This is a genomic window from Curtobacterium sp. YR515 (assembly GCF_900113095.1).
Taxonomy (GTDB): Bacteria; Actinomycetota; Actinomycetes; order Actinomycetales; family Microbacteriaceae; genus Curtobacterium.
This window is the reverse complement of record NZ_FOOD01000003.1, coordinates 514,050-570,306: the sequence shown is the minus strand read 5'-3', so window position 1 is coordinate 570,306 and position 56,257 is coordinate 514,050. Positions and strand designations below refer to the sequence as shown.

At 71.4% G+C, this 56,257-nt stretch carries 54 protein-coding genes, 1 tRNA gene and 1 pseudogene (2 of these 56 only partly in view); 21 read left to right on the top strand and 35 right to left on the bottom strand.

Going from position 1 to position 56,257, the window contains the following annotated elements:
• Both BM028_RS10870 and BM028_RS10865 read left to right on the top strand, forming a co-directional pair.
• Nucleotides 1–3 carry the final stretch of a Maf family protein gene (locus tag BM028_RS10870; protein WP_092386471.1) on the top strand. The gene continues 807 nt to the left of window position 1, outside the view, so the window shows 3 of its 810 coding nt (coding positions 808–810); the start codon falls outside the window, past its left edge; the stop codon is at nt 1–3.
• Nucleotides 4–82: 79 nt separating this feature from the next.
• Nucleotides 83–1,861, top strand: a complete 1,779-nt coding sequence (locus tag BM028_RS10865; RefSeq protein ID WP_092386469.1) for an acetyl/propionyl/methylcrotonyl-CoA carboxylase subunit alpha — start codon at nt 83–85, stop codon at nt 1,859–1,861.
• Nucleotides 1,862–1,973: 112 nt separating this feature from the next.
• Here BM028_RS10865 and BM028_RS10860 read toward each other — a convergent pair whose 3' ends face one another.
• The 14 genes from BM028_RS10860 to BM028_RS10795 all read right to left on the bottom strand — a co-directional run bounded on the left by BM028_RS10860 (nt 1,974) and on the right by BM028_RS10795 (nt 16,115).
• The gene (locus tag BM028_RS10860; RefSeq protein ID WP_139219803.1) at nt 1,974–2,318 is read right to left on the bottom strand and encodes a hypothetical protein; all 345 of its coding nucleotides are present in this window, start codon (nt 2,316–2,318) and stop codon (nt 1,974–1,976) included.
• Nucleotides 2,315–2,908: a hypothetical protein gene (locus BM028_RS10855; RefSeq protein ID WP_092386465.1), complete on the bottom strand. Its 594-nt coding sequence runs from the start codon at nt 2,906–2,908 to the stop codon at nt 2,315–2,317. Before BM028_RS10855 ends, BM028_RS10860 begins: the two co-directional genes overlap by 4 nt.
• A 207-nt stretch (nt 2,909–3,115) precedes the next feature.
• A complete protein-coding gene (locus BM028_RS10850; RefSeq protein ID WP_092386463.1) occupies nt 3,116–4,780 on the bottom strand; it encodes a phospho-sugar mutase in 1,665 nt (554 codons plus the stop codon).
• The gene (locus BM028_RS10845; RefSeq protein WP_070418448.1) at nt 4,777–5,616 is read right to left on the bottom strand and encodes a purine-nucleoside phosphorylase; all 840 of its coding nucleotides are present in this window, start codon (nt 5,614–5,616) and stop codon (nt 4,777–4,779) included. The genes BM028_RS10850 and BM028_RS10845 overlap by 4 nt, the downstream gene beginning before the upstream one ends.
• A 30-nt stretch (nt 5,617–5,646) precedes the next feature.
• Entirely contained in the window at nt 5,647–5,925 is a 279-nt protein-coding gene (locus BM028_RS10840; protein WP_070418447.1) for a PTS sugar transporter subunit IIB, read from the bottom strand.
• Nucleotides 5,922–6,368, bottom strand: coding sequence for a PTS sugar transporter subunit IIA (locus tag BM028_RS10835; RefSeq protein WP_070418446.1), 447 nt, complete (start codon nt 6,366–6,368; stop codon nt 5,922–5,924). Before BM028_RS10835 ends, BM028_RS10840 begins: the two co-directional genes overlap by 4 nt.
• 3 nt (nt 6,369–6,371) lie before the next feature.
• Nucleotides 6,372–7,484 (bottom strand): adenosine deaminase, encoded by a 1,113-nt coding sequence (locus BM028_RS10830; protein WP_092386461.1) that lies wholly within the window; start codon nt 7,482–7,484, stop codon nt 6,372–6,374.
• Nucleotides 7,485–7,616: 132 nt separating this feature from the next.
• Nucleotides 7,617–8,906 carry a thymidine phosphorylase gene (locus tag BM028_RS10825; protein WP_092386459.1) on the bottom strand — a complete coding sequence of 430 codons (1,290 nt, stop codon included), beginning with the start codon at nt 8,904–8,906 and terminating at the stop codon, nt 7,617–7,619.
• 5 nt (nt 8,907–8,911) lie between these two features.
• A complete protein-coding gene (locus BM028_RS10820; RefSeq protein ID WP_070419511.1) occupies nt 8,912–9,310 on the bottom strand; it encodes a cytidine deaminase in 399 nt (132 codons plus the stop codon).
• 163 nt (nt 9,311–9,473) lie between these two features.
• The gene (locus BM028_RS10815) at nt 9,474–10,763 is read right to left on the bottom strand and encodes an ABC transporter permease (protein WP_092386455.1); all 1,290 of its coding nucleotides are present in this window, start codon (nt 10,761–10,763) and stop codon (nt 9,474–9,476) included.
• Nucleotides 10,760–12,121 (bottom strand): ABC transporter permease, encoded by a 1,362-nt coding sequence (locus BM028_RS10810; protein ID WP_254789525.1) that lies wholly within the window; start codon nt 12,119–12,121, stop codon nt 10,760–10,762. Before BM028_RS10810 ends, BM028_RS10815 begins: the two co-directional genes overlap by 4 nt.
• The gene (locus tag BM028_RS10805; protein WP_092386453.1) at nt 12,118–13,638 is read right to left on the bottom strand and encodes an ABC transporter ATP-binding protein; all 1,521 of its coding nucleotides are present in this window, start codon (nt 13,636–13,638) and stop codon (nt 12,118–12,120) included. The genes BM028_RS10810 and BM028_RS10805 overlap by 4 nt, the downstream gene beginning before the upstream one ends.
• 75 nt (nt 13,639–13,713) lie before the next feature.
• Entirely contained in the window at nt 13,714–14,790 is a 1,077-nt protein-coding gene (locus BM028_RS10800) for a BMP family lipoprotein (RefSeq protein ID WP_070418441.1), read from the bottom strand.
• A 209-nt stretch (nt 14,791–14,999) separates the two neighbouring features.
• On the bottom strand, nt 15,000–16,115 hold the full coding sequence (locus tag BM028_RS10795) for a mannose-1-phosphate guanylyltransferase (RefSeq protein WP_070418440.1): 1,116 nt from the start codon (nt 16,113–16,115) through the stop codon (nt 15,000–15,002).
• 256 nt (nt 16,116–16,371) lie between these two features.
• Here BM028_RS10795 and BM028_RS10790 point away from each other — a divergent pair, with 256 nt between their 5' ends.
• From BM028_RS10790 to BM028_RS10765, 6 genes are all read left to right on the top strand, one after another.
• Nucleotides 16,372–17,610 carry a glycosyltransferase family 4 protein gene (locus tag BM028_RS10790; protein WP_254789523.1) on the top strand — a complete coding sequence of 413 codons (1,239 nt, stop codon included), beginning with the start codon at nt 16,372–16,374 and terminating at the stop codon, nt 17,608–17,610.
• A 78-nt stretch (nt 17,611–17,688) separates the two neighbouring features.
• Nucleotides 17,689–18,138 (top strand): succinate dehydrogenase, cytochrome b556 subunit, encoded by a 450-nt coding sequence (gene sdhC, locus BM028_RS10785; protein WP_083414140.1) that lies wholly within the window; start codon nt 17,689–17,691, stop codon nt 18,136–18,138.
• 11 nt (nt 18,139–18,149) lie between these two features.
• Nucleotides 18,150–18,596 (top strand): succinate dehydrogenase, hydrophobic membrane anchor protein, encoded by a 447-nt coding sequence (gene sdhD / locus BM028_RS10780; protein WP_070418438.1) that lies wholly within the window; start codon nt 18,150–18,152, stop codon nt 18,594–18,596.
• A 70-nt stretch (nt 18,597–18,666) separates the two neighbouring features.
• Nucleotides 18,667–20,460 (top strand): succinate dehydrogenase flavoprotein subunit, encoded by a 1,794-nt coding sequence (gene sdhA, locus BM028_RS10775; protein WP_070418437.1) that lies wholly within the window; start codon nt 18,667–18,669, stop codon nt 20,458–20,460.
• Nucleotide 20,461: 1 nt separating this feature from the next.
• A complete protein-coding gene (locus tag BM028_RS10770) occupies nt 20,462–21,235 on the top strand; it encodes a succinate dehydrogenase iron-sulfur subunit (protein ID WP_071295792.1) in 774 nt (257 codons plus the stop codon).
• Nucleotides 21,236–21,310: 75 nt separating this feature from the next.
• Entirely contained in the window at nt 21,311–21,955 is a 645-nt protein-coding gene (locus BM028_RS10765) for a TNT domain-containing protein (protein WP_070418435.1), read from the top strand.
• Between the two features lie 74 nt (nt 21,956–22,029).
• Here BM028_RS10765 and BM028_RS10760 read toward each other — a convergent pair whose 3' ends face one another.
• From BM028_RS10760 to BM028_RS10745, 4 genes are all read right to left on the bottom strand, one after another.
• Nucleotides 22,030–22,665 carry a DUF805 domain-containing protein gene (locus tag BM028_RS10760; protein WP_092386449.1) on the bottom strand — a complete coding sequence of 212 codons (636 nt, stop codon included), beginning with the start codon at nt 22,663–22,665 and terminating at the stop codon, nt 22,030–22,032.
• Entirely contained in the window at nt 22,662–23,186 is a 525-nt protein-coding gene (locus BM028_RS10755) for a DUF805 domain-containing protein (RefSeq protein WP_092386447.1), read from the bottom strand. The genes BM028_RS10760 and BM028_RS10755 overlap by 4 nt, the downstream gene beginning before the upstream one ends.
• A gap of 72 nt (nt 23,187–23,258) precedes the next feature.
• Nucleotides 23,259–24,203, bottom strand: a complete 945-nt coding sequence (locus BM028_RS10750; RefSeq protein WP_092386669.1) for a quinone oxidoreductase family protein — start codon at nt 24,201–24,203, stop codon at nt 23,259–23,261.
• Between the two features lie 10 nt (nt 24,204–24,213).
• Complete coding sequence (locus BM028_RS10745) at nt 24,214–25,476, bottom strand: ice-binding family protein (protein WP_092386445.1); 1,263 nt, start codon at nt 25,474–25,476, stop codon at nt 24,214–24,216.
• A gap of 186 nt (nt 25,477–25,662) precedes the next feature.
• Between BM028_RS10745 and BM028_RS10740 the strand changes: the two genes are divergently transcribed.
• On the top strand, nt 25,663–26,661 hold the full coding sequence (locus BM028_RS10740; RefSeq protein ID WP_083414139.1) for a diacylglycerol/lipid kinase family protein: 999 nt from the start codon (nt 25,663–25,665) through the stop codon (nt 26,659–26,661).
• 92 nt (nt 26,662–26,753) lie between these two features.
• On the opposite strand, the gene BM028_RS10735 is transcribed toward BM028_RS10740, so the two are convergent.
• From BM028_RS10735 to ptsP, 4 genes are all read right to left on the bottom strand, one after another.
• The gene (locus BM028_RS10735) at nt 26,754–27,911 is read right to left on the bottom strand and encodes a mannitol-1-phosphate 5-dehydrogenase (RefSeq protein ID WP_071294737.1); all 1,158 of its coding nucleotides are present in this window, start codon (nt 27,909–27,911) and stop codon (nt 26,754–26,756) included.
• Nucleotides 27,908–28,345, bottom strand: coding sequence for a PTS mannitol transporter subunit IIA (locus BM028_RS10730; RefSeq protein WP_022907882.1), 438 nt, complete (start codon nt 28,343–28,345; stop codon nt 27,908–27,910). The genes BM028_RS10735 and BM028_RS10730 overlap by 4 nt, the downstream gene beginning before the upstream one ends.
• An 85-nt stretch (nt 28,346–28,430) precedes the next feature.
• Nucleotides 28,431–29,987, bottom strand: coding sequence for a PTS mannitol transporter subunit IIBC (locus BM028_RS10725; RefSeq protein ID WP_071294736.1), 1,557 nt, complete (start codon nt 29,985–29,987; stop codon nt 28,431–28,433).
• Between the two features lie 68 nt (nt 29,988–30,055).
• Entirely contained in the window at nt 30,056–31,711 is a 1,656-nt protein-coding gene (gene ptsP / locus BM028_RS10720; RefSeq protein WP_092386443.1) for a phosphoenolpyruvate--protein phosphotransferase, read from the bottom strand.
• 266 nt (nt 31,712–31,977) lie between these two features.
• Between ptsP and BM028_RS10715 the strand changes: the two genes are divergently transcribed.
• The gene (locus tag BM028_RS10715) at nt 31,978–32,748 is read left to right on the top strand and encodes a DeoR/GlpR family DNA-binding transcription regulator (protein WP_071303090.1); all 771 of its coding nucleotides are present in this window, start codon (nt 31,978–31,980) and stop codon (nt 32,746–32,748) included.
• 76 nt (nt 32,749–32,824) lie between these two features.
• On the top strand, nt 32,825–33,097 hold the full coding sequence (locus BM028_RS10710; protein WP_070418429.1) for an HPr family phosphocarrier protein: 273 nt from the start codon (nt 32,825–32,827) through the stop codon (nt 33,095–33,097).
• 66 nt (nt 33,098–33,163) lie between these two features.
• On the opposite strand, the gene BM028_RS10705 is transcribed toward BM028_RS10710, so the two are convergent.
• Nucleotides 33,164–33,499, bottom strand: coding sequence for a hypothetical protein (locus BM028_RS10705; protein ID WP_092386441.1), 336 nt, complete (start codon nt 33,497–33,499; stop codon nt 33,164–33,166).
• 56 nt (nt 33,500–33,555) lie between these two features.
• Between BM028_RS10705 and BM028_RS10700 the strand changes: the two genes are divergently transcribed.
• From BM028_RS10700 to BM028_RS10665, 8 genes and pseudogenes are all read left to right on the top strand, one after another.
• Complete coding sequence (locus BM028_RS10700) at nt 33,556–34,398, top strand: exodeoxyribonuclease III (RefSeq protein WP_071296540.1); 843 nt, start codon at nt 33,556–33,558, stop codon at nt 34,396–34,398.
• Nucleotides 34,399–34,435: 37 nt separating this feature from the next.
• Complete coding sequence (gene trpS / locus BM028_RS10695; RefSeq protein WP_092386439.1) at nt 34,436–35,446, top strand: tryptophan--tRNA ligase; 1,011 nt, start codon at nt 34,436–34,438, stop codon at nt 35,444–35,446.
• Nucleotides 35,447–35,448: 2 nt separating this feature from the next.
• Entirely contained in the window at nt 35,449–36,048 is a 600-nt protein-coding gene (locus BM028_RS10690; protein WP_175496049.1) for a GNAT family N-acetyltransferase, read from the top strand.
• A 90-nt stretch (nt 36,049–36,138) separates the two neighbouring features.
• The gene (gene ribD / locus BM028_RS10685) at nt 36,139–37,191 is read left to right on the top strand and encodes a bifunctional diaminohydroxyphosphoribosylaminopyrimidine deaminase/5-amino-6-(5-phosphoribosylamino)uracil reductase RibD (RefSeq protein WP_092386665.1); all 1,053 of its coding nucleotides are present in this window, start codon (nt 36,139–36,141) and stop codon (nt 37,189–37,191) included.
• A gap of 29 nt (nt 37,192–37,220) precedes the next feature.
• Nucleotides 37,221–37,847, top strand: a pseudogene (gene ribA / locus BM028_RS10680) (GTP cyclohydrolase II); the annotation flags it as partial.
• A 213-nt stretch (nt 37,848–38,060) separates the two neighbouring features.
• Entirely contained in the window at nt 38,061–39,473 is a 1,413-nt protein-coding gene (locus tag BM028_RS10675; RefSeq protein WP_092386437.1) for an MFS transporter, read from the top strand.
• 319 nt (nt 39,474–39,792) lie between these two features.
• Nucleotides 39,793–40,008 carry a hypothetical protein gene (locus BM028_RS10670; protein ID WP_022907338.1) on the top strand — a complete coding sequence of 72 codons (216 nt, stop codon included), beginning with the start codon at nt 39,793–39,795 and terminating at the stop codon, nt 40,006–40,008.
• A 7-nt stretch (nt 40,009–40,015) separates the two neighbouring features.
• The gene (locus tag BM028_RS10665) at nt 40,016–41,866 is read left to right on the top strand and encodes an ABC transporter ATP-binding protein (protein WP_092386435.1); all 1,851 of its coding nucleotides are present in this window, start codon (nt 40,016–40,018) and stop codon (nt 41,864–41,866) included.
• A 37-nt stretch (nt 41,867–41,903) separates the two neighbouring features.
• On the opposite strand, the gene BM028_RS10660 is transcribed toward BM028_RS10665, so the two are convergent.
• The 3 genes from BM028_RS10660 to BM028_RS10650 all read right to left on the bottom strand — a co-directional run bounded on the left by BM028_RS10660 (nt 41,904) and on the right by BM028_RS10650 (nt 45,121).
• Nucleotides 41,904–42,524, bottom strand: a complete 621-nt coding sequence (locus tag BM028_RS10660) for an isochorismatase family protein (protein WP_092386433.1) — start codon at nt 42,522–42,524, stop codon at nt 41,904–41,906.
• Nucleotides 42,525–42,547: 23 nt separating this feature from the next.
• Nucleotides 42,548–44,041, bottom strand: coding sequence for a D-alanyl-D-alanine carboxypeptidase/D-alanyl-D-alanine endopeptidase (gene dacB / locus BM028_RS10655; RefSeq protein ID WP_092386431.1), 1,494 nt, complete (start codon nt 44,039–44,041; stop codon nt 42,548–42,550).
• 99 nt (nt 44,042–44,140) lie between these two features.
• Entirely contained in the window at nt 44,141–45,121 is a 981-nt protein-coding gene (locus tag BM028_RS10650; protein ID WP_070418420.1) for a Gfo/Idh/MocA family protein, read from the bottom strand.
• A gap of 168 nt (nt 45,122–45,289) precedes the next feature.
• Between BM028_RS10650 and BM028_RS10645 the strand changes: the two genes are divergently transcribed.
• Nucleotides 45,290–46,969, top strand: a complete 1,680-nt coding sequence (locus BM028_RS10645) for an HAD family acid phosphatase (RefSeq protein WP_092386429.1) — start codon at nt 45,290–45,292, stop codon at nt 46,967–46,969.
• 138 nt (nt 46,970–47,107) lie between these two features.
• On the opposite strand, the gene BM028_RS10640 is transcribed toward BM028_RS10645, so the two are convergent.
• The 9 genes from BM028_RS10640 to BM028_RS10600 all read right to left on the bottom strand — a co-directional run bounded on the left by BM028_RS10640 (nt 47,108) and on the right by BM028_RS10600 (nt 55,555).
• Nucleotides 47,108–47,180 (bottom strand) — tRNA-Thr (locus tag BM028_RS10640).
• Between the two features lie 44 nt (nt 47,181–47,224).
• Nucleotides 47,225–47,869, bottom strand: a complete 645-nt coding sequence (locus tag BM028_RS10635; RefSeq protein ID WP_092386427.1) for a TetR/AcrR family transcriptional regulator — start codon at nt 47,867–47,869, stop codon at nt 47,225–47,227.
• Between the two features lie 134 nt (nt 47,870–48,003).
• Entirely contained in the window at nt 48,004–49,146 is a 1,143-nt protein-coding gene (locus tag BM028_RS10630; RefSeq protein ID WP_092386425.1) for a DNA polymerase III subunit delta', read from the bottom strand.
• 25 nt (nt 49,147–49,171) lie between these two features.
• Nucleotides 49,172–49,807: a dTMP kinase gene (gene tmk / locus BM028_RS10625; protein WP_092386423.1), complete on the bottom strand. Its 636-nt coding sequence runs from the start codon at nt 49,805–49,807 to the stop codon at nt 49,172–49,174.
• Nucleotides 49,804–52,596, bottom strand: a complete 2,793-nt coding sequence (topA, locus tag BM028_RS10620; protein ID WP_092386663.1) for a type I DNA topoisomerase — start codon at nt 52,594–52,596, stop codon at nt 49,804–49,806. Before topA ends, tmk begins: the two co-directional genes overlap by 4 nt.
• A gap of 440 nt (nt 52,597–53,036) precedes the next feature.
• A complete protein-coding gene (locus BM028_RS10615) occupies nt 53,037–53,342 on the bottom strand; it encodes a TadE family type IV pilus minor pilin (RefSeq protein WP_092386421.1) in 306 nt (101 codons plus the stop codon).
• Between the two features lie 49 nt (nt 53,343–53,391).
• Nucleotides 53,392–53,598, bottom strand: a complete 207-nt coding sequence (locus BM028_RS10610) for a DUF4244 domain-containing protein (RefSeq protein ID WP_092386419.1) — start codon at nt 53,596–53,598, stop codon at nt 53,392–53,394.
• 113 nt (nt 53,599–53,711) lie between these two features.
• Entirely contained in the window at nt 53,712–54,548 is an 837-nt protein-coding gene (locus BM028_RS10605) for a type II secretion system F family protein (protein WP_092386417.1), read from the bottom strand.
• Nucleotides 54,549–54,556: 8 nt separating this feature from the next.
• Nucleotides 54,557–55,555 carry a TadA family conjugal transfer-associated ATPase gene (locus tag BM028_RS10600; protein WP_092386415.1) on the bottom strand — a complete coding sequence of 333 codons (999 nt, stop codon included), beginning with the start codon at nt 55,553–55,555 and terminating at the stop codon, nt 54,557–54,559.
• Nucleotides 55,556–56,159: 604 nt separating this feature from the next.
• On the opposite strand from BM028_RS10600, the gene acs reads away from it, so the two are divergent.
• Nucleotides 56,160–56,257, top strand: partial view of an acetate--CoA ligase gene (acs, locus tag BM028_RS10595; RefSeq protein ID WP_092386413.1) — the 5' portion only. The gene runs 1,891 nt beyond the window's last position; only the first 98 of its 1,989 coding nucleotides appear in the window; its start codon is at nt 56,160–56,162; the stop codon falls past the right edge of the window.

Genomic DNA, 56,257 nt, shown 5'->3' with positions numbered 1-56,257 from the left:
TAGACATCCACACTTCTTCGCGCCGGTTCTTTGTGGGTGCCAGTCAATTCGCGCCCCTGCCGCACGAATACGCTGACTTACCATGCCCCGTATCAGCAAGGTCCTCATCGCGAACCGCGGCGAGATCGCCGTCCGCATCATCCGCGCGGCCCGCGACGCAGGCAAGGCATCGGTCGCGGTCTACGCCGACCAGGACCGTGACGCCCTCCACGCACGCCTCGCCGACGAGGCCTACGCGCTGAACGGCACCACGAGCGCCGACACCTACCTCGTCATCGACAAGATCATCTCGGTCGCCCGACGCTCCGGCGCCGACGCCGTGCACCCGGGTTACGGGTTCCTCGCCGAGAACGCCGACTTCGCCCGCGCCGTCATCGACGCCGGGCTGACCTGGATCGGCCCCTCGCCGGAGTCGATCGAGCGCCTCGGCGACAAGGTCTCTGCGCGGCACGTGGCCGAGAAGGTCGGTGCGCCGCTCGCGCCCGGCACGATCGAGCCCGTGCAGGACGTCTCCGAGGTCTTCGACTTCGTCGACCAGGTCGGGCTGCCCGTCGCGATCAAGGCGGCGTTCGGTGGTGGCGGCCGTGGTCTCAAGGTCGTCCGCTCGCGCGACCAGGTGGAAGAGCTCTTCGAGTCGGCGACGCGCGAGGCCATCGCGGCGTTCGGCCGCGGCGAGTGCTTCGTCGAGAAGTACCTCGACAAGCCGCGCCACGTCGAGACGCAGTGCCTCGCCGACGAGCACGGCAACGTCGTCATCGTCTCGACGCGCGACTGCTCGCTGCAGCGTCGGCACCAGAAGCTCGTCGAGGAGGCGCCCGCGCCGTACCTGACGGCTTCGCAGGAGGATCGGCTGTACGAGTCGTCGAAGGCGATCCTGCGCGAGGTCGGCTACGTCGGTGCCGGCACGTGCGAGTTCCTCATCGGCGCCGACGGCACCGTCTCGTTCCTCGAGGTGAACACCCGCCTGCAGGTCGAACACTGCGTCTCCGAAGAGGTCACCGGCATCGACCTCGTCCGCGAGCAGTTCCGCATCGCCGAGGGCGGCGTGCTCGACTACTCCGACCCGGTCGCGCGGGGGCACTCGTTCGAGTTCCGCATCAACGGCGAGGACCCGGGTCGCAACTTCTTCCCGGCGCCGGGCCCCGTGCACGCGTTCCATGCGCCGTCCGGCCCCGGTGTCCGCGTCGACTCGGGCGTCGTCTCCGGCGACGTCGTCTCCGGCTCGTTCGACTCGATGCTCGCGAAGCTCATCGTCACCGGTGCCACGCGCGCCGAGGCGCTCGAGCGGTCGCGTCGTGCCCTCGCCGAGTTCGAGGTCACCGGCCTGCCGACCGTGCTGCCGTTCCACCGTGCGGTCGTGTCGGACCCGGCGTTCGCGACGCCCGACGAGACCCCGTTCAGCATCTACACGCAGTGGATCGAGACCGATTTCGTCAACGAGATCCCGGCGTGGAGCGGCTCCCCCGAGGAGCTCCCCGCACCGGCAGCCCGCGAGAGCGTGGTCGTCGAGGTGCAGGGCAAGCGCATCGAGGTCACCATGCCGTCGATCGTCGCCGGTGGCGCCGCCGGTGCTGCCGGTCGTCGTCCGGCCGGGCCGTCCGCTCCGCCGAAGCGCCGGTCGTCCGGGGTCCGTGGCGGCCTGGCGTCGTCCGGCTCCGTGACGTCCCCGATGCAGGCCACCGTGGTGAAGCTCGCGGTCGCCGAGGGTGACACCGTGGTGAAGGGCGACCTGCTCGTCGTGCTCGAGGCCATGAAGATGGAGCAGCCCGTCGCTGCCCCGCGTGACGGCGTCGTCACGGGGCTGAACGCCCCCGTCGGCCAGACGATCTCGTCCGGCCACGTGCTGCTCGAGCTCGCGTAGGCGGCTGCGCCGCGCGCGGCGCGCCGCGCGCCGCTTCGAACCACGAATCCGACATCGAACCACCGCGCCTGGTCGGTTCGATGTCGGATTCGTGGTTCCACGCGGGGGCCGCTCACCATGCGGGCGTCGTTCGGACGCCCCGCCGGACCGGGAGACCTGCCGCCGCCAGCATCGCCGGGAACGCGCCGCCGGGCACGACGTCACGCCAGATCGGCCGGATGACGCGGCGTACGTCGTCCAGCGCTCGCAGCCGATCTTCCCGCACCTTCTCCGCGATGACGACTTCTTCGACGGAGCGGCCGTTGCGCATCCCGACGTCCCGGTACTTCACGAGACCGTCGAACTCGACGATCACGCCCTGGTCCGGGAACCAGAAGTCGACCCTGCCGATGACACCGCGGTCGTCGCGGAACTCGTGCTGTTGGACCGGCGCCGGACACCCGACGTCGCGCATCACGAGCAGAGCGACGCTCTCCCCCGCCGACTCCGAGGCGCCCGCCGCCAACTCCAGCACCGAAGTGCGCGTCGCCCTGCGCGAACCGTGCCGCGTGCCGCCAACTCGTCCTCGATCGCGTCGTGCTGCACGCCACGTCGGAGCGCCGCGTCCGCCACCGCGAGTGCTCGGCCGCGGTCGTACCGCAGCGCGATGTCCACGACCGTGTCCACCAAGGTCGTGACGGGCAGACCGCCGACGACGACCGGTGCCACGTGTCGTCCGGCCGCAGCGGCCTTGTCCGCGAACCTCGTGCGCTGCGCGGTCCGACGCACTGGATCGAGCACGGTCACGCGTTCCGGCACCGGCTGGATCCACGGCAGTCCGTGCGCGACCGCGGCGGAGGCATGCGACACGACGGCACGAGGCGTGACGGAGTGCACCGCCGCCGCACGCGCGAGGTGCTGCTCCCAAGCGGTCGCGCGCTCCCAGTCCTCGCGGTGGACGAAGGCGCCGTGGCCGACGCGGATCAACTGCCCGTCGCGCAACGCTCGCTGCTGCGCGCGGGCCGCGGCCGGGTCGGGGTGCACGGGGACGACGACGGGGACCACCATCGTCCGAGCCTGTCCGGGCTCGGGTCGCTTCCCGTGCCCGACGCTCGATCTGTGGAGAAATCACGTGCTCACAACTCGCACGCACGCAAACGTCGAACCACGTTTCCGACGTCGAACCAGCGGCACGAGCTGGTTCGATGTCGGAAACGTGGTTCGACGCGCGGTGAGCCGCCAGAGCCGCCAACGCCGCCGCCGGCGCGGCCGCGCCTACGACACCAGGGGGCGGATGTCGGCGGCGAGGGCGTCGACGAGCGACTGCGCTTCGGCGGGGGTCGCCGCGACGGTGTCGATGTAGACCTTCACCTTCGGCTCGGTCCCGCTCGGCCGGACGATCACGCGGGCGTCACCCGTCAGGTCGTAGCGGAGGATGTCCGACGGCGGGAAGCCCTCGACACCACCGGCGTAGTCCGTCACCGACAGCACCGACAGCCCGCCGAGCGTCGTCGGCGGCGTCGACCGCAGGGACGCCATGATCGAACCGATGCGGGAGAGGTCGTCGACCCGGGTCGCCACCTGCCCGGACGCGAACGCCCCGAACTCGGCCGCGAAGGCGTCGAGCTGCCCGGCGATCGACGACCCCTGGGCGGCCAGGTCCGCGGCGAGGGACAGCAGGGACAGCGCCGCCGAGATGCCGTCCTTGTCGCGGATGACCTCCGGGTCGACCAGGTAGCCGAGCGCTTCCTCGTACCCGAACAGCAGCCCGGGGACGCGGGAGACCCACTTGAAGCCGGTGAGGGTGTCGCGGTACTCCAGCCCGTGCCGCGCCGCGACCCGTGCGAGCGCCGGCGAGGACACGATCGACGCCGCGAGGGTTCCCTCCACACCGTCGTCGGACGCCCGGGCGGCAGCGCGCCACCCGAGGAGCCAGCCGACCTCGTTGCCCGAGAGCCTGCGGAAGGAACCGTCGCCGTCCGGGATCGCCAGCGCCAGCCGATCGGCGTCCGGGTCGTTCGCGATGACGAGGTCCGCACCGACAGCGACCCCGCGGGCGATCGACAGGTCCATCGCCCCCGGTTCCTCGGGGTTCGGGAACGACACCGTCGGGAACGCCCCGTCCGGCTCGATCTGCTCGGGCACGGTCACCGGCACGGCGAACCCGGCCGCCTCGAACACCGCGCGGGCGGTCTCCCACCCGACGCCGTGCATGGCCGTGTAGACGACCTTCGGCTGCGCGTCCGGAGCGAGCCCGGGCGCTGCCACCGTCGCCGCGGTGGCGGACACGTAGGCGTCGAGCAGCTCGGACGTGGCGACGGTGTGGTCGGTGGCACGGGGCAGGTCCGCGATCGAACCCGCGGCGACGGCGTCGATCGCGGCGGCGATGTCGGCGTCGACGGGCGGGACGATCTGCGACCCCTCGTCGTCCTCGCCGAGGTAGACCTTGTAGCCGTTGTCCCGCGGCGGGTTGTGGCTCGCGGTCACCATCACCCCGGCACCGACGTCGAGGTGCCGCACGGCGAACGCCAGCACGGGCGTGGGGAGCGCCGACGGCAGCAGGGTGACCTCGAGCCCGAGGCCGCGCATGACCTCGGCGGAGTCGCGGGCGAAGACGTCCGAGTTCACCCGACCGTCGTACCCGATGACGACGCTGCGTCGACGCCCGGTGTCGATGAGGAAGCGCGCGAGTCCCGCGGCGGCCTGGGTCACGACGACCCGGTTCATCCGGAGCGGTCCGTACCCGAGTTCGGCGCGGAGGCCGGCGGTGCCGAACGCCAGGCGCCCGGCGAACCGCGCGGCGAGGTCCTGCACGGCTGGACCGTCGCCGGTCGCCGCCGCGTCGATCGCCGCATCGATCGAGGAACGGGTCTCGGGGTCCGGGTCCTGCGCGCTCCAGGCACGAGCAGCAGCGAGCACGCCGTCGACGTCGAGCTTCACGACGCGGAGCCCAGCGCGGTCACCACGCGGGCGAGCAGGTCGGCGATCACCGGCTCGGCCTCGCGCCCGGCCTCGAGCACCTCGGCGTGGGACAGCGGCGTCTTCTGGATGCCGGCGGCGAGGTTCGTGATGAGCGAGAAGCCGAGGACCTCCATGCCGGCCTGCCGCGCCGCGATGGCCTCGAGCGCGGTGGACATGCCGACGATGTGGCCGCCGATGGTCTTCGCCATCTGGACCTCAGCCGGCGTCTCGTAGTGCGGACCGCGGAACTGGGTGTAGACACCCTCGTCGAGCGAGGGGTCCACGCCGCGAGCGACCGAGCGGAGCCGCGCCGAGTACAGGTCGGTGAGGTCGACGAACGTGGCGCCCTCGAGCGGGCTGTCCGCGGTGAGGTTGATGTGGTCGCTGATGAGGACGGGCGTGCCGGGCGTCCAGTGCTCCTTGATGCCCCCGGCACCGTTCGTCAGGACCATGATCGAGGCGCCGGTCGCCGCCGCGGTCCGGACGCTGTGCACGACCCGACGGACCCCGTGGCCCTCGTAGTAGTGCGTGCGCGCCCCGATGACGAGCGCGTGCCGGCCGTCGGCGAGACGGATCGAGCGGACCGTACCGGAGTGTCCGGGGACGGCCGAGGCGCTGAAGCCGGGGACCTCGGACGCGGGGATCTCGGACACGGTCTCGCCGATGAGGTCCGCGGCCTTCCCCCACCCGGACCCGAGGGTCAGGGCGATGTCGTGGCGCTCGATGCCGGACTTCGAGGCGATGACCTCGGCGGCGTCACGCGCGACCTCGAACGGGTCGGCGGCGGGGTCGTTCAGCGGGTTCTCCGTGCTCATGCCCCAACTCTAGAGGCCACGGAACCGGCGTCAGTGTTCGCCGAGCGCCCGGTCCACCGCGGCCGTGATCTCGGCCTGGTCGAAGTGGTTCCGGATCACGATGACCTCGGCGTAGGTGGACCCGATCGCCTCGACGAACTCCTGGCTGGTGAGGATCACGTTCGCGTCGTCGGACACCTTCTGCACGGACGCGACGTCGGCCGCCACGACGGACGCGGTCAGCCCGAGCGCCGCGAGGGCCTTCTCGGCGTTCACCTTGAGGATCGCGCTGGAACCGATGCCCGCGCCGCAGATGGTGACGATCTTCATGCCGTGACCCCCATGATCGCGCGGACCTCGTCCGCGGTGGCGGCATCGGCGATCCGACCGGTCACCGAGGCGTCGTTGAACAGGTTCGCGATCTCCCCGATCGACTCGAGGTGGGTGCCGACCCCGGCGACCGCGAGCCCGAGGACCACGCGGACCGGATCGTTGTGCGGGTGTCCGAACGACACCGGCGCGTCGAGCGTCACGACGGACAGCCCGTCACGCAGCACCGCGGGCCCCGGCCGGGCGTGCGCGAACGCCAGCCCGGGCGAGATGACGATGTACGGCCCGTGTTCCTCGACCAGGCCGATCATGGCGTCGGTGTACGGCTCTGTGGCCGCTCCCGACGACACGAGGGCACCGCCGGCCAACCGGAGCGCGTCGCGCCACGAGGACGCGGTCGCCCCGAGCACGACGGCGGAGTCCGGCAGCGGCGGCAGTGGCATGCGTCAGGCCTCCTGGTGGCCGGCCGTGATGGTGGCGATGATCTCTTCGCGGTCCTCGAGCGGCAGGAACGAGCCGAGGGCCGCGTTGATCTGGAACGCCGCGAGGTCGTCGAGGTCGTAGCCGAACGTGCCTGCGAGCAGCGCGAGCTCCTTCGAGAGCGAGGTGTCGCTCATCAGGCGGTTGTCGGTGTTCACCGTGACCCGGAAGCCGAGCTGGTAGAGCACGTCGAAGGGGTGGTCGGCGAGGTCGTCGCCCCACGCCGCGACGGCCCCGGTCTGCAGGTTCGACGACGGCGAGACCTCGAGCGGGATCTCACGGTCGCGCACCCACGAGGCGACCTCGCCGAGGGAGGCGAGCGTCGAGCCGTCACCGGCGTCGGACAGGACGACGTCCTCGAAGATGCGGACGCCGTGGCCGAGGCGCAGTGCCCGCCCGTCGACGAGCGCGGAGCGGATCGAGGCGAGCCCGTCGGCCTCGCCCGCGTGCACCGTCACGGGGAAGAGCTCGGAGGCGAGGTAGTCGAACGCCGCACGGTGGTTCGAGGGCGGGAACCCGGCCTCGGCACCGGCGATGTCGAAGCCGACCACGCCGCCGTCGCGGTGCCGGACGGCGAGCTCGGCGATCTCGAGGGCGCGGTCGGCGTGGCGCATCGCCGTGACGAGCTGGCCGACGCGGATGCTGCCGCCCGCGGCGTCGACCGCTTCCTCGATGCCGGCCTGCACGGCCTCGACCGCCTGGTCGAGCGTGAGCCCGCCCTGCAGGTGCTGCTCGGGCGCCCAGCGGACCTCGCCGTAGACGACGCCGTCGGCGACCAGGTCCTCGACGAACTCCTTCGCGATGCGGTGCAGCTGCGGCGCCGTCTGCATCACCGAGATCGTGACGTCGAAGGTCTTCAGGTACTCGACGAGCGAGCCGGAGTTCGACTGGTCGGCGAACCACTGCCCGAGCTCGGCCGGGTCGGTCGTCGGCAGGGTGACGCCCGCGGCACCGGCGAGCTCGACGATCGTCGCCGGACGCAGGCCACCGTCGAGGTGGTCGTGCAGCGAGACCTTCGGCAGGTCGTTGATGACCGCTCCGGCGTCGGGCAGGCGGTAGGTCGTGGCGTCGGAGCTCATGCACCCAGGCTATCGGTGGTCACCGACCCCGCGCAGGCACCTGTGCACAACAGACGACGGGACCCACTGGAGGCTCTCCACAGCCGGGCAGGCAGCCGCAGCCCGGCCGGTGGCCGGTCCCACGGCCCGGGTTCAGCCCGCGATGCGCTCGCGCACGATCGGCCCACGCCGAGGCGCCTCGGTGCCGATCGACCACGCACCCTCGAGCGACTCGAGCGCCCGCGGGATCCGCGACGCGTCGTCGGTGTGCAGCGTCCACAGCGGCTGCCCCGCGGCGACGGTGTCACCGGGCTTGACGTGCAGCTCGATGCCCGCCCCGGCCTGCACCGGGTCCTGCGCGCGCGCACGGCCGGCACCCAGGCGCCAGGCCGAGACGCCGAACGGCAGGGCGTCCTGCTGCGCGAGCACTCCCGACGACGGCGCGGTGACGACGTGCTGCTCGCGGGCGACCGGCAACGCGGCTGCGGGGTCCCCGCCCTGCGCCTGGATCATCCGCCGCCAGGTGTCCATCGCGCGGCCGTCGGCCAGTGCGGCCGCCGGGTCGGCGTCCGGCAACCCGGCCAGCGTGAGCATCTCGGTCGCCAGCGCCACGGTCAGCGCGACGACGTCGGCTGGACCCCCGCCCGCCAACACGTCGACCGACTCCCGCACCTCGAGCGCGTTGCCGATCGTCAGCCCGAGCGGGACCTCCATGTCGGTCAGCAGCGCCGAGGTCTTCACCCCGGCGTCGTTCCCGAGGTCGACCATCGTCTGCGCGAGCTCGCGCGACGCCTCGTACGAGGGCATGAACGCCCCCGACCCGAACTTCACGTCGAGCACGAGCGCACCCGTGCCCTCGGCGATCTTCTTCGACATGATGCTCGACGCGATGAGCGGGATGCTCTCGACGGTGCCGGTGATGTCCCGCAGGGCGTACAGCTTCTTGTCGGCCGGAGCCAGGCCGGTACCGGCGGCGCAGATGACCGCGCCCACGTCGGTCAGCACCTCGAGGAGACGGTCGTTCGACAGCGCCGCCTGCCACCCGGGGATCGACTCGAGCTTGTCGAGCGTCCCGCCGGTGTGCCCGAGCCCGCGGCCCGACAGCTGGGGTACCGCGACCCCGAACGACGCCACGAGGGGCGCCAACGGCAGCGTGATCTTGTCGCCGACACCACCGGTCGAGTGCTTGTCGACCGTCGTCTTGCCGAGCGACGAGAACGACATCCGCTCCCCCGACGCGATCATCGCGAGGGTGAGGTCCTTGATCTCACGCCGCTCCATCCCGTTCAGGAAGATCGCCATCGCCATCGCCGCCATCTGCGGGTCCTCGACGTAGCCGCGCGTGTAGGCGTCGACGAGCCAGTCGACCTCGGCGGTGCTCAGGGCGCCCCCGGAGCGCTTCGTGCGGATGAGGTCGACGGTGTCGAACGGCTCGACGGCCATGTGGATCAGTGCTCCTGCTGGTAGGTGGCGAGGGTCCTCGGCCCGAAGGCGTCCGGCAGGACCTCGTCGATGGTGCGGATGCCGGAGACGGTCTCGAGGAGCATGCCCTCGGTGGAGTGCTCGAAGAGCAGCTGGCGGCACCGGCCGCACGGCATCAGGGTCGCCCCGTCGCCGTCGACGCACGTGAACGCCACGAGCTTGCCGCCGCCGGTCATGTGCAGCTGCGAGACGAGCGAGCACTCCGCGCAGAGCGTCACTCCGTAGGACGCGTTCTCGACGTTGCAGCCGGACACGATCCGGCCGTCGTCGGTGAGCGCCGCGGCGCCCACCGGGAACGACGAGTACGGCGCGTAGGCGTGCCCCATCGCGGCCGTCGCGGCGGTCCGCAGGGCGGTCCAGTCCACGTCGGACGGGAGGCGCGGCTCGGCCCCCGTCCCGTCGGCGGCGGTCCGGCCGCCGCGCCCGTCAAGGGCCGTGGCCGGGTCCGCCCAGGCGGTCGCGTCGGTGGACGCGATCTGGTCGTCGCCCGCAGCGTGCGTGTCGGTCATGTGCCGTGCCTCCTGTCCGTCAGCTCTTGATGTACGGCTTGCCGGACGCGGCCGGCCCACGCGACTGCCCGACCAGGCCGGCCACCGCGAAGATCGTCACCACGTACGGGAGCATGAGCAGGAACTCGCTCGGCACGGGCGAGTTGATCGCGCCGAGGGTGTTCTGCAGGTTCGACGCGAAGCCGAACAGCAGCGCCGCGAACGTCGCCTTGATCGGGTCCCAGCGACCGAAGATGACCGCCGCGAGCGCGATGTAGCCCGCGCCGGCGGTCATGTCCTTGGTGAACGGGCCGACCGCGTCGAGCGTGAAGTACGCGCCGCCGAGGCCCGCGATCGCTCCGGCGAGGGACACGTTCCAGAACCGGGTCCCGGTGACGTTGATGCCCACCGTGTCCGCCGCCTGCGGGTGCTCGCCGACCGCGCGGAGGCGCAGGCCCCAGCGGGTCTTGAAGAGCCCGAACGTCACGACCGCGACCGCCACGTAGGCCAGGTAGACCGTGACCCGCTGCTCGAAGAACACCGGACCGATGACCGGGATCTGGTGCAGGACCGGGATCGGGATGATCGGGAACCGGACGCCGACGTTGAGCGTGGTCTCGTTCGGCGAGAGCACCTGCGAGTACAGGAAGCCCGTCAGGCCGGAGATGAAGGCGTTGATGACGACACCGACGATCACCTGGTCGACGAGGTACTTGATGCTGAACGCCGCGAGGATGAACGACACGAGCGTGCCCGCGACGAGGGCCGCGACGAGGCCGACCCAGGGCGAGCCGGTGATGGACGCGACCATGGCGGAGCTGAACGCACCGGCGAGGAACTGTCCCTCGATCGCGATGTTCACGACACCGACGCGCTCGGAGATGACGCCGCCGAGGGCACCGAACACCAGCGGGACGCTGAGGCTCAGCGCGCCGAGCAGCAGGCCGGGGATCGGCAGGGACTTGCCGGCGGCCGCCCACGTCAGGAACCCGATGACGAACACCACGGCGAACACCGCGGTGACCCACATCGGCACGCGGCGCACCGAACGGGTCTCGACGACCGCGTAGACGGTGAGGATCGCGAGCAGCACGACCACGACGATCCCGGTGCCCACGGCCGGCAACGGCACGTCGGGCAGGGCGAAGAAGTCGCCGCTGTTGGCGAGGCGGAACGTGGTCGTCCCGGTGCGGGGCAGCAGCGCGAAGAGCACGAGGGCGATCAGCGTGAAGACGCCGTATCCGATCGCGAGCTTCCAGCTGCGGGTGGTCTCGACCGGACGGCCGGCGACCGGCGACGCGCTGGGCGCGGTGGGGCTGAGGGTGCTCACGCGGCGACCGCCTTCTTGCTGTTCTTCGTGGAGACGCGTCGACGAGCACCCGGCTGCGGGATCCGGAAGATCGCGCGGACGAGCGGCGGCGCCGCGATGAAGAGGACGATGAGGGCCTGGATGACGCCCACGATGTCGATCGGGATGCCGTTCGCGGCCTGCATGGCGTAGCCGCCGTTCTTCAGCACGCCGAACAGGATCGCGGCCCAGAACACGCCCCACGGCTTCGACCGGCCGAGCAGCGCCACGGTGATGGCGTCGAACCCGATGCCGGCGTCGATGCCGGAGGTGAACCCGGTCGTGACCGCGCCCTGTACCTGGTACGCGCCGGCGATGCCGACGAGGGCACCGGAGATGACGAGGACCCAGATGGTCAGGGACGGCACGCTCATGCCCGCCACGCGAGCGGCACGCGGGTTCTCACCGATGGTGCGGAAGCGGAAGCCGAGCGAGGACTTGTTCACGAGCCACCACACGACGACGACCGCGATGATCGCCACGACGAAGCCGAGGTCCACGCCGTAGCGCACCCCGAACAGCGGCGGGAGCACCGCGCTGTCCTTCGTCGCGGGCGAGATCGGGTTCGGGCTGCCCGGCGCCTGCAGCAGGCCCGGCGTGCGGAGCAGGTAGCTCACGAGGTACAGCGCGACGTAGTTGAGCATGATCGTGAGGACGACCTCGTTGGCACCCGTCCGCGCCTTGAGGACGCCGACGATCCCGGCCCACACCGCACCGCCGACGATGCCGGCGATGATCGTGAGCGGGATGTGGATCGCCGCGGGGCCGTCGAACGAGAAGCCGACCCAGCCGGCCGCCGCGGCGCCCATCAGGATCTGGCCCTGGCCGCCGATGTTGAACAGGCCGGCGCGGAACGACAGCGCGATGCCGAGACCGGCCGCGATGAGCGGCACGGCGTAGTCGATCGAGCGGGTCAGCGGGACGATGGCCTGCTGGAAGCTCGACGCGCCGAAGTTGACGACGGACCCCTCGAACAGCGACGCGTACGCGCCGCCGACCGCGGTGCCGATCGCCCGGAAGGTGTCGGCCGGACGGGCGAAGAAGTACCCGGCGGCCGAGCGGACGTTCTCGTCGGTGATGGCGATGAGGATGCCGCACGCGACGAGGGCGAGCACGACGGCGAGGACCGTGACGATCGCGGAGCCGTTGACGATGCCCTGCAGTGCGGCCTGCCAGCGGTCGCCGCCCTGGCGTCGCTCGGTGTCCTCGGCGGAGTCCGTCATGAGGTGCGGGGTGGACTCGACGTCCTGCAGGCGGTCGTCGGTCAGCGGTGCGTCCGGCTGCGTGTCGGCCGTCGGCTGGGCATCCGGCTGCGTGTTGTCTGGCGTGGGGGTGCTCACGCTGCCAGCTCCGTTCCTTCTGGGAGTTCTCCGGCCATCATCAGGCCGAGGACGTCGCGCGGGGTGTCCGCGGGGACGATGCCGACGATCCCGCCGCGGTACATCACGGCGATCCGGTCGGCGAGTGCCACGACCTCGTCGAGCTCCGTGGAGACGACGATGACCGGGACACCGGTGTCGCGGGTGGCGACGATGCGCTTGTGCACGAACTCGATCGACCCGACGTCGATGCCGCGGGTCGGCTGTGCCGCGACGAAGAGGCGCAGGTCGCGGCTCAGCTCGCGGGCGAGGACGATCTTCTGCTGGTTGCCGCCGGACAGCCGGCCGGCCGCGGTGGTGCGGCCCGGCGTGCGGATGTCGAACTCGGCGATCTTCTCGTCGGCGAACGCGTCGCGCTCCGCCGATCGGATCGTGCCGGCGCGGACGAACTCGGCGTGGTCGGCACGGTCGAGCATGAGGTTCTCGGCGATGGTGAACTCGCCGACGAGCCCGTCTTCCTTCCGGTCCTCCGGGACGAAGCCGACGCCGGCGTCGAGGATCTGCTTGACGGTGCGGCCGGTGAGCTCGCGCCCGTCGAGCGTGACGCGGCCGGCGTGCACCGGCTCGAGGCCGAGGATCGCCTCGGTCAGCTCGGTCTGCCCGTTGCCCTGCACCCCGGCGATGGCGAGGACCTCGCCGCGTCGGACCGTGAACGAGACGTCGTCGACGAGGACGATGCCGGACGGGTCGGTGACGGTCAACCCGTCGACGACGAGGGCGTCCTCACCACCGGTGGCCGGTGCCTTGTCGACGACGAGGGAGACGGCACGGCCGACCATGAGCGCCGCGAGCTCGTTGTTCGTCGCGGTGGGCGATGCCTCGCCGACGACCTTGCCGAGGCGGATCACGGTGATGCGGTCGGCGACCTCGCGGACCTCGCGCAGCTTGTGGGTGATGAACACGATCGCGGTGCCGGCCGCACGGAGCTGCCGCATGATGCCCATCAGCTCGTCGGTCTCCTGCGGGGTGAGGACGGCCGTCGGCTCGTCGAACACCAGGACCGAGGCGTCGCGGGACAGCGCCTTGATGATCTCGACCCGCTGCTGGACACCGACGGGGAGGTCCTCGACCTTGGCGTCCGGGTCGACGTCGAACCCGAAGCGCTCGGAGATCTCCCGCACGCGCTTGCGGGCGCCGGCGAGGTCGAGCCGGCCGCCGAACGCGGTCTGCTCCTGGCCGAGCATGACGTTCTCGGCGACGGTGAAGACGGGGACGAGCATGAAGTGCTGGTGCACCATGCCGATGCCGGAACGCATGGCGTCACCGGGTCCGTCGAAGTCCTGGACGACGTCGTCGAGGAGGATCTCGCCCTCGTCCGCCTGGTACAGGCCGTACAGGACGTTCATCAGGGTCGACTTGCCGGCGCCGTTCTCCCCGAGGAGACAGTGGACCTCACCGGGCTCGACGGTGAGCGAGATGTGGTCGTTGGCGACGAGGGGGCCGAACCGCTTCGTGATGCCGCGGAGTTCGAGCTTCATGTTCTCTGGGTCTGTTTCTGTGATCGACGCACGGAAACGCGGGCGAGGGAGGTTCCCCCGCCCGCGTTCACCGGACTACTTGACGGTCGCCTTGGTCTCGACCTTGATCGAGCCGTCGATGATGCCCGACTTGATGGTGTCGAGCTCCTTCTCGAGGCCGCTGTCGACCTTGTCGGCGTAGTCGTGGAACGGCGCGATGCCGACGCCGTCGTTCTTCAGCGTGCCGACGTACGGCTCGTTGGAGTACTTCTTGTCGGCGGCCTGCTCGACGACGTCCTTGACGGCGGGGCGCATGCCCTTCTCGACGGACGTGAACGCGATGTCCTTGTAGCGCGGGTCGGCCTCGTAGAGGTCGCTGTCCGCACCGATCAGGACGGAACCGTTGTTCGCGTCCTTGATGGCCTCGGCAGCCGACTGGTAGATCGGGCCACCGACGGGCAGGATCACGTCGGCGTCCTGGTCGATCAGGGTCTGCGCGACGGCCTTGGCCTGCGTGCCGGCCTCGAAGCCGCCCGTGAAGGAACCCTTCTGGCTGTCGACGTCCCAGCCGACGACCTTGACGTCCTTCGACTTCTGCTCGTTGTAGTACTTCACGCCGTCCGCGAAGCCGTCCATGAAGATGGTGACGGTCGGGATCTGCATGCCGCCGAAGGTGCCGACGACGCCGCTCTTCGAGTACGAGGCGGCCGCGTAGCCGGCGAGGAACGCCGCCTGCGAGGTGTCGAAGGTGATCGGCTTGACGTTCTTCGCGTCGATCGAGTTGTCGTCGATGATCGCGAAGTCGGTGTCGGGGTTCGCCGCGGCCTGCTTCTTCGTGGCGTCGGCGAGGTTGAAGCCGACGGTGACGATGAGGTTGCAGTTCTGGCCGATGAGCTGCTCGATGTTCGAGTCGTAGACGGTGGCGTCCTTGGACTCGGCCGACTTGTAGGTGGCACCGAGGTCGGACGCGGCGTCCTTCATGCCCTCGAACCCGAGCTGGTTGAACGACTTGTCGTCGAAGCCACCGGCGTCGGAGACCATGCAGGGGCGGAAGCTGGTCTTGTTGTCGCCGGACGCGGTGTCGGACGGGGCGGCCGAGCAACCGGCGAGGACGGCGACGGTACCGGCGAGCGCGAGGGAGCTCAGCAGGACCTGACGGGTACGAGATGTCACGGGTGGGTTCCTCCGGGGAGCGTGCCCGGACCACGTGCGTTCCGGGCGATCGTGGCGACAGTACACGACCGCCCGGCCGGTACAGAACGCCCCTGAGGGACTCCTGGGATCAGTTACGGGATCGCGACCGCGCCGAAACGCGCCCGTAACGCGAAGTCACGGTTCTGCCCCCAGTTCGGGGGACGTCAAGCGCTTTTCGTGATGGAGCGCTACAGGACGTCGCCGCGGCCGCTGATCTTCAGTGCATCCACCACACCCTTGACCCGCTGCGCGTTCGCACTGGTGGTCACGAGCAGGGCGTCGGGGGTGTCCACGACGACGATGTCCTCGACGCCGATGAGCGAGATGAGCCGCTGGCTGTGCGAGACGACGATGCCGCTCGACGAGTCCGCGAGGATGCGAGCGCCGTCCCCGAGCACCGCGAGGTTGTTCGCGCGGCCGCCGGACTGCAGCTTCGCGAGCGAGGCGAAGTCGCCGACATCGTCCCAGTCGAAGTCGCCGGGGATGACCGCCATGCGCCCTGCGGCGGCGGCGGGCTCGGCGACCGTGTAGTCGATGGCGATCTTCTCGAGGTTCGGCCACACCGCGTCCACGACGGCACCACGGGCCGAGGTGTCCCACGCGTCGGCGAGCTCCTCGATGCCGGCGAGCAGCTCGGGCTTCGTCCGGCCGATCTCGGCGAGCAGCACGTCGGCGCGGGCGATGAACATGCCCGCGTTCCAGAGGTAGGTGCCCTGCTCGACGTACGAGCGCGCGGTGTCGAGGTCGGGCTTCTCGACGAAGGATCGCACCGCGTGGGCGGTCGGGGCGCCCTCGATGCCGATCGGGTCGTCGTGCGCGTGGATGTACCCGAAGCCGATCGCCGGCTCGGTCGGCGTGATGCCGATCGTCGTGATGTAGCCGGCGCGTGCGGCGACGACCGCTTCGCGGACCGACCGGCGGAAGCCCCGGGCGTCACCGATGACGTGGTCCGCCGCGAAGGAGCCGATGACGACGTCCGGCTCGCGGCGGCGCAGGATCGCCGCGGCGAGGCCGATGGCCGCCGTGGAGTCCTTCGGCTCGCTCTCGAGCACGACGTTGTGGTCCTCGACGCCGGGGAGCTGCGACTCGACGGCGACCCGGTGCGCACGGCCGGTGACGACCATGATCCGCTGCTCGCCGGCCAGGGGCGCGAGACGGTCCCACGTCTGCCGGAGCAGCGAGGTGCCGGACCCGGTCAGGTCGTGCAGGAACTTGGGCGCGTCGGCACGCGACAACGGCCAGAGCCGCGATCCGATGCCCCCGGCGGGGATGATCGCGTAGAAGTCCTCGAGTGCGTCTGCCACGTGCTCACCGTACCGGTGCGGCCGGGCGCGACCTGGGTGGTTCCCGCACGCTTCCCGCACGCACGCGGTGCGGGAGTCCGCACACGGCCCCCGCAGCCGGCCCGCCGGTCGTGCGCCGCGCCTCCAGTCCGGTCGTCCACCGCCTGCAGGCGTGACCGCCCGCCGCCCGCTGACGCGGCTGTTCACCGCCTGCGTGCCGGGCGTTCACGTCGACGGCCCCGCGGGGACACGCCGCGCGCGGAGCATGGACACCGCCATGAACGCACGCAGTGTGGAGCGCGGCACGTCCCAACGGACCGTCGCCGTCGTGACCGAGAGCTTCCTGCCCACCCTCAACGGCGTCACCACCAGCGTCCTCGCGGTGCTGGACCACCTGGAACGCCGCGGTCACCGCGCGGTCGTCATCGCGCCGGACACCCCCGGCATCGCGCAGTTCCGCTCGCGGACCGCGGTGGAGCGGTACCGCTCCTTCGACGTCCACCGGGTCCCGGCCGTGGCCTACCGCCAGTTCCCGGTCGCGCTCCCCCACCCGGTGCTCGACACGATCCTCGCCGCCTCCGGCGCCGACGTGCTCCACGCCGCGAGTCCGTTCCTGCTGGGCGGGCGCGCGATCACGGCGGCCGGGAGGCTCGGCATCCCCTCCGTCGCCGTCTTCCAGACCGACGTGGCCGGGTTCGCCCGCCGCAACGGCCTGACCGCGACCATCCCGTTGGTGCGGAAGATCCTCGGACGCATCCACGCCGGCGCCTCGCTGACGCTCGCGCCGTCGAGCGCGACCGCGGCGATGCTCGCCGAGGACGGCGTCCCCCGCGTCGCGCGCTGGGGCCGCGGCGTCGACACCGAGCTGTTCCACCCCGCGCGCCGCTCGTCGGCGCACGTGCGGGCGCTCCGGCGGCGGATCGCCCCGCGCGGCGAGACCATCGTCGGGTACGTCGGGCGGCTCGCGCCCGAGAAGGAGGTCGAGCGGCTCGCCGAGCTCGGCGGCATCCCCGGGATCCGGATCGTGGTCGCGGGCGGTGGTCCCTCCCGGGCCGCGCTCGAACGCCGCCTCCGCCACCTGGACGTCACGTTCACCGGTCCGCTCCGCGGGGACGCGCTCGCGGACGCCTACGCAGCCCTGGACCTGTTCGTCCACACGGGACCGGCGGAGACCTTCGGCCAGACCCTGCAGGAGGCGCACGCCAGCGGGCTGCCGGTCGTCGCGCCGAGCGTCGGCGGGCCGCTCGACCTCGTCGCGCCGGGACTCGACGGCGAGCTGTACGACCCGGACGAGCCACAGGCCCTGCGTCGAGCCGTCCTCGCCCTGCACCACGACCGCGCCCTGGCCGAGCGGATGGGCTCCGCCGGGCGGCTCCGGGTCGAGGGGACGACGTGGGAGGCGATCGGCGACGAACTGCTCGACCACCACGACACGGCCCGCACGATCGGCGCGCCGCCCGCCACGACGCGGGGTGCCCGGACCGGTTGGCACGAGAAGGTCAGCGCACGCGCATAGGATGGGTCGTGTTCCACACGAACACGAACGGCAAGGGCTCGCCGATCGGGCGAGCCCGTCCTATGGGAGGACGAGCTCATGGCCGAGCAGACCGCAGGGGGTACGGCGACCGCCGCACCCCAGGTGACGATCGAGGCGCCGCGCGCTTCTCGGACACCGCAGGGGACGCTCTACCGGGGGTCCACCGGCATGTGGTCCTGGGTCCTGCACCGCATCACCGGTGTGGCGATCTACTTCTTCCTGCTCGTGCACATCCTCGACACCGCCCTCGTGCGGCTCTCCCCCGAGGCGTACAACGCGGTCATCGGCACGTACAAGACGCCGATCATGAACCTCGGTGAGATCGCGCTCGTGATGGCCATCGTCTTCCACGCGTTCAACGGGCTCCGGATCATCCTCATCGACTTCTGGTCGAAGGGCCCGAAGTACCAGCGGGCCATGTTCTGGATCGTGATCGTCCTCTGGGCGATCGCCATCGCCGGCTTCCTGCCGCGCCAGCTCATGAACCTCGTCGCGGACTTCAACTAGGGGGCATCCGGATGACCACGCAGACCATCGAGCCCCCGCGCTCGGCAGCAGCAGCCCGCCGCTCCACCAACTGGGAGAAGTGGGGCTGGATCTACATGCGCGGCTCGGGCGTCCTGCTCGTCGTGCTGATCTTCGGGCACCTCTTCGTCAACATGGTGGCGGGCGAAGGCGTCAAGCAGATCGACTTCGCGTTCGTCGCCGGCAAGTGGGCGTCGCCGTTCTGGCAGGTGTGGGACTCGCTCATGCTCGTCCTCGCGCTGATCCACGGTTCGAACGGCATGCGGACGATCGTCAACGACTACGTGTCGAAGCCGGGCATCCGCAAGACCCTGCTCGTCGCGATCCTCATCGCCTGCGTCGTGCTCATCGTGCTCGGCCTGCTCGTGTGCTGGACGTTCGACCCGTGCCCCGCCGGCGCAGCCGCCGCGGACCTGCCGTCGTTCTGCCCGGCCCAGTAGCCGCAGCACGCGTCCTCGACCTCGCCGCCGCACGCCCCTGCCGGCGCGGCACCACTCCTGAAAGGCCCCAGTGACCGAGACCACCGTTCACCACCACCAGTTCGACATCGTCATCATCGGCGCGGGCGGTGCCGGCATGCGTGCCGCCATCGAGGCCGGCCCGAAGGCGAAGACGGCCGTCATCTCGAAGCTGTACCCGACGCGTTCGCACACCGGTGCGGCGCAGGGCGGGATGGCCGCGGCGCTCGCCAACGTCGAAGAGGACTCGTGGGAGTGGCACACCTTCGACACGATCAAGGGCGGCGACTACCTGGTCGACCAGGACGCCGCCGAGATCCTCGCGAAGGAAGCCATCGACGCGGTCATCGACCTCGAGAACATGGGCCTGCCGTTCAACCGCACGCCCGAGGGCAAGATCGACCAGCGGCGCTTCGGCGGTCACACCCGCGACCACGGCAAGTCCCCCGTCCGCCGGGCCTGCTACGCGGCGGACCGCACGGGCCACATGATCCTGCAGACGCTGTTCCAGAACTGCGTGAAGCTCGGCGTGAACTTCTTCAACGAGTTCTACGCGCTCGACCTCATCATGGTCGACGTCGTCGGCGAGGACGGCGTCACCCGCAAGCAGCCCGCCGGTGTCGTGGCGTACGAGCTCGCGACCGGTGACCTCCACGTCTTCCACGCCAAGGCGATGATCTTCGCGACCGGTGGCTTCGGCAAGATGTACAAGACCACCTCGAACGCACACACCCTGACCGGCGACGGCGTCGGCATCGTCTGGCGCACCGGCCTCCCGCTCGAGGACATGGAGTTCTTCCAGTTCCACCCGACCGGGCTCGCCGGCCTCGGCATCCTCCTCACCGAGGGCGCCCGCGGCGAGGGCGCGATCCTCCGCAACGCCTCGGGCGAGCGGTTCATGGAGCGCTACGCCCCCACCATCAAGGACCTCGCCCCGCGTGACATCGTCGCCCGGTGCATGGTGCAAGAGGTCGCCGAGGGCCGTGGCGCCGGGCCGAACAAGGACTACGTGCTGCTCGACTGCACGCACCTCGGGGCCGAGGTGCTCGAGACCAAGCTCCCCGACATCACCGAGTTCGCGCGCACCTACCTCGGTGTCGACCCGGTCGTCGAACCGGTGCCCGTCATGCCGACGGCGCACTACGCGATGGGCGGCATCCCGACCAACACCGACGCCGAGGTCCTGTACGACAACACCACGGTCGTCCCCGGGCTCTACGCCGCCGGCGAGTGCGCCTGCGTGTCCGTCCACGGCTCGAACCGCCTCGGCACCAACTCGCTGCTCGACATCAACGTCTTCGGCAAGCGCTCGGGCAACAACGCGGCCGAGTGGGTCAAGACCGCCGAGTTCCTCCCCCTGCCCGAGGACCCGGCCGCCGGCGTCCGCGACATGCTCGCGCAGCTCCGTGCCTCGACCGGCACCGAGCGCATCGCCGTGCTCCGCAAGGAGCTGCAGGACGAGATGGACAAGAACGCGCAGGTGTTCCGCACCGACGAGTCGCTCGCCCGCGTCACCGAGACCATCCACACGCTCCGGAACCGCTTCCTGCAGGTCTCCGTGCAGGACAAGGGCAAGCGGTTCAACACCGACCTGCTCGAGGCCGTCGAGCTCGGGTTCCTGCTCGACCTCGCCGAGGTCGTCGTGTACTCCGCCCGGAACCGCAAGGAGTCCCGCGGCGGCCACATGCGTGACGACTACCCGAAGCGCGACGACGAGAACTACATGCAGCACACCATGGCGTACCTGACGGGCGACCCGCACTCGTCACTCGCCGACGACCACATCACCCTCGACTGGAAGCCAGTCGTCGTGACGCGGTACCAGCCGATGGAGAGGAAGTACTGAGATGACCGACACCCTGGTCTCCGACGCACCCCGCACCGACACCGTGCAGGACGCCCCTCCCGGATCGTTCCCGGTGACGCTCATCATCCGCCGCTTCGACCCGGACGTCGACGACGAGCCGCGCTGGCAGGACTTCGACGTCATGATGCTGCCGACCGACCGCATCCTCGACGCGCTGCACAAGATCAAGTGGGACCAGGACGGCTCGCTGACCTTCCGGCGCTCCTGCGCGCACGGTGTCTGCGGCTCCGACGCGATGCGCATCAACGGACGCAACCGGCTGGCGTGCAAGACGCTGATCAAGGACCTCGACGTGTCGAAGCCGATCTACGTGGAGGCGATCAAGGGCCTGCCGCTCGAGAAGGACCTCGTCGTCGACATGGAGCCGTTCTTCAAGTCCTTCCGTGAGGTCCAGCCGTTCCTGCAGCCCGCGACCGCCCCCACCCCGGGCAAGGAGCGCATCCAGTCGGTGGCCGACCGTGCGCGCTTCGACGACACCACGAAGTGCATCCTCTGCGCCGCGTGCACGTCGTCCTGCCCGGTGTTCTGGACGGACGGCCAGTACTTCGGCCCCGCCGCCATCGTGAACGCGCACCGGTTCATCTTCGACTCGCGCGACGACGCGGCCGACGTCCGGCTCGACATCCTCAACGACAAGGAGGGCGTGTGGCGCTGCCGCACGACCTTCAACTGCACCGACGCGTGCCCGCGTGGGATCCAGGTCACGAAGGCGATCTCCGAGGTCAAGCAGGCCGTCATGCGGGGCCGGGCCTGACGACGTCGCCGGGACGGGGCCGACGCTCGGCTCCGTCCAAGGCACGTCAGGGGCACCACCGATAGGCTCCGCTCCATGACCTTCGCGGACACCCGCCCCATCCTCGACCAGCTCGGCTACACGATCCGCTACGTGCAGCTCCCCGGAGAGACCCTGCACGAGCCCCCGGTCGAGGGCGCGCTGCGCGTCGTCGCGGTCGAGGGCACGGGCGACTTCGCGCTCGAGGTCGTCGACTACGGCACCGCGCGGCGTCTCGCGACCGCCCGGGGCGAAGCGGACGCGGTCGAGATGCTCCGTCGCTTCCTCAACCGGCCGTTCCCGGCGCCGAAGGACATCCCCCGGTACGAGCTCGACGGGCTCCGCGACCGGGCGGCGTCGACGTACCCGCAGCTCGCGCAGCAGGTGGCGCAGGCGGGCGAGCAGGGCCTCACGATCCAGGTGCCGGCCGGCGTGCCGGTGGACCGCGTCGGTGGCCCGGACGGCTACCTGCTGCACCCGCTCGACACCCCGCTGCCGCAGCGCTCACTGCCGCCGCACGTCGCGTCGGCGCCCGAGACGCACCGCTACCTGGTCGAACGGCCGTTCCTGGTGACGGTCCGGTTCGTCCAGCCCTGGTTCGACCAGCCAGGAGGCGCGTTGCGCTTCCAGACGGCGGATCCGTCCGTCACGGTGCGCGACCTGGTCGTGGACGGTTCACTCTCGCGGCTCCGGGTGGTCTGACCCGCGCCCCGACCGCACCACGACGAAGCGGCCCGCCCCCTGCCGGGGCGGGCCGCTTCGTCGTGGTGGTCGCGCTACCCGAGGTCGGGGCGGTCGTACTGCGCACCGGCCGGGTTCGACTCGAGGGCACCGAAGACGATCCCGGCGATCCCGACGAACAGCGCGATGAGCCAGAACGGTCCGGCCAGGTTCGCGTCGTGCACCCGGCGCCACCCCAGGGCCAGGCTCGGCACGATCGTCGCGAGCCACCAGAGCCCCCACACCCCGCCGATCAGCAGCGCGACGACGGGCGGCCCCACGGCGTCGGACCGTGCCACGCCGTACGCGTCGGTCGAGGTGTTCGCCGCGATCCACGAGAACAGCGCGACGAGGTAGGCCCCGAGGAAGACGAGGTTGACCAGCCCGTTGGCGAGCGCCCAGAACCAGAACTCACTCCGGCTGGCCCGCCCGTCGAACCGCGCGTACTTCTTGAAGAACCGCGTGGCGGCGTCGAGGAAGCCGATGCCGTACCAGGGTGCCCAGAGCGGGGGCGTGCCGTCCGGCCCGACGGGGATCGGGGGCTGGAGCTGCGCGTACGGCTGGCCGTACGGCGGGAACGTCTGGCCGTACTGCGGGCCGTTCTGCTGCCCGTACGGCTGCCCGGCCGGCTGCCCGGCCGGCGGCTGCTGCCCGTCCGGCTGTCCCCACCCGGGTTCGCCGCCGGTCGTCATCGCGAACCGGTCGGTCGGTCGAACCGGGCGCCCTGCGGGTTCGACGGCAGGAACATCATGATGAACACCGCGATCCAACCGAGGAACGGGATGAGCAGCAGCAGCGCGAAGAGCCCGCTGATGTTCGCGTCGTGGAGGCGTCGCACGATGAGCGCCAGCGTCGGGATGATGAGCGCGAGTCCGACGATCCAGAAGGCCGTCCCGGCGAGCGGGTTGGTCGACATCGTCGAGAAGCCCACGTACGTCGAGGAGGTCGTGGTGGTCGTCGTGCCGGTGGCCGCCGTCAGGATGCTCGTGATGATCGACGCCACCGTGCCGATGATGGTGCTCCAGAGGTACCACCACCAGTACTCGCTGCGGCTCGCGCGGCCGCTGAACGTCGCGTACTTCTTGAAGAAGCGCGAGAACGCCTTGCCGAACGAGATGCCGTACCAGGGCGCCCAGATCGGCGGCTCGCCCCCGGGCCCGGTCGGTGCGGGCTGCTGGCCGTACGGGTTCTGCGGCGGGTACTGGTCGGTCATGGGTCCCCCTCGGGTGTTGGCTGAAGTACGAGTGCGATTCAACCAGAACGCCCCGGCCACGTCCGCGCGGGGTCAGGGGACGAGCGCGAGCTTCCCGCCGGGGTGCTGCGACTCGAGCACCTCGGCCGCGGACTTCGCCTCGGCCAGCGGGAACGTCCGCGCGACGGGGACGGCGAGCTGCCCGTCGCCCGCGAGGTCGATGAGTCGCTGCCGAACCGAGTCGCGGAACGCCTTGCTCTCCGGCTGGGCTCCGCCGATCGACCGGATGCCGTCGGCCCCCGCTCGACCGAACGCGGCGATCGTGACGATGCGCGACCTGTCCGCGACGAGCGCGAGCGAGACGTCGACGGCCTCGTCGGTCCCGACGCAGTCGAGCGCCACGTCGACGCCGTCGCCCGTGCCGTCGGCCACGAGTGCCCGGACCCGGTCCTCGAGTCCGTCGCCGTAGGCGATCCACTCACCGCCGAAGTCCGCGACGGTGTCGGCGTTGCGCTCGGAGGCGGTGCCGATGACCCGCGCCCCGAGGAGGCGCAGCTGCTGCAGGAGGCTGACCCCGACGGCACCGGCGGCACCGTGCACGAGGACCGTGTCGTTCCCCGAGGCCCGGGTCACCCGGAGCATGTCCGCGGCGGTGGTGCCGGCGAGCAGGAGGTTCGCGGCTTCGGGGAAGCCGAGGGCCGCGGGCTTGGCGAACACGTCCCGTGCCGGCACCGTGAGTCGCTCGGCCCAGCCACCAGCGACCCGGAACGCGAGGACCTCGTCACCGACCGCTCCCCCGCCGGACGCGATCTCGGTGTCCGGACCGACGGCGCTCAGGACGCCCGCGACCTCGTAGCCGATCGCGATCGGCAGGTCCGACGGGTCGCCCTGCCGGGTGTGCTTCGTGTCGGCGGGGTTCATGCCCGCAGCGCGGACGTCGATCGTCACCTCGCCGGGCCCCGGGGCCGGCACCTCGGTCTCGACGTACTCGAGGACTTCGCTGCCGCCGAACCGCGGGGCCACCCAGTGCTTCGTCATGCTCCCGACGCTACGCGCGCGGTGCCGGACGTCGTCGGGCACGCAGGGTACGGGACCGCAGCACGAGCAGTGCGGAGCCGGCGACGAGGAGTGCTCCGGCGATCGTGAGCGGCACCGTCGGGTCGCTGCCGGTGAAGGCGAGTTCCGCCGGGGAGTTCCCGGAACCGCCGCTGCCCGAGCCCGCAGCGACCGGCACGGCCGGAGCGCTCGACGTCGGTGCCGAGGGAGTGGGGGTCGGCGTCGGGACCACCGCGGGAGCCCGGACGGTGAGGACGTACGTCTCGGTGTCGGCCGGGGCCGTGCCGTTGTCCGCCGTGATCGTCACCGTCGTGGTGCCGGGCGTCGTCGGGGTGCCGGAGATGACCCCGGTCGACGGGTTGATCGTGAGCCCGGGCGGCAGGGTCCCGCCGTCCGAGTACGTGGGCGCGGGCGTTCCCGTCGCCGTCACCGGGAACGAGTAGGGCGTGCCGGCGGTCGCGGCGGTGGGGGTGCCGGACGTGATCGTCGGAGCCACCGTCTCGGAGGGGGTGCCGGGGGCCGGGCACCCGGTCGGCGCGGTGATCGTGTTCGTGTCGAGCGTGACGGCAGCGGTGCGCGCGAGCAGACGCCCGACGACGGTCGCACCCGTGGTGGCCGTGACGGACTGGTCCGCGAGGACCGTGCCCTGGAACTGCGCGGCGCTGCCGATGGTCGCCGAGCTGCCGACCTGCCAGAAGACGTTGCAGGAGCTCGCGCCACCCGTGGTGAGGATGCGCGTGCCCGATCCGATCGTCAGCGTCGACGCGGCCTGGAACACCCACACGGAGTCGGCGCTGCCCGCGAGCGTCAGCGTCCCGGTGTCCGCGAGTCGCAGTGCGTCGCCGGTGTAGACACCGGGCGACAGGCTGAGGCCGTTCAGCTCCGAGACGCCGGTCTGCGTCGGGGTCAGCGATGCCGCCACGTCGTACGCGGTCGTGGTGTCGGCCTGGGCCTGGGTCGCTGCCGCGTCGGTCTGGTGCACCGTGCCGTCCACGATCCCGTTGCCGGGTCCGCCGAACCCGGTGATCGAGGTCCCCGGGGAGAGGCCGAGGTCGCCCTGGACGGTGGTGGGTCCGGTGTTCGTGACGGTCGAGGCGCCGAGGACGCCGTACGTCGCGGCCGTGCCGAGCCCGATCGGACCGTCGATGACGGTCGCGGCGGAGGCGGGACCGGAGGACGCGAGCGCCAGCGCTGCCGCCAGTCCGATCCCGGTGCCGATGAGGGTGAGTGAGCGGACGATGGGCGTGCTGGCCATGACGGCCCCTGCCTGTTCAGGAGAGGTACCGCACAGGTGTCGAAGTCACCCGGCACTCGCCGTGCCGCGAGTCTCGCTCGCGCACCTGTGCGTGAGGGTCCCGATTGCCAGGTTCGGCGGATCCGCGGGGATCGGACACACCGGTCCGCGGCGCGATCGCCTCGCGTCCGGCGGTACCGTCGACTGGTGCCCTCCACTCCCGCAGCCCCCGACCGCACGCACCGGACGGCCGGCCCGCAGCACGCGGCCGTCGTCGTGAACCCCTCCGCGGTCGACCTCGCCGCCCTCCGCTCGGCGGTCGCCACCGAGCAGGGGTCGCTCGGCTGGGCCGACACCGCCTGGTTCGAGACCGCGGCCGACGACGACGGCCGCGCCGCCGCACGCGCCGCTCGTGACAGCGCGCCCGACGTCGTGCTGGTCGTCGGTGGCGACGGCACGCTGCGGGTCGCGGCCGAGGTGCTGCACGGCTCCGGCATCCCGATCGCCCTGCTCCCGACGGGCACCGGCAACCTCTACGCACGGAACCTCGGCATCCCGATCGGTGACGTCACCGCGGCCGTCCGGTCGGCGTTCCACGGCGCTGACCGTGCCGTCGACGTCGCCTTCGCCGCGCTCACCACCGCGGACGGGGACACGACCGAGCACGCGTTCCTCGTGATGGCGGGGATCGGGCTCGACGCCCGGATGGCCGCGGACACGAACGCCGGCCTGAAGAAGCGCTTCGGCTGGCTCGCCTACTCCGACCCGATCATGCGGTCCGTGGTCGGCAACCGCCAGGTCGACCTCCGGTACCGCCTCGACGAGGGCGACGAGCACAGCATGCGGGCGCACACCGTCATCGTGGGCAACTGCGGGACCCTCACGGCGGGCCTGCTGCTCCTCCCCGAAGCGCAGCCGGACGACGGACTCCTCGACGCGGTGGCGTTCCGCCCGCGTGGCGCCTTCGGCTGGACGAAGATCGGCTACGGCCTGTCGCTCAACCGCTTCTACCACCGGACGCGCTTCGGACGGCTGCTCGCGCGCTTCCTGCCGCGGTCGCGGACACTCGGCTACACGACGGCGCGGCGACTCGACCTCGTGCTCGACGAGCCCGAACAGCTGCAGTTGGACGGTGATCCGTTCGGCCTGGTGGCCGCTGCCAGCCTGCGCGTCGAGCACGGCGGTCTCGTGCTGCGGACGGCCTGACACGGCGGTCCGACGTGGGTGCGTGACGGACGGGAGGCGCGGTGCCAGCCGGCACCGCGCCTCCAGTCCGTCAGGTGGATGCGTCGAGGACGCTAGGCGCGCGCGGACCGCACCCGGTCCGCGAACGCGGCGTGCAACGGGTGCTGCTCGTCGAGCCCGGTGATCTCGGTCACGACCTCGGCGTCGCTCCGGTCCGAGCGCAGCAGCGCCTGGAGTTCGACGCTCTGCTCGTCGTCCGGCACGTCGAAGCGCAGCGCGGCGCCCATGGCGTCGAGCAGCGCCGTCGGCTCCGTGCCGTCCTCGGCGAGGGCGGCGGCGGGCGACACGAAGCGCTCGTCGCGGGAGAGCTTGCGCAGCGGCTGTCGGCCGACGCGGGTCACGGTGTCGGGCAGGTGCGGGTTCTCGAAGCGCCCGATGATGGCCTGCACGTACGCACGGTGCACCTCGGGGTCGAGCTCGTGGCGGCGGACGAGCAGGTCGCTCGTCTCGGCGAGCACGGACTCGAGCTCGGACCGGACCGCGGGGATCGCGATGGCGTCCGAGATCTTGTCCGCCCCGGCGAGGAAGCCGTGGTACGCGACGGTCGCGTGCCCGGTGTTCACTGTGAAGAGCTTGCGCTCGATCGACGCGGCGAGGCCGTCGACGTAGTGGGCGCCGGGGATCTCCGGCTCGTTCCCGCCGAACGGCGTGCGGTCGATGGCCCACTCGAAGTAGGTCTCGACGGTGACGTCCAGGCCGGCGCCCTCGGGCTGCGCCGGGACGATGCGGTCGACCGCGGTGTTCGCGAAGACAGCCTTTGCGAGGGCCTGGTCGCGGACGTCGGCGGGGAGCGCCTCGACGATGAACTCGCGCAGGCGGTCGGTGGCGTTGAGGGCGTTCTCGCACGCCATCACGGCGATCGGCGCGGCGTCCGCGTCGCGCTGCTGGAGCGCCTTCGCGATGACCGGCGCGATGAACTTCAGGACGTTCGGTCCGACGGCACAGGTGACGATGGACGCCGTGGCGATCTCGGCGACGACGGCCGATTCGTCCTGGGCGCTGTTCAGGGCACGGAAGTTCGTGACCTCGTGGTCGCGCGCGTTCTGACCGACCTCGTGCACGGTGTACGAGTCGGCAGCGGCGAGTGCGTCGATGAGGGGCGCGGCGACGTCGGCGAAGACGACCTCGTAGCCGGCCTCGTGCAGGAGCAGTCCGACGAAGCCGCGGCCGATGTTGCCCGCGCCGAAGTGGACGGCGGTCGGGGTGCTCACTCGTTGACCTCGCCGAGGATCGACAGGATCGCGGCGGTGTCCGGTGCGTCGGTCAGCTTCTGGACCTCGTCCTCGTCGCTGAACACGATCGCGATCTTGGACAGGATGTCGAGGTGCTCGTTGTTGACGCCCGCGATGCCGACGACGAAGCGGACGGGGTTGCCGTCCCAGTCGATCGGGGTCGCGTAGCGGATGAACGACAGCGCCGAGGACTTGATGGCGTCCTTCGCGTCGTTCGTGCCGTGCGGGATGGCGAGGAAGTTCCCCATGTAGGTCGAGACGCTCTTCTCGCGCTCGAGCATCGCCGGGTAGTAGTCCGCCGTGACCGCGCCTGCAGCCTCGAGGATCTCGGCAGCCTCCTTCATCGCCTCCGACTTGGTCGGTGCGGTGTCCTCGGTGTGGATCCGGATCTGGCTCTCCTGCAGGACGGGCATCGGGGTTCTCCTTGCTTCGTGACGTGGCGTCGTGGACGTGTGGAGGGGACGAGCCGTGGCCCGTCCCCTCCGATACTGCACTTCGTTACTGGTTCTTGAGCTGTTCGACGACCTGGTCGTACTGCGGCGCGTTCATGAAGTTGCCGACCGACACGTGCTGTGCGTTCGGGTTCTTCTGCTTCGCGCGCTCCGTCAGCTCCTCCTGCGTGATGATCAGGTCCTCGTCACCGGAGAGGTTCGCGATCGCCTTGTTGGAGACCGTGACCCCTTCGATGCCCGCCTTCTTGATCTTGTTGCGGAGGACGCTGGCGCCCATCGCGCTGGAGCCCATGCCGGCGTCGCAGGCGAACACGAGGTTCTGGACGCGGGTCGCGGTCGCGGTGGTCGCCGAACCGACGCCACCGAGCGAGGCCTCGGCCTCCTCCTCGTTCGCCGGGGAGTTGTTGCCGAGCAGGCCCGAGGTCGCGGCGTTGACGTCGCGGCCCTTGTTCGCCTGGAGCTTCGCCATCGCGGCGCTCATGTCGCCGCCACCGTTCGCGAGGTCACGCTTGCGGGTCGCGATGAGGAAGAACGACGCGACCGCGAACGACACCGCTGCGGACAGGATGACCGAGAGGATGACGCCGAGGAAGCTGTCCTTCGCCGTCGCACCGAGCACCGCGAAGATCGATCCGGGCGACGCCGGGGCGACGAGACCGGAGTGGAACGCGACGTTGGTCGCGACGCCCGTGGCACCACCGAGGATGACGGCGATGAACAGGACCGGCTTCTGCAGCACGTACGGGAAGTAGATCTCGTGGATGCCGCCGAGGAACTGGATGATGATCGCGCCGGGAGCGGTCGAGCGGGCGATGCCGACACCGAAGAAGGTGAAGGCGAGCAGGATGCCGAGACCCGGGCCGGGGTTCGCCTCGAGCAGGAAGAGGATGCTCTTGCCGGACTCCTGGACCTGCTGCGCGCCGAGCTGGTCGAGCACACCGTGGTTGATGGCGTTGTTGAGGAAGAACACCTTGGCCGGCTCGATGATCACGCTGGCGAGCGGGAGCAGCGAGTGCTGGACGAGGAAGTTCACCGCGTCGCCGAGGCCCTCGGCGATGAGCTTGAACAGCGGCGCGAGCCAGAAGAACCCGGCCATGGCCAACCCGAAGCCGAGGATGCCGGCCGCGTAGTTGTTCACGAGCATCTCGAAGCCCGGCTTGATCTTGCCGTCCCAGAGCTTGTCGATCTGCTTGATGAGGTACGCGCCGAGCGGCCCGCAGATCATCGCGCCGAGGATCATCGTCGTGCCGTTGGCGCCGATGATGACACCCATGGTCATGATCGAACCGACCACCGCACCACGGGTCTCGTAGACCATCCGGCCACCCTGGATCGCGATCGCGAGCGGGATGAGGTAGGTCAGGATCGGGCCGACGAGGCCGACGTTCGCGACGCCGCCCGTCTCACCGAAGCCGCCGAGGATGCCCACGGGCGTCCAACCGGTCTCGATGAAGAAGGCGGTGATGATGCCCCACGCGATGAAGATCGCGATGTTGGGCATGACCATGCCGGAGAGGAACGTGCCGAACTTCTGAACGGCGACGCGTGCGCCGCCCCGCGACTTCGCGGGAGCGTCGGGCGCTGCAACGGACGACGTTGTCATGTGCGGTGACTTTCTGTGAGGTGCTGCTGCTGCGTGTGGAGGGGAGGTGGTGCTGGGGGGGGGTCGGATCAGGCGGCGTGCGTCGCGGCCGCGGCGGACTTGGCGGCCGCCGCCGTGCTCGCGGCGAGTGCCGCCTGGGCCATCTCGCGGGCCTGGTCGAGGGTGTGCTTGCCGAGTTCGGCGCGCACGTCGGCCAGGGCCGCGGGGGTCATGGAGAGGGTCGTGGCGCCGAGACCGACGAGCACGACGGCGAGCAGCGGGTCGGCCGCTGCCTCGCCGCAGATGCCGACGGGCTTGCCGGCGTCCGCACCCGCTGCGCCGAGCTGCGCAACGAGGCGGAGCACGGCGGGGTGCCACGGGTCCTGGTAGGACGCGACGGTACCGAGCATCCGGTCGGCGGCCATCGTGTACTGGGTCAGGTCGTTCGTGCCGATCGACACGAAGTCGGCGGAGGTGAACACCTGCTCGGCCATCAGCGCGAGCGAGGGGACCTCGGCCATCACACCGGCGGTGCGGATCCCGAGCTCGCGGGCGAGGTCGACGAAGTACTCGGTCTCCTCGGCGTCGGCGACCATCGGGGCCATCACCCAGAGGTCGGCCTCGGTCTCGGCGTCGGCCTGGGCGAGCGCGGTGAGCTGGTCGCGGAGCACCTCGGGGTGGTTCCGGAGCGCCCGGAGACCGCGTCGACCGAGGGCCGGGTTCTCCTCGTCCTTGTCGGTGAGGAACGGCAGGGGCTTGTCGGCACCCGCGTCGAGCGCCCGGACGACGACCTTCTTGCCCGGGAAGGCCTCGAGCAGCTGCTTGTAGGAGTCCTTCTGCTCGTCGACGGTCGGCGCCTTCGGCGAGTCGAGGAAGAGGAACTCGGTGCGGAAGAGCCCCACGCCCTCCGCACCGAGAGCAACGGCGCCCGCGGCGTCGGCCGGGCTGCCGAGGTTCGCGAGCAGCGGGACGGTGTGCCCGTCGGCGAGTGCGCCAGCGGTCAGGGGCGCTGCGGCCGCGGCGAGGCGGTCGGCGATGCGCTGTTCGACATCGGCGACGAGTTCGGCCGACGGGTCGGTCACGACGGTGCCGGCGGCGGCGTCCACGACGACGACCGTGCCGTCGGACAGGTCGTCCGCGCCGGTCACGCCGACGATCGCGGTGATGCCCTTGGCGCGGGCGAGGATCGCCGTGTGCGAGGTCGGACCGCCGTCACGCGTGACGAGGGCGAGGACCTTGTCGAGGTCGAGGAGTGCGGTGTCGGCCGGCGCGAGGTCACGGGCGACGAGCACGAAGGGGCTGTCCGACTCGGGCACGCCCGGGGCGTGGACGCCGCGGAGCTTGGCGATGATGCGCTGGGCGACGTCGTCGAGGTCGGCGGCACGCTCCCCCATGTACCCGCCCATCGAGACGAGCAGGTCGCGGAACTGCCCGAACGCCTCGAACACGGCGCGTTCGGCGTTGGTGCCGCCGTCGATGCGGGCGTGCACGTCGTCGAGGAGGGTCGGGTCCTGCGCCATGAGCGCCTGCGCCTCGAGCACGGCCTGGGCGTCCCCGCCGGCGAGCTGCCCCCGCTTGTTGAGGTCCTCCGCCACCGCTGCGATCGCGGCGGCCACGGCCTGCTTCGCGTCGTCCGCCGAACCGGTCAGGGCGTCCTTCGACGGTTCGCCGAGCGGGTCGGCCATGCGGAGCACGGGGCCGTGGGCGACGCCACGGCCGACGCCGGTGCCGAGCAGTTCGGACATTCGAGACTCCTTCATCTCACGCGCGCTTGCGGTGGGGTGGTTCGTTCGGTGCGCGCAGCGCGGAGACGGGACCCCGCCGGTGCGGCTGAGCAGCACCATACCCCGATCCACGTTGACAAACAAACACATCCGGGGATAAAAATGCAGAAACAGATGCCCGTTTGCGTCTGGCGGCGGATCCGTTCGGGTCGCTGTCGCCGGAGACGTGCCCGGTCGTGTCCGTTCCGTTCCGACTCCCCCACCGCTTCCGAGACGACGAGGCCCCGATGTACGCACCAGAGCGCCACCAGCGCATCGTCGAACAGGCGCGTGCGCAGGGCCGGGTGGACGTCAAGGACCTCGCCGAGCTGCTCGAGGTGACCCCGGAGACGATCCGCCGCGACCTCACCTCGCTCGAGCGGCGCGGGCTGGTCCGACGTGCGCACGGTGGCGCGATCCCCGTCGAGCGCATCACCCTGCACCCGGGGGTCGGCGACCGTGGCGGCATCAACCAGGCCGAGAAGATGGTCATCGCCGAGGCCGCGCTCGGCGAGCTGCCCGAGAACGGGTCGGTCATGATCGACGCCGGCACCTCGACGATCTGCCTCGCCGAGATGCTCCCGACCGACCGTGGCCTCACCGTCGTGACGCACTCCCTGCCCGTGGCGATGGCGGTCGCGAACCGGCCCGGCATCGACCTGCACCTGCTCGGCGGCAACATCCGCAGCGACTCGCTCGCCGGCGTCGGCACGTGGACGCACCAGCTCATCGGGATGGTCAGCGTCGACGTCGCGTTCATCAGCATCAACGGCATCACGCCCGAGCGCGGCCTCACGACGCACAACATGGCCGAGGCCGCCGTGAAGTCCGCGATGATCAAGTCCGCGCGCCGCAGCATCCTGCTCGCCGACCACACCAAGTTCGGTCGCGAGGAGTTCGGCCGCGTCGCCCCGCTCGCCGCGATCGACACGATCATCACCGACCCCGGCGTGAACGCCGACCTCGTCCGCGAGGTCGAGGCCGCCGGCACCGAGGTCTTCTGGCCCGGCCGCGACTGACCCTGCGTCCCGCCCCGGAACCGCCCACCCCGCGCTCGCTACCATGAGCCAACCACCCATCGACAGGAGTACATCGATGTCCGAAGCCACCCGCACCGTCACCGTCGCCAGCGCGTCCGGCCTGCACGCACGCCCGGCCTCCCTCTTCGTCCAGACCGTGACCGCGTCCGGCCACCAGGTCACGATCGCGAAGGGCGACAAGTCCGGGAACGCCGGCAGCATCCTCGCGCTCCTCGGGCTCGGCATCGAGAACGGCGACGAGGTCACCCTCACGGTGAACGGCGACGACGCCGAGACCACCGCGGACAGCCTGGTCGAGTTCCTCAAGACGGACCACGACGCGGCCTGACCACACGACGGACGGGAGGCGCGGTGCCAGCTGGCACCGCGCCTCCCGTCCGTCGTCCGGTCGCCCCTACTGCTCCTGCCCCAGCGGCGGGATCGGGCGCAGTTCGCCCCAGGCGAAGGCACTCTCGGCGATGAAGTCCTGCAGGTCGTCGGCGACCTTCAGGAGCAGCTCCTGCTCCCCCTCACGGAGCCACAGCCAGGAGTCGCCGTCGTCGCCGGCGACCGACCAGGCGAGCGCCATCCCCTCGTCGGCGACCTCGGTGTCGACCACCCGCCGCAGTCGTTCGGACCAGTCGCTGCACACCCAGAACTCCGCCGCACGGAACTCGTCCGGGCGCAGCATCTGCTCGGCCACGGGACGGAACGCGGCGAGCAGCTCCCCCACGGTCATCACGACGGTCACGGCGCGAGCCTACGACCGGCGCTGCCGTGTCGGCACCCGCCGATAGGGTGTTCTGCATGACACGCCTGCGCCTCGCATCCGTCAACGTGAACGGCATCCGTGCCGCGTTCCGGAAGGGCATGGGCGACTGGCTCGCCACCCGCGACGTCGACGTGCTCGCCCTGCAAGAGGTCCGCGCGTCGAGCGACGACCTCGCCGGGCTCCTCGGCGACGAGTGGGACATCGTGCACGACCCCGCCACCGCGAAGGGTCGGGCGGGCGTCGCGATCGCCTCCCGCCACAGCGCGCACGTGCACCGCGTCGCGCTCGGTGCGGACGACTTCGACTCCGCCGGGCGCTGGCTCGAGGCCGACTACGAGATCGGCGGCACCACGGTGACGGTCGTCTCGACGTACGTGCACTCGGGCGAGGTGGACACCCCGAAGCAGGACGAGAAGTGGAAGTTCCTCGACGCGATGACCGAGCGGCTGCCGAAGCTCCGCGAGCACAACCCGCTCGCGGTCGTCGTCGGCGACCTCAACGTCGGGCACGACCAGCGGGACATCAAGAACTGGAAGGGCAACGTCAAGCGCGCGGGCTTCCTGCCGCGTGAGCGTGCCTACTTCTCGCGGTTCTTCGGCGAGCAGGGCGCCGAGGTCGAGGGCGCCGACGGCACGACCGGGCCCGGTCTCGGCTGGGTCGACGTCGGTCGCGCCCAGGCCGGCGACGTCGAGGGGCCGTACACGTGGTGGTCGTGGCGCGGCCAGGCGTTCGACAACGACACGGGCTGGCGGATCGACTACCAGATGGCGACCCCGGAGCTCGCCGCGAAGGTCACGCAGTACACGGTCGACCGCGCTGCCGCGTACGACCAGCGATGGTCCGACCACGCCCCCGTGGTCGTCGACTACGAACTCTGACCCGCACCCCCACACTTCTCCAGCACAGGACAGCACCATGACCAAGACGCGCATCTTCTCGGGCATCCAGCCCTCGGCCGGTTCCCTCCACCTCGGCAACTACATCGGCGCGCTCATGCAGTGGCGGACGCTGCTCGACGACTACGACGCCATCTACTGCGTCGTCGACATGCACGCGATCACGTCCCCGCAGGACCCGGCCGAGCTCCGCGCGAACACCCGGGCGACGGCCGCGCAGTACATCGCCTCGGGCATCGACCCGACCAAGGCGACGCTCTTCGTGCAGTCGCACGTCCCGGCGCACGCCGAGCTCGCGTGGGTGCTGAACACCCTCACCGGCTTCGGCGAGGCGAGCCGGATGACCCAGTTCAAGGACAAGTCCGCCCGGCAGGGCACCGAAGCCGCGTCGGTCGGGCTCTTCACGTACCCGATCCTGATGGCGGCGGACATCCTGCTGTACGACACGAAGGTCGTGCCGGTCGGCGACGACCAGCGGCAGCACGTCGAGCTCACCCGCGACCTCGCCGGGCGCTTCAACTCGCGGTTCGGCGACACGTTCGTCGTGCCGGAGGCCCGGATCCTCACCGACACGGCGCGGATCTACGACCTGCAGGACCCGACGAGCAAGATGAGCAAGTCGGCCGCGTCCGACAACGGCCTCATCCGCCTGCTCGACGACCCGAAGCGCACCGCGAAGAAGATCCGCTCGGCGGTCACCGACACCGAGCGCGAGATCCGGGCCGACCGTCAGGCGAAGCCGGGCGTGACGAACCTGATGTCGATCCTCTCGGCGTTCACCGGCACCCCGGTCGCCGCGCTCGAGGAGTCGTTCCAGGGCAAGGGCTACGGGGACCTGAAGGGCGAGGTCGCCGACGCCGTCGTGGCCGAGCTCGAGCCCGTGCGCGCCCGCACGCTCGAGCTGCTCGACGACCCGGCCGAGCTCGACCGGCTCCTCGCCGTCGGCGCCGAGCGTGCCGAGTCGATCGCCGCCGAGACCCTCGCGAAGGTCTACGAGCGCATCGGCTTCGTGCCCCGCACCCGGCGCTGACCGTGCGCCCCGTCACACTGTCGTCCGCCCGGGTGCACCTCGACGTGCCCACCCGCGCGGACGCGACGGCGATCACCGAGGCCTGCCAGGACCCGGACATCGTGCGCTGGACGACGATCCCGACTCCCTACACCGCCCGGGACGCTACGACCTTCGTCGACGCGCTCGTCGGTCCGGGGTGGGCCTCCGACCGCGAGTACACCTGGGCGATCCGTCGGACGGGGTCCACCTGGCTCGAGGGGATCATCGGGTACCGCACCGCGCGGCGGGACCTCGGCTTCTGGCTCGCACCCTCCGCACGCGGCGCCGGACTGATGCACGACGCCGTCGGCCTCGTGCTCGACTGGGCCTTCGCGCAGGGTGCGCCGGACGTGTACTGGGAGTGCTACGTCGGCAACACCGCCTCGGCCTCGGTCGCCCGTGCCGCGGGGTTCTCGTACACCGGTACCGGCGACGCGCTCATCCCCGGGCGGGACGGCGCTCCGACGACGGCGTGGAAGGGGCTCCGCCGGGCCGACGGCGCGCCCGCGTCCGACCTGCCGTGGCCGGCCGAGACGACGACGGCACGCCCGGATGACGCGTCACCGACCGTTCGCGGATAGTCTCGGACCGTGACCGTCACCCCTCGGCCGTCGGACTCCGCGGCCTCCCCCGCAGCGCACCCCTCGGTCTCACCGGCCGAGCTCCGTGCGATGCGCCGTGGCCTCGAGCTCGCGGCCCTCGGCCCTGCGGTCGGTGACCACGTCCGCGTCGGCGCCGTGATCCTCTCCCCCGACGGAGCGGTCCTCGCCGAGGGCTGGCACAAGGGCGCCGGCACCCCGCACGCCGAGGTCGACGCGATGTCGAAGGTCGACCCCGCACACCTGGTCGGCGCGACCGCCGTCGTCACCCTCGAACCCTGCAACCACACCGGACGCACCGGTCCGTGCGCCGTCGCCCTGCTCGAAGCGGGGATCGGCCGCGTCGTGTACGCCGTCGACGACCCCGGGCCGGCAGCCCACGGGGGTGCCGAGCGACTCCGGTCGGGCGGAGTCGACGTCGTCTCGGGCGTCCTCGCCGACGAGGTCGAGGACTTCCTCGAGCGCTGGCTCCTCTCGGTGCGCCTCGGACGCCCGTGGGTGACGGTGAAGTGGGCATCGAGCCTCGACGGCCGGGCCGCGGCGGCCGACGGCACGAGCCAGTGGATCACCGGTGCGGCCGCACGCCAGCACGTCCACGAACAGCGCGCCGCGCACGACGCGATCCTCGTCGGGACGGGCACGGTCCTCGCCGACGACCCGAGCCTCACCGCGCGGGGCGACGCCGGGGAACTCCTCGCCGACCAGCCCGTCCCGGTGGTGTTCGGCGCCCGGCCGGTCCCCGACGACGCCGCGGTCCGCCGCCACCCTCGCGCCCTGCTGACGCTGTCCGGCCACGACCTCGCCGCCTCGCTCCACGCACTGCGGGACCACGGCGTGCACTCGGTGTTCGTCGAGGGCGGGCCCACCGTCGCCTCGGCGCTCATCGCGGCGGGTCTGGTGGACGAGTACCTCGTCTACCTCGCGCCCGTCCTGCTCGGCGGCCCCCGTGTCGCCCTCGGTGACGTCGGTGTGGGAAGCATCGGCGAGCGTCGGCGGTTGGACGTACTATCGACCACCAGCCTCGGCCCCGACCTGCTGGTCCGAGCACGACCCCACCGCGCACCCCGGCCGGCGGCGGCCGAGCCCGGGATCGCGGGGCCCCAGAACGACCGGAGCACCACATGACCGATGCACTCACCTCCCCCACCCCCGGGAGCCCGGTCCAGTTCGAGGTGTCGACGAACGTCCCGACCACGCACGGCACGTTCGAGATGCGCGCGTACCGCGACCTCGTGACGAGCGCCGAGCACGTCGCGATCATCGCCACCGGCCCGGACGGCGCAGCACCGCGCGACGGCGCCCTCGTCCGGGTGCACTCGGAGTGCCTGACGGGCGAGGCGTTCGGGTCCCTCAAGTGCGAGTGCGGCCCGCAGCTCGACGCCGCGCTCGACACGATCGCGGCCGAGGGCGGCGTGGTGATCTACCTCCGCGGGCAAGAGGGCCGCGGCATCGGTCTCATCAACAAGCTCAAGGCCTACCGCTTGCAGGAAGACGGCCTCGACACGCTCGACGCGAACCTCGCGCTCGGTCTCCCCGCCGACTCGCGGGCGTACGGCGGCGCGGCCGGCATCCTCGCCGACCTCGGCATCACCACCGTCCGCCTCCTGTCGAACAACCCCGAGAAGCGCCGCCAGCTCGAGGAGCACGGCATCACGGTCGAGAGCCTGGTGCCGCTGGTCGTCGGCGTCTCCGCGCAGAACGCGGCGTACCTCGACACGAAGCGCGACCGGATGGGGCACCAGCTCCCCGCGCACCTCGAAGCGGGCAGCCCGCTGGCCTGACCGAGCGCCGGCCCGACCCGGCCATGATCCAGCGGATTCGCAGGTTCACGACATCTGTCGTACGATGGTGGCCCCCGTCACAAGCGGTACACCACCCCGAACCGAACGCACCCGACCAGTGCCCGCGCCACCCCGCGCGAACCGATCGGTGTCCGCCGTCCGGAACACCGCTGCGCTCCCCCCCGAGCGTCATCCACGGAGTCTCCTCACCCCATGTCCGCCGCACCGGCACCCGCATCCCCGAAGACCGCAGGCAACCCGCGCTCCCGCGTCGTGATCGCCAGCCTCGTCGGCACCTCCATCGAGTTCTACGACTTCTACGTCTACGCGACCGCCGCGGTCCTCGTCTTCCCGACGCTCTTCTTCCCGAACGAGGACCCGACGGCATCGCAGCTGTCCTCGTTCGTCACGTTCGCCCTCGCGTTCTTCGCCCGCCCGGTCGGCTCGATCATCTTCGGCCACTTCGGCGACCGCGTCGGCCGCAAGGCGACCCTCGTGGCGTCCCTGCTCGTGATGGGCACCGCGACGTTCCTCATCGGCTGCCTGCCGACGTTCGACTCGATCGGCATCTGGGCTCCGGTGCTCCTCGCCGTGATGCGCTTCGCCCAGGGCGTCGGGCTCGGTGGCGAGTGGTCGGGCGCGGCACTGCTCGCGACCGAGAACGCCCCGAAGGGCAAGCGCGGGGTGTTCGGCTCGATGCCGCAGCTCGGTGCCCCGATCGGCTTCCTGCTCGCCAACGGCCTGTTCATCGCGATCAACGCGGCGATGCCCGCCGGCGCCGACGGCACCCCGAACCCGGACTTCCAGGCCTGGGGCTGGCGACTCCCGTTCCTGCTGTCGGCCGTCCTGGTGATCGTGGGCCTCTACGTGCGGTTCAAGCTCGTCGAGTCGACGGTGTTCCGTGGCGTCCAGGATTCCGGTTCGGTCGCCAAGGTCCCGCTCGGCCGGGTGTTCCGCACCTCGTGGCGCGCCGTGATCGTCGGCACCTTCGGCATGGTCGCGACCTACGTCCTCTTCTACTTCATGACGACGTTCACGCTGTCCTACGGCACCACGGGCGCCGAGGCCGGCCCCCTCGTCCCGAAGATCGGCCTCGGCTACACCCGTGGCGAGTTCCTCACGCTGCTCATGATCGGCGTCGTGTTCTTCGGCATCTTCACGCCGATCGCAGGCATCCTCGCCGACAAGTTCGGCCGTCGTCGCACGCTCATCCCGACCACGATCGGCATCGCGCTCTTCGGCCTGACGTTCCAGTTCTGGTTCGCCGCGTCGACCGGTCCGATCACGGTGGTGACGTTCCTGATCGTGGGACTGTCGCTGATGGGCCTGACGTTCGGTCCGATGGGCGCCCTGCTGCCGGAGCTCTTCCCGACGAACGTGCGCTACACGGGTTCGGCGATCGCCTACAACGTCGCGTCGATCCTCGGCGCTTCGCTCGCTCCGACCATCGCGCTCGCGCTGTGGCAGCCGGACGGCAACATCTTCCTGGTCGGGCTCTACCTCACGATCGCCGCGGTCGTGACGCTCGTCGCCCTGTTCTTCATCCGTGAGACGAAGAGCGCCGCGCTCGACGCGGCGGACACCGCCGGTGAACCGGACGCAGCACCGGTGGACGCGCGCGCCTGACGCGACCACCTGCGCAGACGGGAGGCGCGGTGCCGGCTGGCACCGCGCCTCCCGTCCGTCGTGCGGGGACGTACCGGGGACGTACCGGGGCCGTACGCATGATCCGACACCCCACCAGTCGATCGACGCGCGCTTCGTCGGAACATGCACGCGTACCGTGTGCGTCCGCATGTTCCGACACTCCACCAGTCGATCGACGCGTGCTTCGTCGGAACGTGCACGCGCATGCACGCTCACAGGCGTCCCCGCACCACGCCGCCCACCCCCGCGCGTCAACACGGGTTGACATCCGTCAGTACGTCAATGTAGGTTGACACGCGTGGACCGACCGACCATCACGAGCCTCGCCGCCGGCGCAGCCGGAGACGACCCGTTCTCCGCCCTCGCCAGCGTGCGCGAACTCCGTCGTGAGCTCGACCGGACCGAGGAACTCGCCGCCCGACGTGCCCGGAACGCCGGCGCCTCGTGGCAGGAGATCGCGACGCTGCTCGGCGTCAGCCGCCAGGCAGTGCACAAGAAGTACGGCAGAAACTAGGAACACGATGAGCTCCCCCTTCGCCAGACCCAAGAAGACCGACGGTCCCCGCGCCACGTTCGGCCGACTGCTGAGCTACCTGTTCGAGAACAAGCCCGCGATGGTCGTCATCATCGTGCTGAGCGTCCTCGGTGCCGGTGCGTCCCTCGCGCAGCCGCTGCTCGTCAACCAGGTCATCACCGCCGTCCAGCACGGCAACACGCTGAGCACCCTCGTCTGGCTGCTCGTCGGACTCGTCATCGTCGCGGGCGTCCTCAACGGTGTGCAGCACTTCCTGCTGCAGCGCGCGGGTGAAGGCGTCGTCCTGTCCACCCGGCGGAAGCTCATCGCGCGCATCCTCAACCTGCCGATCTCCGAGTTCGACACGCGCCGCACCGGCGACCTCGTCTCCCGTGTCGGCAGCGACACGACACTGCTGCGCGCCGTGCTGACGCAGGGCCTCATCGAGTCGATCGGCGGCGCCCTGACGTTCATCGGCGCGATCATCGCGATGGCCGTCATCGACCCGCTGCTCCTCGGCATCGTCATCGTCATCGTGCTCGTCGCGATCGTCGTCGTCGGCGGGCTCAGCCGCCGCATCCGCGTCGCGTCGAAGCGTGCGCAGGAGAAGGTCGGCGACCTCACCGCGGCGGTCGAACGCGGCATCGGTGCCGTCCGCACGATCCGTGCCGCCGGTGCCACCGAGCGCGAGGTGCACGAGGTCGACGGCCACGCGACCGAGGCCTACCGTCGTGGCCTCGACATCGCGCGGATGTCGGCGTTCGTCGTCCCCGTCGCGAGCATCGTCATGCAGGTCGCGTTCATCGCCGTCCTCGGCGTCGGTGGTGCGCAGGTCGCAGCCGGCACCATCACGATCGCGACGCTCATCACGTTCATCCTGCTGCTCTTCATGATGATCATGCCGCTCGGCCAGGCCATGGGCGCTGCCGTCGCCGTCGCCCAAGCGCTCGGTGCGCTCGGCCGGATCGAGGAGATCCTGCACCTCCCGACCGAGGCGCAGGACGACCAGGCCGTCCGCGTCGCCGCCGCGGACGACCAGGCCGTCCGCGTCGCCGCCGCGGTGGAGAGCGACGACGCGATCGCCTTCGAACACGTGTCGTTCCGGTACGCGCGTCCGGCCCAGGCCTCCGGTGCGGACGGCGCCGAGCCGGCCGTCGACGACGACACCGCCTCCGACGACGTGGTGCTGCACGACGTGTCCTTCCGGGTCCCCCGCGGATCGCGGGTCGCACTCGTCGGTCCGTCCGGCGCGGGGAAGTCGACCACGCTCGCCCTCATCGAACGGTTCTACGACCCGACCGACGGCGTCATCCGGCTCGGCGGCGTCGACGTCCGTGGCCTCGACCGCGCCGAGCTCCGCGCGCAGATCGGGTACGTCGAACAGGACGCTCCGGTGCTCGCCGGCACGATCCGGGCGAACCTGCTGCTCGGTTCACCGGACGCCACCGAGGACGACTGTGTCCGCGTGCTCGAGGCCGTCAACCTCGGCGAGGTCCTGCACCGTGACCCCCGCGGCCTCGACGCCCAGGTCGGCGAGGACGGCGTCATGCTCTCCGGCGGTGAACGGCAGCGGCTCGCGATCGCCCGGGCACTCCTCGCCGCTCCCCCGATCCTGCTGCTCGACGAGTCCACCTCGTCGCTCGACGGCGTCAACGAGCAGAAGATGCGCCTCGCGATCGACGCCGTGGCCGAGGACCGCACGCTGCTCGTGATCGCGCACCGACTGTCCACGGTGGTGGACTCGGACGTGATCGTCGTGCTCGAGCACGGCCGGGTCGTCGGCGTCGGGACCCACTCGGAACTCGTCGAGTCGACGCCGCTCTACCGCGACCTGGCGAAGCACCAGCTGCTCGTCTGAGCGTGCGCGGCCGCGGTCGGAAGACGGTGCGCCGAGGTCAGAGGAGTGCCCCGCCGGGGTTCGCCAGCCCCTCGTCCATGTCGCTGTGGTCGACGTGCCCACCTGCGGCGCGGATCTCGTCGAGCGCCCGCTCGCTGCGGGCGTCGTCCACCCCGACCACCAGGTCGTCGTAGACCGCGACGTCGTAGCCGGCCGCACGGGCGTCGAGCGCCGAGGCGCGCACGCAGTGGTCGGTGGCGATGCCGACCACGTCGATCGTCACGACGCGGTGCTCGGCCAGGACCTCGGGCAGCGGGACGCCGTCCTCGGTGCGCGCCTGGAACGCCGAGTAGTCCGGCGTGCCCTGCCCCTTGAAGACGTGCACGTCGATCGGAGCGGTGTCGAGCCGCGGGTGGTACTCGGCCCCCGGGGTCCCGGCGACGCAGTGCACCGGCCAGGTCGTCTCGTAGTCCGGTCCCTCGGGACCGGCGAAGTGGCCGCCGTTGTCGTCGTCGCCATGGTGCCAGTCGCGGGAGCCGACGATGAGGTCGTACTCGTCGGCGTGCCGACCGAGGAACGCCGTGATGCGTCGCGCGAGGTCGTCGCCGCCGGTCACACCGAGGGCACCGCCCTCGGTGAAGTCGTTCTGGACGTCGACGACGAGGAGTGCCCTGGACATGTGTCCATCCAACACCCGCGGCCTCAGGAGCCGGTGAGCCTGCTCCCGCACGAGTACGTCGCTGCCGTCACCGCGTCGAGTGCGGGCAGCGCCGCAGCCCGCGAGGACCCGATCGCGTAGAAGGCGAACGTCAGGCGGGTTCCGTCGGCCGCGTCGATGTAGCCGCCGAGGGTGTTCGCGCTGTCGATCCACCCGGTCTTCGCGTGCACCTTGCCCCGGGCGACGGCGTTCGCCCCGGTGAACCGACTGGCCAGCGTGCCGGACTGCCCGGACACCGGCAGGGCGTTCGCGAGCGTCCCGAGGCCCTTCGCACCGGCGGCGACCTGCACCATGAGGTGCGCGACGAAGTTCGGCGACACGGCGTTCGCGGCGCTCTCCCCCGAGCCGTCCTTGATGACGATGCCGGCCGGGTCGACGCCGTACGACTTCAGGGCCGCCTGGTACACGGCGGTCAGCGAGGCTGCGGAGCCGTCCGAGCCGGACTCCTTCGACGAGATCCGCGCGAGCATCTCGGCGAGGGTGTTGTCCGAGTTCGGGATCATCTGCCCGATGAGCGTCGACACCGGCTGCGAGGAGACCGTGGCGATCGTGTCCGTGCTGGTCGTGGCACGTTTGACGATCTGCGCGTTCCCCGCACCGGCGACCCCGGCGTTCGCGAGGGCCGTGCGGAACAGGTCCCCGGCGCGACCGACCGGGTCGGTGGAGCGCGGCGACGTCTGGGCACCCGGGTTCGCGCGGTCGCCGTCGACCATGAGCGCCGTGACGTTCGGCTGGTAGCCGATCGTCCGCTCGCTCACCGGCCAGGTGGGGTCCCAGGCGTCGGCGTCGTTCCAGTACGTGTCGTCCGTGACGATCGTCGTCACCGGGGTGTTGCCGAGCTTCGCCTTCACCTGCTGGGCGAGCTGCGCGAGCGTCGGGGCGCCCGGGTACACCGTCGCTCCGCCTGCCGAGAGCGTGGCGTCACCGTGGCCGACGAGGGCGATCGCACCGCCGGACTCCTTCGTCACGGTGGTCGGGATGCGGTGGTCGCCGCCGAGGACGGCCAGCGCGGTCGCCGTCGTCAGGGTCTTCATCACGCTGCCGGTCTGTGCGGCCTCGTCACCGTTGCGCGAGAACAGCACCTCGCCGGTCTTCGCGTTCATGACGTACCCCTCGAACGCGCCGAGGCCGCTCGCCGAGGCGGCGTTCGTGATCGTGCACGTCCGGAGGGCGGAGGGGCCCGCGGCGTCGTCCGGTACCGCGCGGCCGCTCGGCGTCGGGGTCGGGGTGGGGGCGGCCGTCGTCGGTGCGGGGCTGCTCGACGCGGTGGCGGACGCCGTCGCGGCCGCCGTGGTCGTCGGGGTCGGCATCGTCGCCGCCGCCACGGCCACGGCACCGCCGGACCCGAGCACGAGCACGGTCGCGAGGCCACCCGCGATCCACGGCACCGGGCGGCGGGCGAACGAGGCGCGGACGGCGGTGCGCGCGTCGCGGAGGCGATCCGCGACGCCGCGCGGTGAAGGCTGCTGGTCGGACATCGCGAACGATCCTACGGAACTGCGGGAGGAGCCTCCAGGCCCACTTTCCGGATCCGGACGTTCCGCGCCCTGCCGGACGTCAGCCGTCGGTCGGTCGCGTCAGCCGTCGGCCGGGTACCGGACGCCGACCTGTCGGCGGGCCTCGTCCATGAGCGCCATGATCGCGACCGTCTCCTCGGGGTCCATCGGGCCGCCCTCGTGGGTGCCGGACTCGACCATCGACTCGAACGCGCGCACCTCGTGCGCGTAGCCGGTGAGCTCCTCGCGCCCGTCGAACTCCTCGACGACGTTCCCGTCGCGGTCGCGGAGCCGCCAGGTCGTCGGTGTGAACCACGTCGAGTCCAGGTCGATGCGGCCGTCCTCGCCGATGACCGAGGCGGTGTTCGGACTGCGGAGGTCGAGCCCGAAGTGGAGCATCGACTGCGTCCCGCCCTCGTGCGTCAGCACCAGGCCCATCTGGGTGTCGACGCCCTGCTCGCTCAGGGTGCCCGCGGCGACGACCGACGTGGGGACGCCGAGGACGTCGACCGCGAAGGAGATCGGGTAGATGCCGAGGTCGAGCATCGCGCCACCGCCGAGCGCCGGGTCGTTCAACCGGTGTGCCGGGTCGGACGGCAGCGCCTGGTGGTGGGTCGCCTCGACGAGCCGGACCCGCCCGATGCGGCCCTCGGCCACGAGCTCGCGGATCATCGACATCTGCGGGAGGAAGCGCGTCCACATCGCCTCCATGACGGCGACGTCGGCGCGCCGGGCGGCGTCGACCACCAGGCGGGCCTCGTCCGCCGTGATCGTGAAGGCCTTCTCGACGAGGACGTGCTTGCCGGCCTCGATGGCGAGCAGTGCGTCCGCCGCGTGCCGCGAGTGCGGTGTCGCGACGTACACGGCGTCGACGCCGTCGTCGGCGACGAGGTCCTCGTAGGAGCCGTGCGCCCGCGGGATCCCGAACTCGGCCGCGAACGTCTCGGCGCTCGCGAGCGTCCGGCTGCCGACCGCGACGAACTCGACCCCCGCGGCCGTGCAGTCGCCCACGAAGGACCGTGCGATGCCGCCCGTACCGATGACTCCCCAGCGAACCGTCATGGGACCTGTCTACCAAGGGCCACGGTCGGCACACCGCGGTCCGCCCGCAGCACTTTGGTATGGACTGCACTGGTGATTGCCAGCTAGCGTGCTGCTGCACCCCCTGAACGGGGGTCCCGCGGTCGCGTCCGACGGCCGCTCCCCCAGCAGAAAGCGATCAGGTCCTCCATGCGCCGATCCGTCCTGTCCGTCGTCGCCACGAGCGCGGCCATCGTCATCACCTCGACCCTCGTCGGTGTCACCCCGGCGACCGCGCACGGCTGGGGATCGCCCGGACACGGCTGGGCACCGCCAGGACACTCGGCCGACGCGGGGCTGCAGCCCCGGACGCAGTTCACGATGGCGGCCGACGGCTCCTCCGGCGCGAGCCAGGGCGGCGAGGGCATCCCGAACATCGACTCGGTCAAGAAGACCATCGCGACGTACTACGGCGACCCCGGCACCGGACTCGCGAACCGCACCGACTCCCCCTACATCCGCGAGATGCGTTCCATCGTCGACCGGCAGAGCGCCCAGCTGCAGCGCATCCACGACGCCGCGGTCCGTCGCGGCGAGAAGCCCGCGATCGTCCTCGACGCCGACGACACGACGCTGTGGACCTACGACATGGAGGTCGCGGACATGCACTTCGTGTTCGACCCGGCCCGCCAGGACGAGTGGGTGCAGGACGAGCGCTTCCCCGCGACGCCGTCGATGGTCGGCTTCGTGAACCGGGCGCAGTCGCTCGGGTTCACGGTCTTCGGACTCACCGGTCGGAACGACGACCAGAAGGCCGCCACCGTCCAGAACCTGTCGAAGGTCGGCTACACCGCGTTCACCCAGGACCGCTTCTTCACGAAGTGGACCGGAGTCGGGACGTCCCAGCAGCCGTCGTACATCACCTGCGCCACGGCGAAGTGCACGACCGTCGAGTACAAGGCGCTCACGCGGAAGCACATCGAGCGGGACCTCGGCTACGACATCACGCTCAACGTCGGTGACCAGTGGAGCGACCTGCAGGGCGGGTACGCCGACCGCTCCGTGAAGCTGCCGAACCCGACCTACTACCTGCCCTCGGCCGACCTGCCCGGCGTGTCCGAGCCGCGCCTGACGCCCCGCACGCACTTCACCATGGCCGCCGACGGCTCCTCCGGCGCCACCCAGAGCGGCGAGGGCATCCCGAACATCGACTCCGTGAAGTCGACCATCGCGACGTACTACGGCGACCCCGGCACCGGCTTCGCCAACCGCACCGACTCCCCGTACATCCGCGAGATGCGGTCCATCGTTCGGAAGCAGGCTCCCGTCGTCGCCGCCCAGTGCGCCGTCGGCCGGAAGCTCCACCGCAACCCCGCCATCGTGCTCGACGCCGACGACACCACCCTGTGGACCTACGACATGGAGGTCGCCGACATGCACTTCGTGTTCGATCCCGCCCGCCAGGACGAGTGGGTGCAGGACGAGCGCTTCCCCGCCACCCCGTCGATGACCTCGCTCGTGTCGATCGCCCAGCGCTCCGGCTGCACGATCATCGGGCTCACCGGGCGCAACGACGACCAGAAGGCCGCCACGATCGAGAACCTGCAGAAGGTCGGGTACCCGCAGTTCGCGGCGACGCAGCGCGGGACGCAGACGTACTACACGAAGTGGACGGGCGCCGGGGCCTCGCAGCAGCCGTCGTACATCACCTGCGCCACGGCGAAGTGCACCACCGTCGAGTACAAGTCGCAGACCCGTGCGCACATCGAGTCGCGCTCGGGTGGGCGGTACGACGTGGTGGCGAACTTCGGCGACCAGTACAGCGACCTGCTCGGTGGGTCGGCGGACCGGAGTGTGAAGCTGCCGAACCCGACGTACTACCTGCCCTGAGGCCGGGTCGGGCCGGGCGCGCAGGCACCCGGCCCGGCTCGGGCCCGGCGCCCGGCGCCCGGCGCCCGGCTCGGGCCCGGCGCCCGGGTCGGGAAGCAGAAAGCCCCGGTCAGACAATGTCTGACCGGGGCTTCTCGGAGCCGCCTGTCGGAATCGAACCGACGACCTATTCATTACGAGTGAATCGCTCTGCCGACTGAGCTAAGGCGGCGGACGCTCCGTTGCCGGAGCGGCACGGGACACGACTATACAGGTTCAGACGAGCGAACGCGAAACGAGCGCGTCGAGGTCGGCGAAGGACCGTTCGAGCTCGTCGACGAGGTGGGTGTCCGACCCCGCGTCCGACCACTCCCACCACGCGTGCCGCAGCGCAGCCAGCGCCACGAGCGATGCCAGCCGCGCCCGACGACGCCGCTCCGGGGGCTCGCCGGAGGCGTCCGGAGCTCCGTCCGCGGCCGCCGCGAAGCGCGCCACGATGGCCCCCTCGATCGCCGCCTGGAACTCCTTCATCGACTCCATCCGCCGACTGAAGAGCTCCGGCGCGGCGCGGAGCACCTGCTGCCGCTCCTCGATCAGCCCACGCTCCTCGATGAGTTCGCGCGTCGAGTGCACGAGCAACGCCCCGAGGTCGGCGAGCAGGTCCCCCGTCGGTCCACCGGCTACGAAGTCCGCGAGGGTGTCGTCGTCCGGCAGCGTGGGATCGTCGCCGAGGATCGCGCCTTCCTTGTTCGGGAAGTAGTTGAAGAACGTCCGCGGCGACACGTCCGCACGCCGCGAGATCTCGTCGACCGTCACCGCCGCGAGCCCCTCCTCGATCGCGATGCGGAGCGCGGCCTGCTGGATCGCGAGTCGGGTGGCGCGGCGCTTCCGCTCGCGCAGGCCGGGTTCTGCGTCGGACATGCGGTGATTGTCCCATGCGCGGGGGCGCGGGCGGATGGGGAACGTCACAGGGTGCGGTTCCGGACGGCCTGGAGGCGCGGTGCGAGCGCGTCCTGCGTCGCACCTCGGGCAGGTGGTCCCGCCCAGGGCGCGGGTCAGCGGCGCGCGCGGGCGATGGTGACGAGCAGCGCCTCGAGCGCGAGGAGCGCCGCCACGTTCGCGGCGATGCGCTGCCGAGCGAGCGCGATGGCGTCGAGCACCTCGAGCGCAGCGGCCGGGGGCACCGACTGCAGTGCGTGGTCGAGCTGTTCCCGCATCGCGAGGTTCACCGGTTCCGCCGGCGCCCCGAGCCCGAGCAGCAACAGGTCACGGTACAGCGACGAAACATCAACGAGGATCCGGTCCAGCCCGTCCCGGAGGCTCCGCGTCGCCCGACGCTTCTGGTCTTCCTCGAGCAGGCGCAGCTGCGAACGGAGTGCCGGCGGGATCGTGCCGCCGGGCTCGATCCCGAGCGAGCGCATCGCGGCGTCACGTTCCTCGGCGTCGCACTGCTGCGTGATCGCCTTGGCGTCCTCGTCGGCGACGGCGAGCAGGTCGGCGGCGGCCATCACGGCGTCGCCGACGGTCCGGACGCCGAGCACCGTGCTGAGCGTGCGGCGTCGACGGTCGCGGGCGTCCTCGCTGGTGGCGAGACGCTGTGCCATGCCGATGTGGCTCTGCGCCTGGCGTGCGGCGTCCATCGCGAGGACGCGGTCCACACCGGTCCGGGCGACGAGCAGGTCTGCGACGGACTCGATGCCCGGCACGCGGAGGCGGACCGACCGCACGCGCGACCGGATCGTCGGCAGCAGGTCGGCCTCGCTCGGGGCGCAGAGGATCCACACGGTGCGCTCCGGCGGTTCCTCGAGCGCCTTGAGGAGCAGGTTCGACGTGCGTTCCGTCATGCGGTCCGCGTCCTCGATGATCACCACGCGGTACCGGCCGACGGAGGGCGAGTAGTGCGACGACGTGACGAGCTGCCGGATCTCGTCGATGGTGATGATGACCCGCTGCGTGGTCAGGACCGAGACGTCCGGGTGGGTCTTCGCGGTGATCTGCTGGAGCGTGTGGTCGTCGTCCGGACCGTTCCCGACGAGTGCGGCGGCGAAGGCGGACGCGACGTTCGACCGGCCGGAGCCGGGAGGCCCGGTGATCAGCCACGAGTGCGTCATGCCACCGGTGCCGTCGGGCGACTCGGCCGCGTTGCGGAGCGACGCGACCGCTTCCTCTTGCCCTGTCAGGCCGTCCCACACGCTCACGGGATCATCCTGCCAGCCGCCACCGTCATCCCTCGACGATCCCGACCAGTGGAGCGACCGCGGCACGGATCGCGCGCTGGACGTCCGTGGCCGGGGCGGACGCGTCCACGACGAGGAAGCGCTCGGGCTCGGCGGCGGCCATGTCGAGGAACGCCTGGCGGACCGTCTCGTGGAACGTCTCGGCCTCGGACTCGAGTCGGTCGAAGGTGTCGCCGCGCGCCGCGGCCACCCGCGCACGCCCGACGGTGACGTCGAGGTCGAGCAGGATCGTGCGGTCCGGCGTGAGCCCGTCCGACGCCCAGTCCGACACCGAACGGATGTGCTCGGCGCCGAGGCCGCGCGCGACCCCCTGGTACGCCACCGAGGAGTCGATGTACCGGTCCTGCAGCACCACGTCGCCGCGAGCGATGGCGGGGCGGACGAGGGTCTCGACGTGGTGCGCGCGATCGGCCGCGTAGAGCAGGGCCTCGGCTCGTGGCGCGACGTGGCCGCGCTCGTGCAGGACGATCTCGCGGATCCGCGTGCCGAGGTCGGTGCCGCCCGGTTCACGGGTGCGCACCACGGTCCGGCCGTGCTCCTCGAGCCAGGCGGTCAGCAGCTCCGCCTGCGTCGTCTTGCCCGCACCGTCACCGCCCTCGAGCGTGATGAACCGGCCGGTCACTTCTTCTTGGCCGCCGGCTTCCGCGCCGGTGCCTTCTTCTTCACCGGTCCCTTGGCGCGCTTGTCCGCGATGAGCTGCACGGCGCGGGCGTGGTCGACGGCCTCGACGTCCTCGCCGCGCGGGATCGTCGCGTTGGTCTCGCCGTCCGTCACGTACGGACCGAACCGGCCGTCCTTCATCTTGATCGGCTTGCCGGACACCGGGTCGGCGTCGAACTCCTTGAGCGCTGCGCTCGCCGAGCTGCGGCCGCCGTACTTGGGCTGGGCGAAGAGCTCGAGCGCACCGGGGAGGTCGATGTCGAAGATCGCGTCCTCGCCCGGCAGGGTCCGGGTGTCCGTGCCCTTCTTGAGGTACGGACCGTAGCGGCCGTTCTGCGCGGTGATGTCGTCGCCGGACTCGGGGTCCTTGCCGACGACCCGCGGCAGGTCGAGCAGCTTCAGCGCCGTCTCGAGGTCGACCGTCTGCGGGTCCATCGACTTGAAGAGGGACGCCGTGCGCTCCTTGGGCGCCGCGGGCTTCTTCGTGGTCTTCTTCGCCGGTGCCTTCTTCGCGGCACCCTTCGCGGTGGTCTTCGCTGCGGGCTCCGCCTCGGCGGCGGCCGGCGTGGCCTGCGCGTCGAGCACCTCGCCCGTCGCGGCGTCGACCGCGGGTTCCGGCTCCGGGGTGCGCTCGGTCACGTACGGACCGAACCGGCCGTCCTTCGCGAGGACCTCTTTTCCGGTCTCGGGGTTGATGCCGACGACGCGGTCACCGAGCACCGGGGCGTCCACGAGCTCGCGGGCCTTCTCGGCGGTGAGCTCGTCGGGAGCGAGGTCCTCGGGCACGTTGACGCGACGGGGCTTCTCGGGGTCGTCGCTCGGCACCTCGATGTAGGGGCCGTAGCGACCGATGCGGAGGGTCAGCCCCGGCGCCAGTTCGACGGAGTTGATCTCGCGCGCATCGATCTCGCCGAGGTTGTCGATGACCGTGCGGAGCCCGCGCTGGTCGCCACCACCGAAGTAGAACTCCTTGAGCCAGTCGACCCGGTCGGCGTCGCCGTTCGCGATCCGGTCGAGGTCGGCTTCCATGTCGGCCGTGAACTGGTACTGCACGAGGTCACCGAAGTACTCCTCGAGCAGCCGGACCACGCTGAACGCGATCCAGTTCGGCACGAGCTGGGTCCCGCGCAGCGACACGTAGCCGCGGTCGATGATCGTCGGACTGATCGTCGGGAAGGTCGACGGGCGACCGATGTCGAGGTCTTCGAGCGTCTTGATGAGGCTCGCCTCGGTGTAGCGCGGCGGAGGGGTCGTGTCGTGCCCCTTCGCGACGACGTCGTCGACGGCGAGGTGCTCGCCTTCCTTGACGTCCGGCAGCGCCACGTCGTTGCCCGAGCGGTCCGAGGACTCGTGGCGGTCCTCGTCCTTGCCCTCTTCGTAGGCGTTGAGGAACCCGCGGAAGGTGATGACCGTGCCGGACGCCGTGAACTCGGCGTCGGTGCCGTTCGCCGTGGCCGGGATGCCCTCGACGGACTCCCCGGAGGAGATGCCGAGCACGATCGACGCAGTGGAGCCCTTGGCGTCCGCCATCTGCGACGCGATGGTGCGCTTCCAGATGAGGTCGTAGAGGCGCCACTCGACACCGGTCAGCGTCCCCTCGAGCTGCGACGGGGTGCGGAACGTGTCGCCGGCGGGGCGGATCGCCTCGTGCGCTTCCTGCGCGTTCTTGCTCTTGCTCGCGTAGACGCGCGGCTTGTCCGGCACGGTCGCGGCGCCGTAGAGGTCCGCTGCCTGCTTGCGAGCGGCGTCGAGCGCCTGCTTCGACAGGTTGACCGAGTCCGTACGGATGTAGGTGATGTAGCCGTTCTCGTACAGCGTCTGCGCCGCACGGGCGGTCTGCCGCGGCGAGAGGCGGAGCTTGCGCGCCGCTTCCTGCTGCATGGTCGACGTCGTGAACGGCGCTGCCGGGCGGCGCGTGTAGGGCTTCGACTCGACGCTGCGGACGGTGGCGTCACCGGCACGCTCGAGCACGGTGGTGAGCGCGGCCGCGGCGGCTTCGTCGAGGCGGACGGCCTCGCCCTTCAGGGCACCGCGGTCGTCGAAGTCACGACCGGAGGCGACCCGGGTCCCCTGGACCCGCGCGAGTCGAGCGGTGAAGGCGGCGTCGCCCTCCTTCTCGAAGCGCGCGCTGAGGTCCCAGTAGTTGGCGGACACGAACGCGAGGCGTTCGCGCTCACGGTCGACGACGAGACGTGTGGCAGCGGACTGCACGCGACCGGCCGAGAGCCCCGGACCGATCTTGCGCCACAGCACGGGCGAGACCTCGTACCCGTAGAGACGGTCGAGGATGCGGCGGGTCTCCTGCGCGTCGACGAGCGCGGTGTCGAGCTCACGGGTGGCTTCCTGCGCGCGCTGGATCGCCTCCTTCGTGATCTCGTGGAAGACCATGCGCTTGACCGGCACCTTGGGCTTGAGGACCTGCAGCAGGTGCCACGCGATGGCCTCGCCTTCGCGGTCCTCATCAGTTGCGAGGTAGAGCTCGTCGGCTTCCTTGAGCGCACGCTTCAGCTCGGAGACGGTCTTCTTCTTCGCGTCCGAGACGACGTAGTAGGGCTCGAAGCCGTTGTCGACGTCCACCGAGAACTTGCCGAGCGAGCCCTTCTTGAGCTCCGCCGGCAGGTTCTTGGGCTCGACGAGGTCCCGGATGTGTCCGACGGACGCCTGGACCTCGTATCCGTCACCGAGGTATTGCGCGATCGTCTTGGCCTTCGCGGGGCTCTCGACGATGACGAGCTTCTTCGTGCCTGGCACGTGTCTCCTTGATCGATGGTGCGCGTCGGCCCTGGACGACGAGCGCGTCCGGGTCGACCGGGGCACCGATGACCGGGGGCCGACAGGCACACCATACACATAGTGTTCGGGCTGGTCGTCCGCCGGACCGGCGACTGCGACTGCGCCCACGGCGAACGGTCCGCCGCCGACGACGACCCGGACCCGGGCGGCGGAGGCAGCCGTCCCGCAGGTGTCGACGGCTGCCTGGTTCCGCGCCGCCACGCGCGTCGCGACGGAGCAGGGTTCGCCCGGGACGAGCCCGACGAGGGCCGCCGCGGCGGCGAGCGCCGAGGCGTCGGCAGCGGCCTGGGCGCGGATCGTGGCCACGCGCAGTCCGGCTCCGGCGAGCGCCGCCGTCAGGACGACGAGGACGATGCCGACCACCGCCGAGAGGAGGACCGTGGCGGACCCGCGCTCGTTCACCGTCCGTCCTCCGCAGCGCAGCCGGTGGCACGGAGCGGGACGGCGTCGAACGGCCCCGCGGCCCCTCGTGCTGCCCGGACGCAGACGACACCACCGTCGCGGTGCACCGTCATGCCGGCCCCGGGTGCGAGGTGCTCGAGTGCGGCGCGCCCGGCGTCGTCGTCCCCGCGACCGAACGCTCGTGCCGCCGTGGCCGCCGCGAGCTGGAGGCGTCCGAGGCCGTCGACGACGAGCACCGCGGCGACGAGCGAGGTCAGGACGAGGGCCACGACGGGGAGCACGACCGCGAACTCGACGCTCACGGTGCCGCGCTCCCCGTCCGCCGCCGGGCGCGGGTCAGCCGCGTACGGGTCAGAGGGACAGGGCACCACGGACGAGTTCCGTGAGGATGCTCTGCACTTCTCCGGAGCGCATCACGGCGACGAGGACCCCGGCGAACGCGACGGCGGCGAGGATCACGACCGCGTACTCGGCCGTCGCCGATCCCCGGTCGTCGTCGAGTCGTCGCCGGAGTCGGGCGCCGAGGTGCTGGCGGTGCGTGCTGGGTGAGTCGGTCATGTGACTGTCCTTCCTGATGCGGTGCGGTGCGATGCGATGCGATGCGATGCGATGCGACCAGCCTCGCCGCGGGCGGCCCTCGACACGGGACCGGTCACCGGATCTGTGGAGGATCAGCCGACGTCGACGACGGTGGAGGAGAGGACCCCGACCACCACCGGGACGACCCCGACGAGGACGAACGCGGGGAGCACGCACACCCCGAGCGGCAGGACGAGTCGGACCGCGAGCTGTTCCGCGGCGGCGAGGCCCGCGGCGGCGACGTCGTCGCGGACGTCCTCGGCAGCCGCGCGGAGGAGCGACGCCGCCGGGACCCCGGCACGCTGCGCGAGTGCGAGGACCTCCCGGAGGTGTTCGCCGTCCGCGGCACGGCACGGTCGGTCGGCGAAAGCGGTCCGCACGGCCGCTCCCCCGTCCGCCCACGACCCACCACCCGACACCGCGACCGCCCACGCGTCGAGCAGCACGCCCGGCAGGTGCCCGTCGGGCGTCGCCGCACGGACGAGGCGCGCGGTCCACGCCCGCCCCAGCAGGACCAGCGCGGTGGAGAGGACGACGCAGGCCCAGCCGACCGGCGACGCCACGAGTACCTGGACGGCACCCGATCCCCAGGTCGACCCGAGCGCGAGCCCGAGCAGCGGCAGCGCGAGCACCACCCGGGCGCTCGCGCGCGGACCGGCGAGTGCCACGAGGACGGCGCGGTCCGATGCCGCCGACCGCCGGAGCGCTCCGGCGAGTGCGCGGACGGTGCCCGCCGACGGCGCCCCGGTGTGTTCGGCGACGCGGAGCACGGCGGCGACGTCCTGCCACGCGGGGCCGGCGTCCTGCGGGAAGCCGCCCACCAGTGCCCACGCCCGGGTGGGCGGGACGCCGGCGGCGACGAGCGTCGCGACCCGGTCCAGCGTCCGGGCCGCCGCCGCTGGGTCGAGCGCCGCGCGCCGTGGGCGCACCGACCGTCTCACCGCGACCGGTCCACCGGACGGACCACGAGCCTCCCGTCCGGACCGACGCGGAACGCACCCACCGCGCCCAGCCGCCGCCGACCGGCGTGCCGCTCGACGTGCACCACCAGGTCGAGCGCACTGACCGCCTGCCGGGCGAGCGCCTCCGGCCCGAGCCCGGCGAGCGCACCGAGTGCCTCGAGCCGTGCCGCCACGTCGGCGATCCCGTTGGCGTGCACCGTCCCCGCTCCCCCGTCGTGCCCGGTGTTCAGGGCGGAGAGGAGCTCGCGGACCTCGGCGCCCCGGCACTCCCCGACGACGATGCGGTCGGGTCGCATGCGGAGCGCTTCGCGGACGAGCCGGTCGAGGCCGAGCGCGCCGGCGCCCTCGGCGTTCGCCTGCCGGGCCTCGAGCGTGACGACGTGCGGGTGGTCGATCCGGAGTTCGGCGACGTCCTCGACGGTGACGATCCGCTCGTCGGGCGGGACGGCCGCCAGCATCGCGGCGAGCATGGTGGTCTTGCCGCTCCCGGTCGCGCCGGTGACGAGCACGTTGCGGCGCTCGTCGACCGCTCGCTCGAGGACCGACCGAGGGACGCGCGCGAACGCTCCGAGCGCCTCGAGCGACTGCAGGGTCGGCCGGGTCGGCGCGGGCAGTCGGATCGAGACCGCGGTCCCGCCGACGGAGACGGGTGCGAGCACGACGTGCACGCGGATGCCGTCGCCGTGGCGTACGTCGACGCAGGGCGTGGTCTCGTCGACGTGCCGCCCGCCCCGTGCCACGAGTTCGGTCGCGAGTTCCCGCACCCGCCGTTCGGGCAGCTCGGGTCCGGCTCGTTCGAGCCCGCGCCCCCGGTCGACCCACGTCCCGCGGCCGCCGACCACGAGGACGTCGGTGACGCCCGCGTCGCCGACGAGCGCGGCGAGCTCCTCGAACTCGGCGGCGACGACGTCCCGACTCCGGATCGGTCGCGTGGCGCCGGGCAGGAACGGGGCGTCGGCACGGTGTCGGTGCATGCGACCAGAGAGTAGGGAACGGCCGTCGCCGCTCGGAGGTCCGCTCCACCTCCTGTGGAGAGCTGCCCGCTCGGCGAGCAACGGACCGTTTTGTACCCCGGCACGCAATGCCGTACCCCACTCGGTGTCCCTGCGTCGGAACACCCGCACGCCACGGCCCACCGAGCGGGGCCGAGTCCGGTTGTGCAACACGTGTCGAAGAAACCGATGCGCCGTTCCATGCAGGAGCATGGACAGGTCTGTCCACGCTTCGGCATGCCCGCGCGGATCGACGCGTGTCGCCGACCCCGAGCGCGGTCGACCGTGGCACGAACCGGCCCGGAAACGAGAAGAGGCGGCACCGGTTGGGGGGAACAGGTGCCGCCTTGACATCGGTGGATTGGGGGGAATCCGAACCGTTGCCGCCGGAAACGAGTCCAGCGGGAACTACTGTACCCCATGATCGGCCTCCGGAAGCAACCCCCGGATGGACTTCTGGGCGTGCCGCGGTGCACGCCCAGAGCGAACAGGACCGCCACGGCCGCACGCGCCCCCGCCGACCCGCGCCCATGCCGAGGGGTAGTCTCCGACTGCACCCCTGCCGCAACGACGCGAAAGGACATCGATGTCCGCTCCGACCCAGACCGACCCCCGCAACGACGGAGCCCCCGGCAGCCCGGACACCCCGGACGCCGGCCGAGACGCCACGTTCCCCCCGTCGCC

What these genes read in the sequence shown, in the direction of transcription:
- BM028_RS10865 (WP_092386469.1), top strand. Translation starts at nt 83, where the DNA reads ATGCCCCGTATCAGCAAGGTCCTCATCGCGAACCGCGGCGAGATCGCC.
- BM028_RS10855 (WP_092386465.1), bottom strand. Translation starts at nt 2,908, where the DNA reads ATGGTGGTCCCCGTCGTCGTCCCCGTGCACCCCGACCCGGCCGCGGCC.
- BM028_RS10845 (WP_070418448.1), bottom strand. Translation starts at nt 5,616, where the DNA reads ATGAGCACGGAGAACCCGCTGAACGACCCCGCCGCCGACCCGTTCGAG.
- BM028_RS10840 (WP_070418447.1), bottom strand. Translation starts at nt 5,925, where the DNA reads ATGAAGATCGTCACCATCTGCGGCGCGGGCATCGGTTCCAGCGCGATC.
- BM028_RS10835 (WP_070418446.1), bottom strand. Translation starts at nt 6,368, where the DNA reads ATGCCACTGCCGCCGCTGCCGGACTCCGCCGTCGTGCTCGGGGCGACC.
- BM028_RS10830 (WP_092386461.1), bottom strand. Translation starts at nt 7,484, where the DNA reads ATGAGCTCCGACGCCACGACCTACCGCCTGCCCGACGCCGGAGCGGTC.
- BM028_RS10825 (WP_092386459.1), bottom strand. Translation starts at nt 8,906, where the DNA reads ATGGCCGTCGAGCCGTTCGACACCGTCGACCTCATCCGCACGAAGCGC.
- BM028_RS10805 (WP_092386453.1), bottom strand. Translation starts at nt 13,638, where the DNA reads ATGAAGCTCGAACTCCGCGGCATCACGAAGCGGTTCGGCCCCCTCGTC.
- BM028_RS10790 (WP_254789523.1), top strand. Translation starts at nt 16,372, where the DNA reads ATGAACGCACGCAGTGTGGAGCGCGGCACGTCCCAACGGACCGTCGCC.
- sdhC (WP_083414140.1), top strand. Translation starts at nt 17,689, where the DNA reads ATGGCCGAGCAGACCGCAGGGGGTACGGCGACCGCCGCACCCCAGGTG.
- sdhD (WP_070418438.1), top strand. Translation starts at nt 18,150, where the DNA reads ATGACCACGCAGACCATCGAGCCCCCGCGCTCGGCAGCAGCAGCCCGC.
- BM028_RS10770 (WP_071295792.1), top strand. Translation starts at nt 20,462, where the DNA reads ATGACCGACACCCTGGTCTCCGACGCACCCCGCACCGACACCGTGCAG.
- BM028_RS10765 (WP_070418435.1), top strand. Translation starts at nt 21,311, where the DNA reads ATGACCTTCGCGGACACCCGCCCCATCCTCGACCAGCTCGGCTACACG.
- BM028_RS10760 (WP_092386449.1), bottom strand. Translation starts at nt 22,665, where the DNA reads ATGACGACCGGCGGCGAACCCGGGTGGGGACAGCCGGACGGGCAGCAG.
- BM028_RS10755 (WP_092386447.1), bottom strand. Translation starts at nt 23,186, where the DNA reads ATGACCGACCAGTACCCGCCGCAGAACCCGTACGGCCAGCAGCCCGCA.
- BM028_RS10750 (WP_092386669.1), bottom strand. Translation starts at nt 24,203, where the DNA reads ATGACGAAGCACTGGGTGGCCCCGCGGTTCGGCGGCAGCGAAGTCCTC.
- BM028_RS10745 (WP_092386445.1), bottom strand. Translation starts at nt 25,476, where the DNA reads ATGGCCAGCACGCCCATCGTCCGCTCACTCACCCTCATCGGCACCGGG.
- BM028_RS10730 (WP_022907882.1), bottom strand. Translation starts at nt 28,345, where the DNA reads ATGCCCGTCCTGCAGGAGAGCCAGATCCGGATCCACACCGAGGACACC.
- BM028_RS10725 (WP_071294736.1), bottom strand. Translation starts at nt 29,987, where the DNA reads ATGACAACGTCGTCCGTTGCAGCGCCCGACGCTCCCGCGAAGTCGCGG.
- ptsP (WP_092386443.1), bottom strand. Translation starts at nt 31,711, where the DNA reads ATGTCCGAACTGCTCGGCACCGGCGTCGGCCGTGGCGTCGCCCACGGC.
- BM028_RS10715 (WP_071303090.1), top strand. Translation starts at nt 31,978, where the DNA reads ATGTACGCACCAGAGCGCCACCAGCGCATCGTCGAACAGGCGCGTGCG.
- BM028_RS10710 (WP_070418429.1), top strand. Translation starts at nt 32,825, where the DNA reads ATGTCCGAAGCCACCCGCACCGTCACCGTCGCCAGCGCGTCCGGCCTG.
- BM028_RS10700 (WP_071296540.1), top strand. Translation starts at nt 33,556, where the DNA reads ATGACACGCCTGCGCCTCGCATCCGTCAACGTGAACGGCATCCGTGCC.
- trpS (WP_092386439.1), top strand. Translation starts at nt 34,436, where the DNA reads ATGACCAAGACGCGCATCTTCTCGGGCATCCAGCCCTCGGCCGGTTCC.
- ribD (WP_092386665.1), top strand. Translation starts at nt 36,139, where the DNA reads ATGCGCCGTGGCCTCGAGCTCGCGGCCCTCGGCCCTGCGGTCGGTGAC.
- BM028_RS10675 (WP_092386437.1), top strand. Translation starts at nt 38,061, where the DNA reads ATGTCCGCCGCACCGGCACCCGCATCCCCGAAGACCGCAGGCAACCCG.
- BM028_RS10665 (WP_092386435.1), top strand. Translation starts at nt 40,016, where the DNA reads ATGAGCTCCCCCTTCGCCAGACCCAAGAAGACCGACGGTCCCCGCGCC.
- BM028_RS10660 (WP_092386433.1), bottom strand. Translation starts at nt 42,524, where the DNA reads ATGTCCAGGGCACTCCTCGTCGTCGACGTCCAGAACGACTTCACCGAG.
- dacB (WP_092386431.1), bottom strand. Translation starts at nt 44,041, where the DNA reads ATGTCCGACCAGCAGCCTTCACCGCGCGGCGTCGCGGATCGCCTCCGC.
- BM028_RS10650 (WP_070418420.1), bottom strand. Translation starts at nt 45,121, where the DNA reads ATGACGGTTCGCTGGGGAGTCATCGGTACGGGCGGCATCGCACGGTCC.
- BM028_RS10645 (WP_092386429.1), top strand. Translation starts at nt 45,290, where the DNA reads ATGCGCCGATCCGTCCTGTCCGTCGTCGCCACGAGCGCGGCCATCGTC.
- BM028_RS10635 (WP_092386427.1), bottom strand. Translation starts at nt 47,869, where the DNA reads ATGTCCGACGCAGAACCCGGCCTGCGCGAGCGGAAGCGCCGCGCCACC.
- BM028_RS10610 (WP_092386419.1), bottom strand. Translation starts at nt 53,598, where the DNA reads ATGACCGACTCACCCAGCACGCACCGCCAGCACCTCGGCGCCCGACTC.
- BM028_RS10600 (WP_092386415.1), bottom strand. Translation starts at nt 55,555, where the DNA reads ATGCACCGACACCGTGCCGACGCCCCGTTCCTGCCCGGCGCCACGCGA.